43 protein-coding genes, 8 tRNA genes and 1 riboswitch (1 of these 52 running past the window's edge) are annotated in these 57,671 nt (G+C 72.2%); of the genes, 28 read left to right on the top strand and 23 right to left on the bottom strand.

Going from position 1 to position 57,671, the window contains the following annotated elements; translation table 11 throughout:
- The 6 genes from DT019_RS35775 to DT019_RS35750 form a co-directional block, all read right to left on the bottom strand.
- Positions 1-348, bottom strand: the start of a protein-coding gene (locus tag DT019_RS35775; RefSeq protein ID WP_114041165.1) for a sensor histidine kinase. 870 nt of this gene lie to the left of the window's left edge; only the first 348 of its 1,218 coding nucleotides appear in the window; the start codon lies at positions 346-348; its stop codon lies off the left edge, out of view.
- A gap of 18 nt (positions 349-366) precedes the next feature.
- On the bottom strand, positions 367-1,182 hold the full coding sequence (locus tag DT019_RS35770; RefSeq protein ID WP_114041164.1) for an ABC transporter permease: 816 nt from the start codon (positions 1,180-1,182) through the stop codon (positions 367-369).
- Positions 1,179-2,177, bottom strand: a complete 999-nt coding sequence (locus tag DT019_RS35765; protein ID WP_114041163.1) for an ABC transporter ATP-binding protein — start codon at positions 2,175-2,177, stop codon at positions 1,179-1,181. Before DT019_RS35765 ends, DT019_RS35770 begins: the two co-directional genes overlap by 4 nt.
- A gap of 131 nt (positions 2,178-2,308) precedes the next feature.
- Positions 2,309-2,381, bottom strand: a tRNA-Gly gene (locus tag DT019_RS35760).
- Positions 2,382-2,459: 78 nt separating this feature from the next.
- A tRNA-Gly gene (locus DT019_RS35755) sits at positions 2,460-2,531 on the bottom strand.
- A 123-nt stretch (positions 2,532-2,654) separates the two neighbouring features.
- Positions 2,655-2,972, bottom strand: a complete 318-nt coding sequence (locus DT019_RS35750; protein WP_114041162.1) for a histone-like nucleoid-structuring protein Lsr2 — start codon at positions 2,970-2,972, stop codon at positions 2,655-2,657.
- A gap of 315 nt (positions 2,973-3,287) precedes the next feature.
- On the opposite strand from DT019_RS35750, the gene purS reads away from it, so the two are divergent.
- The 7 genes from purS to purM all read left to right on the top strand — a co-directional run bounded on the left by purS (position 3,288) and on the right by purM (position 11,032).
- A complete protein-coding gene (gene purS / locus DT019_RS35745) occupies positions 3,288-3,548 on the top strand; it encodes a phosphoribosylformylglycinamidine synthase subunit PurS (protein WP_078966365.1) in 261 nt (86 codons plus the stop codon).
- Positions 3,545-4,228 carry a phosphoribosylformylglycinamidine synthase subunit PurQ gene (purQ, locus tag DT019_RS35740; protein ID WP_114041161.1) on the top strand — a complete coding sequence of 228 codons (684 nt, stop codon included), beginning with the start codon at positions 3,545-3,547 and terminating at the stop codon, positions 4,226-4,228. The genes purS and purQ overlap by 4 nt, the downstream gene beginning before the upstream one ends.
- Positions 4,225-6,474, top strand: a complete 2,250-nt coding sequence (gene purL / locus DT019_RS35735) for a phosphoribosylformylglycinamidine synthase subunit PurL (RefSeq protein ID WP_114041160.1) — start codon at positions 4,225-4,227, stop codon at positions 6,472-6,474. Before purQ ends, purL begins: the two co-directional genes overlap by 4 nt.
- Before the next feature lie 220 nt (positions 6,475-6,694).
- Positions 6,695-7,492: a maleylpyruvate isomerase family mycothiol-dependent enzyme gene (locus DT019_RS35730; RefSeq protein ID WP_114041159.1), complete on the top strand. Its 798-nt coding sequence runs from the start codon at positions 6,695-6,697 to the stop codon at positions 7,490-7,492.
- A 121-nt stretch (positions 7,493-7,613) separates the two neighbouring features.
- Positions 7,614-8,096, top strand: coding sequence for an META domain-containing protein (locus DT019_RS35725; protein ID WP_114041158.1), 483 nt, complete (start codon positions 7,614-7,616; stop codon positions 8,094-8,096).
- A gap of 304 nt (positions 8,097-8,400) precedes the next feature.
- Positions 8,401-9,927, top strand: coding sequence for an amidophosphoribosyltransferase (gene purF, locus DT019_RS35720; protein WP_114041157.1), 1,527 nt, complete (start codon positions 8,401-8,403; stop codon positions 9,925-9,927).
- 34 nt (positions 9,928-9,961) lie between these two features.
- Positions 9,962-11,032 carry a phosphoribosylformylglycinamidine cyclo-ligase gene (gene purM / locus DT019_RS35715; protein ID WP_114041156.1) on the top strand — a complete coding sequence of 357 codons (1,071 nt, stop codon included), beginning with the start codon at positions 9,962-9,964 and terminating at the stop codon, positions 11,030-11,032.
- A gap of 108 nt (positions 11,033-11,140) precedes the next feature.
- Here the strand turns inward: purM and DT019_RS35710 are convergent, their stop codons facing one another.
- Positions 11,141-11,401, bottom strand: coding sequence for a DUF3073 domain-containing protein (locus tag DT019_RS35710; protein WP_114041155.1), 261 nt, complete (start codon positions 11,399-11,401; stop codon positions 11,141-11,143).
- A gap of 280 nt (positions 11,402-11,681) precedes the next feature.
- Complete coding sequence (locus DT019_RS35705) at positions 11,682-12,770, bottom strand: Leu/Phe/Val dehydrogenase (protein ID WP_114041154.1); 1,089 nt, start codon at positions 12,768-12,770, stop codon at positions 11,682-11,684.
- A gap of 165 nt (positions 12,771-12,935) precedes the next feature.
- Between DT019_RS35705 and DT019_RS35700 the strand changes: the two genes are divergently transcribed.
- Together DT019_RS35700 and bldC are read left to right on the top strand one after the other, a co-directional pair.
- Positions 12,936-13,778: a hypothetical protein gene (locus tag DT019_RS35700; RefSeq protein ID WP_114041177.1), complete on the top strand. Its 843-nt coding sequence runs from the start codon at positions 12,936-12,938 to the stop codon at positions 13,776-13,778.
- 550 nt (positions 13,779-14,328) lie between these two features.
- Complete coding sequence (gene bldC, locus DT019_RS35695) at positions 14,329-14,535, top strand: developmental transcriptional regulator BldC (protein ID WP_003949541.1); 207 nt, start codon at positions 14,329-14,331, stop codon at positions 14,533-14,535.
- A gap of 387 nt (positions 14,536-14,922) precedes the next feature.
- On the opposite strand, the gene DT019_RS39960 is transcribed toward bldC, so the two are convergent.
- From DT019_RS39960 to hrpA, 3 genes are all read right to left on the bottom strand, one after another.
- Positions 14,923-15,096, bottom strand: a complete 174-nt coding sequence (locus DT019_RS39960) for a DUF6274 family protein (RefSeq protein ID WP_189390238.1) — start codon at positions 15,094-15,096, stop codon at positions 14,923-14,925.
- A 266-nt stretch (positions 15,097-15,362) separates the two neighbouring features.
- A tRNA-Asp gene (locus DT019_RS35690) sits at positions 15,363-15,437 on the bottom strand.
- 90 nt (positions 15,438-15,527) lie between these two features.
- Positions 15,528-19,475 carry an ATP-dependent RNA helicase HrpA gene (gene hrpA, locus DT019_RS35685; RefSeq protein WP_114041153.1) on the bottom strand — a complete coding sequence of 1,316 codons (3,948 nt, stop codon included), beginning with the start codon at positions 19,473-19,475 and terminating at the stop codon, positions 15,528-15,530.
- An 84-nt stretch (positions 19,476-19,559) separates the two neighbouring features.
- Between hrpA and DT019_RS35680 the strand changes: the two genes are divergently transcribed.
- From DT019_RS35680 to DT019_RS35670, 3 genes are all read left to right on the top strand, one after another.
- Positions 19,560-19,940 carry a hypothetical protein gene (locus DT019_RS35680; RefSeq protein WP_114041152.1) on the top strand — a complete coding sequence of 127 codons (381 nt, stop codon included), beginning with the start codon at positions 19,560-19,562 and terminating at the stop codon, positions 19,938-19,940.
- Positions 19,941-20,033: 93 nt separating this feature from the next.
- Positions 20,034-20,792: a DsbA family protein gene (locus DT019_RS35675; protein ID WP_114041151.1), complete on the top strand. Its 759-nt coding sequence runs from the start codon at positions 20,034-20,036 to the stop codon at positions 20,790-20,792.
- Positions 20,789-21,610, top strand: a complete 822-nt coding sequence (locus DT019_RS35670) for a cytochrome c biogenesis CcdA family protein (protein WP_114041150.1) — start codon at positions 20,789-20,791, stop codon at positions 21,608-21,610. The genes DT019_RS35675 and DT019_RS35670 overlap by 4 nt, the downstream gene beginning before the upstream one ends.
- A gap of 877 nt (positions 21,611-22,487) precedes the next feature.
- On the opposite strand, the gene DT019_RS35665 is transcribed toward DT019_RS35670, so the two are convergent.
- From DT019_RS35665 to DT019_RS35650, 4 genes are all read right to left on the bottom strand, one after another.
- A tRNA-Phe gene (locus DT019_RS35665) sits at positions 22,488-22,561 on the bottom strand.
- 26 nt (positions 22,562-22,587) lie between these two features.
- A tRNA-Asp gene (locus DT019_RS35660) sits at positions 22,588-22,662 on the bottom strand.
- Positions 22,663-22,701: 39 nt separating this feature from the next.
- Positions 22,702-22,774 (bottom strand) — tRNA-Glu (locus DT019_RS35655).
- A 92-nt stretch (positions 22,775-22,866) separates the two neighbouring features.
- Positions 22,867-24,285: a metallophosphoesterase gene (locus DT019_RS35650; RefSeq protein WP_114041149.1), complete on the bottom strand. Its 1,419-nt coding sequence runs from the start codon at positions 24,283-24,285 to the stop codon at positions 22,867-22,869.
- A 59-nt stretch (positions 24,286-24,344) separates the two neighbouring features.
- Between DT019_RS35650 and DT019_RS35645 the strand changes: the two genes are divergently transcribed.
- The 5 genes from DT019_RS35645 (at position 24,345) to DT019_RS35625 (ending at position 29,897) form a co-directional block, all read left to right on the top strand.
- On the top strand, positions 24,345-24,695 hold the full coding sequence (locus tag DT019_RS35645) for a metallopeptidase family protein (protein ID WP_189390236.1): 351 nt from the start codon (positions 24,345-24,347) through the stop codon (positions 24,693-24,695).
- A gap of 162 nt (positions 24,696-24,857) precedes the next feature.
- On the top strand, positions 24,858-25,400 hold the full coding sequence (locus DT019_RS35640; RefSeq protein ID WP_114041147.1) for a hypothetical protein: 543 nt from the start codon (positions 24,858-24,860) through the stop codon (positions 25,398-25,400).
- 211 nt (positions 25,401-25,611) lie between these two features.
- A complete protein-coding gene (locus DT019_RS35635) occupies positions 25,612-27,858 on the top strand; it encodes a DEAD/DEAH box helicase (RefSeq protein ID WP_114041146.1) in 2,247 nt (748 codons plus the stop codon).
- A gap of 302 nt (positions 27,859-28,160) precedes the next feature.
- Positions 28,161-29,681, top strand: a complete 1,521-nt coding sequence (locus tag DT019_RS35630) for an amino acid permease (protein WP_114041176.1) — start codon at positions 28,161-28,163, stop codon at positions 29,679-29,681.
- Positions 29,682-29,824: 143 nt separating this feature from the next.
- Positions 29,825-29,897 (top strand) — tRNA-Lys (locus DT019_RS35625).
- Positions 29,898-30,064: 167 nt separating this feature from the next.
- Here DT019_RS35625 and DT019_RS35620 read toward each other — a convergent pair.
- Positions 30,065-30,571, bottom strand: coding sequence for an HAD domain-containing protein (locus DT019_RS35620; protein ID WP_189390234.1), 507 nt, complete (start codon positions 30,569-30,571; stop codon positions 30,065-30,067).
- A 387-nt stretch (positions 30,572-30,958) separates the two neighbouring features.
- Here DT019_RS35620 and DT019_RS35615 point away from each other — a divergent pair, with 387 nt between their 5' ends.
- From DT019_RS35615 to DT019_RS35590, 6 genes are all read left to right on the top strand, one after another.
- Entirely contained in the window at positions 30,959-32,239 is a 1,281-nt protein-coding gene (locus tag DT019_RS35615) for a hypothetical protein (protein WP_114041145.1), read from the top strand.
- Positions 32,240-32,411: 172 nt separating this feature from the next.
- A tRNA-Met gene (locus DT019_RS35610) sits at positions 32,412-32,485 on the top strand.
- 98 nt (positions 32,486-32,583) lie between these two features.
- Entirely contained in the window at positions 32,584-33,381 is a 798-nt protein-coding gene (locus DT019_RS35605) for a MerR family transcriptional regulator (protein WP_114041144.1), read from the top strand.
- Between the two features lie 79 nt (positions 33,382-33,460).
- On the top strand, positions 33,461-33,697 hold the full coding sequence (locus DT019_RS35600) for a hypothetical protein (protein WP_114041143.1): 237 nt from the start codon (positions 33,461-33,463) through the stop codon (positions 33,695-33,697).
- A 60-nt stretch (positions 33,698-33,757) separates the two neighbouring features.
- Positions 33,758-34,879 (top strand): PP2C family protein-serine/threonine phosphatase, encoded by a 1,122-nt coding sequence (locus tag DT019_RS35595; RefSeq protein WP_114041142.1) that lies wholly within the window; start codon positions 33,758-33,760, stop codon positions 34,877-34,879.
- A gap of 242 nt (positions 34,880-35,121) precedes the next feature.
- Positions 35,122-35,260, top strand: a riboswitch (cyclic di-AMP (ydaO/yuaA leader).
- An 11-nt stretch (positions 35,261-35,271) separates the two neighbouring features.
- Positions 35,272-36,339, top strand: a complete 1,068-nt coding sequence (locus DT019_RS35590; RefSeq protein WP_388972194.1) for a M23 family metallopeptidase — start codon at positions 35,272-35,274, stop codon at positions 36,337-36,339.
- A gap of 210 nt (positions 36,340-36,549) precedes the next feature.
- Here DT019_RS35590 and DT019_RS35585 read toward each other — a convergent pair whose 3' ends face one another.
- The 4 genes from DT019_RS35585 to DT019_RS35570 all read right to left on the bottom strand — a co-directional run bounded on the left by DT019_RS35585 (position 36,550) and on the right by DT019_RS35570 (position 42,196).
- Positions 36,550-37,974, bottom strand: a complete 1,425-nt coding sequence (locus DT019_RS35585; RefSeq protein ID WP_114041141.1) for a PrsW family intramembrane metalloprotease — start codon at positions 37,972-37,974, stop codon at positions 36,550-36,552.
- Between the two features lie 47 nt (positions 37,975-38,021).
- On the bottom strand, positions 38,022-38,768 hold the full coding sequence (gene trmB, locus DT019_RS35580; RefSeq protein ID WP_223279932.1) for a tRNA (guanosine(46)-N7)-methyltransferase TrmB: 747 nt from the start codon (positions 38,766-38,768) through the stop codon (positions 38,022-38,024).
- Between the two features lie 700 nt (positions 38,769-39,468).
- Positions 39,469-40,671: an L-2-hydroxyglutarate oxidase gene (gene lhgO / locus DT019_RS35575; protein ID WP_223279929.1), complete on the bottom strand. Its 1,203-nt coding sequence runs from the start codon at positions 40,669-40,671 to the stop codon at positions 39,469-39,471.
- A 109-nt stretch (positions 40,672-40,780) separates the two neighbouring features.
- Positions 40,781-42,196, bottom strand: a complete 1,416-nt coding sequence (locus DT019_RS35570; protein WP_114041138.1) for an MFS transporter — start codon at positions 42,194-42,196, stop codon at positions 40,781-40,783.
- A gap of 793 nt (positions 42,197-42,989) precedes the next feature.
- On the opposite strand from DT019_RS35570, the gene DT019_RS35565 reads away from it, so the two are divergent.
- Together DT019_RS35565 and DT019_RS35560 are read left to right on the top strand one after the other, a co-directional pair.
- Positions 42,990-45,110 (top strand): asparagine synthase-related protein, encoded by a 2,121-nt coding sequence (locus DT019_RS35565; protein ID WP_114041137.1) that lies wholly within the window; start codon positions 42,990-42,992, stop codon positions 45,108-45,110.
- Between the two features lie 176 nt (positions 45,111-45,286).
- The gene (locus tag DT019_RS35560; RefSeq protein ID WP_114041173.1) at positions 45,287-48,541 is read left to right on the top strand and encodes an AfsR/SARP family transcriptional regulator; all 3,255 of its coding nucleotides are present in this window, start codon (positions 45,287-45,289) and stop codon (positions 48,539-48,541) included.
- Here DT019_RS35560 and DT019_RS35555 read toward each other — a convergent pair.
- Both DT019_RS35555 and DT019_RS35550 read right to left on the bottom strand, forming a co-directional pair.
- Positions 48,528-50,564, bottom strand: a complete 2,037-nt coding sequence (locus tag DT019_RS35555; protein ID WP_114041136.1) for a sigma-70 family RNA polymerase sigma factor — start codon at positions 50,562-50,564, stop codon at positions 48,528-48,530. The genes DT019_RS35560 and DT019_RS35555 overlap by 14 nt on opposite strands.
- A 257-nt stretch (positions 50,565-50,821) precedes the next feature.
- Positions 50,822-51,622, bottom strand: coding sequence for a TetR/AcrR family transcriptional regulator (locus DT019_RS35550; protein WP_114041135.1), 801 nt, complete (start codon positions 51,620-51,622; stop codon positions 50,822-50,824).
- A 339-nt stretch (positions 51,623-51,961) separates the two neighbouring features.
- On the opposite strand from DT019_RS35550, the gene DT019_RS35545 reads away from it, so the two are divergent.
- Both DT019_RS35545 and DT019_RS35540 read left to right on the top strand, forming a co-directional pair.
- Positions 51,962-53,320, top strand: coding sequence for an NAD(P)/FAD-dependent oxidoreductase (locus DT019_RS35545; RefSeq protein WP_223279931.1), 1,359 nt, complete (start codon positions 51,962-51,964; stop codon positions 53,318-53,320).
- Positions 53,321-53,457: 137 nt separating this feature from the next.
- Positions 53,458-55,101 carry a SpoIIE family protein phosphatase gene (locus tag DT019_RS35540; protein WP_114041134.1) on the top strand — a complete coding sequence of 548 codons (1,644 nt, stop codon included), beginning with the start codon at positions 53,458-53,460 and terminating at the stop codon, positions 55,099-55,101.
- On the opposite strand, the gene DT019_RS35535 is transcribed toward DT019_RS35540, so the two are convergent.
- A complete protein-coding gene (locus tag DT019_RS35535; protein WP_189390240.1) occupies positions 55,098-56,378 on the bottom strand; it encodes an MFS transporter in 1,281 nt (426 codons plus the stop codon). The two genes, DT019_RS35540 and DT019_RS35535, sit on opposite strands and share 4 nt — an antisense overlap.
- A gap of 182 nt (positions 56,379-56,560) precedes the next feature.
- Here DT019_RS35535 and DT019_RS35530 point away from each other — a divergent pair, with 182 nt between their 5' ends.
- Positions 56,561-57,127, top strand: a complete 567-nt coding sequence (locus tag DT019_RS35530; protein ID WP_114041132.1) for a MarR family winged helix-turn-helix transcriptional regulator — start codon at positions 56,561-56,563, stop codon at positions 57,125-57,127.
- Positions 57,128-57,671 lie beyond the last annotated feature (544 nt).

Below are 57,671 nucleotides of genomic sequence, written 5' to 3'. Positions count from 1 at the left end.
CGCCGCGTACAGCCCGGCCAGCAGGGCGAGCGAGAGCAGGCAGAGCGCACCGGCCAGCACGAGCGGTCGGCGCGGCTCGGCGGGGCGCCCCAGGTACCGGTCCAGCGCGACGCGGTGGGCCCGGATGCCCTGATAGGCCTGCACCGTGCCGGTGGCGAGCGTCGCCACCGCGAGGGTGAGCGGCAGGGGGTCGCGGCGCAGGTCCTGGAGCAGGAACGGCACTTCCCAGCTGAGGAAGAAGAACCACGTCGTGCACCGCCAGATCAGCCGGCTCTGCGTTTCGACCTGTTCGACCCTGCTGCGGTCCCGCCAGTGGCGTTGGTACCACGCGCGTATCCGGCCGACCACGCTCTCGTCCCCCTCGTCTCAGCGCCGCGGCTCCCAGCGGAAGCGCTTGCGCACCGCCCACACCGCGATGAACGTCCAGACAACCATGACGAGCAGCTGCCGCAGCACCTCGCCCGGGCCCGCGCCCCCGGCCCAGCCCTCCCTGATCAGGCTCACCACCGGGGTGAGCGGCAGCAGTTCGCAGACCGAGGCCAGCTGTCCGGGCATCACGTCCAGCGGTACGACCATGCCCGAGCCGGCGATCGACAGCATCATCAGCGGCATGACCGCGATCTGGGCGCCCTCGGCGGACCGGGTGAACGCCGCGGTGGCCGCGGCGAGCGCGCCCATCAGGACCATGCCGAGCAGCAGTCCGACGACCGCGAGCCACAGCGTGCCCGGCACCGCCACGTCCATCAGGACGGAGCCGCCCACCGCGAGCAGCACCGACTGCGCGAGACCGATGAGCACCGCGGGCAGAGCCGCCCCCGCCAGGATCTCCAGATCCCGCAACTCCCCGGTGCGCAGCCGCTTCAGGACGAGTTCCTCGCGGCGTACGACGTAGACACCGCTCAGCGTCGAGTACACCGCGAACAGCAGGACGTAGCCGAGCGAGCCGGGCAGCAGCACCGTGCCGACGGTGAGCCCGGTCTGCTTCAGGTCGAGGCTGTGGACCGCCGAGTACATCGAGACCGTGAGCAGGCTCGGCAGGACGAGGACGGTGAACAGGGCGGACTTGTTGCGGCCCAGCAGGGTGAGTTCGGCGCGGCCGAGCGCCTTCATGCGGTCCGCCGCGCCCTTCGTGGCCCGCTGGGGGGCCAGGGCCGCACCGCGTACCGCGTCCAGGGTGCTCATCGAACGGTCTCCTCTTCCTGCCGCTGGTCCTGCGCGATCTTCAAGAACGCCTCTTCGAGCGAGGCGGAGCGCACGTCGAGCCCCCGCAGCTCGACCCCGCTGTCCCTGGCCCACAACAGCAGCCCGGTGGCGGCCTGTTGGAGCTGGTGCGTCCTCAGCCGTACGGTGCGCCCGGCCGACTCGTGGCTGCTGACGCCGAGCCGGTCGAGCGGCGGAAGGTCGCCGAGGTGGTAGCCGTCGGGCAGCTCGAAGGCGATGTGCGAGGGCTGGGCGGCGACGACCTCGTCCACGCGGCCGCTCGCCGCGATCCGCCCTTCGTGCAGGATCGCGAGCCGCTCGGCGAGCGCCTCGGCCTCCTCCAGGTAGTGGGTGGTCAGGAGCACGGTCGTGCCGCCGTCGCGCAGCGCCCGCACCAACTCCCAGGTGGCGCGCCGCCCTTCCGCGTCCAGGCCGGTCGTCGGCTCGTCGAGGAAGAGCACCTCGGGCCGCGAGAGCAGCGCGAGCGCCAGGTCGAGCCGCCGCTTCTCACCGCCGGAGAGCTGCTTCACCCGCACCTGGGAGCGCCGGCCCAGGTCGACGAGTTCCAGCGCCTCGTCCAACGGCCCGCCCGTCACCCGGCCACCGCCCCTCATCGAGCGGCTCCGCCGCGTACCTTCTGGTAGCCCACTGGTGCACCCCGCCCACATCCGTACGGTCTCGGCGACGGTGAGCTCGGCGGGGAAGCCGCCCTCCTGGAGCATCACGCCGGTACGGGGGCGCACGGCGGCCCGCTCGGTGTACGGGTCGTGCCCGAGCACCCGGACCCGGCCGCCGCTCGGCGGGGCGAGCCCTTCGAGGAGTTCGACGGTGGAGGTCTTGCCCGCGCCGTTGGTGCCGAGCAGCGCGAAGAGCTCGCCCCGTGCCACCGAGAAGGAAATTCCGGACACGGCCTCGAAGCCTCCGGCGTAGGTCCGCCGCAGCTCCTCGGCCTCGATCACATCTGCTGTGCCTGCCATGCGTCCAGCGTTCCGCGGGAACGGGGGGCGGGGCAGTGCGCGGTGTCATCGCCGCCCATGACAAATGTCAGGAGTGGACCGGCACACGCCGAAGGCCCCGGTTCGATGAACCGGGGCCTTCGTACTTCCTGAGCGGACGACGAGATTCGAACTCGCGACCCTCACCTTGGCAAGGTGATGCTCTACCAACTGAGCCACGTCCGCATGCCTCCGACCAGCTCTCACTGGGCGGCGCGAGCACTACTCTACCTGATCCACAAAGATGGTCGGTAGGCAATGCAGAGCGGGTGACAGGAATTGCACACTGCGCCTTCCCCCTGGAAGGGGGATGTTCTACTACTGAACTACACCCGCACGCTCCGGTGGACCGGGCCTTTCGGCCTTGCCCCTCGGCGTGCTCCAGACTCTAGCTGATCAGCAGGGGGGGTGTGCAACTCCGGTGTCCGGGGCGGCCGCAGGACCGCCCCGGACGGGGGGTCAGCTCGCCTCCGCGAAGGCCTCGTAGACCTTCTTCGGGATCCGGCCGCGGGCCGGCACGTCCATCTTGTGGGAGCGGGCCCAGGCGCGGACGGCCGCCGGGTCGGGCGCGACGGGCGTGTGCCGGAACGTCTTCCCGGACTTCGCGTGCTTCCGGCCCGCCGTCACGTAAGGCGCGAGCGCCTTGCGCAGTTTCTTTGCATTGGCGGGATTGAGGTCGATCTCGTAGACCTTTCCGTCCAGGCCGAACATGACCGTTTCCGCCGCTTCTCCGCCGTCGATGTCATCGGAGAGTGTGACCACTACGCGCTGAGCCACGGATATCGGATCCTTCCTACGGCATCGCCACTCCCACGTGCCTGACGTGCGGCGATACCGGCCTTCCGGCTGTTATGGAGCAATGTGGTTTTCGCTGGGATTCCTTTGTACAGCGACACCCATTGCAATGTGAAGCCCAGCCAATTGCATCAGCGTGTCCCGGCGCAATGACTTCGGCGACTTTTTCTCGGGATTTTTCCCACGCGTTGTCGCGGCCGAAACCGGAACGTGATCAGGCGTTAGCGATATCTACCCGCGTAGATTTTCCGGGCGGGTACTCTGAGGGAACCGCCTTCGCACCACACCACACCGGGAGTGCCAGTGGCACGCGTCGTAGTCGACGTCATGCTCAAGCCGGAAATCCTCGACCCGCAGGGACAGGCGGTGCAGCGCGCACTGCCCCGTCTCGGCTTCGAGGGGATCGGCGACGTACGTCAGGGAAAGCGTTTCGAGCTCGAGGTCGAGGGGCCGGTCGACGAGGCCGCTCTCGCCCGCATCCACGAGATGGCCGAGACCTTCCTCGCCAACACCGTCATCGAAGACTTCACCGTCAAGGTCGAGGAGCAGTCCAAGTGACTGCGCGTATCGGCGTTGTGACCTTCCCCGGCACGCTCGACGACCGGGACAGTCTGCGGGCCGTCCGCATCGCGGGCGCCGAGCCGGTCTCGCTCTGGCACCGCGACAAGGACCTCAAGCAGGTCGACGCGGTCGTCCTCGCCGGTGGTTTCTCCTACGGCGACTACCTGCGGGCCGGCGCCATCTCCCGGTTCTCGCCGGTGATGGAGACCGTCATCGAGCAGGCGAAGGCCGGTCTGCCGGTCCTCGGCATCTGCAACGGCTTCCAGATCCTCACCGAGTCGCACCTGCTGCCGGGCGCCATGCTCCGCAACAACCACCTGCACTTCATCTGCCGCGAGCAGAAGCTGCGGGTGGAGAACGCGGAGACGGCCTGGACCGCCGACTACGAGGCGGGCCAGGAGATCCAGGTCCCGCTGAAGAACATGGACGGCCGGTACGTCGCCGACGAGCGCACGCTGGACGAGCTGGAGGCCGAGGGCCGGGTCGCGTTCCGCTACCTGGACCTGAACCCCAACGGCTCGCTCCGTGACATCGCCGGCATCACCAACGCCGCCGGAAACGTCGTCGGCCTGATGCCGCACCCCGAGCACGCCGTGGAGCCGCTGATCGGTACGGGTCGTACCGACGGTCTCGGATTCTTCACTTCGATCCTCAAGAAGCTGGTCAACGCCTCATGAGCCTCGACACCGTCAAGCACGCCGCCGAGACGCCCGACGTCGAGCAGCCCTGGAAGGAACTCGGCCTCAAGGAGGACGAGTACGCGCGCATCCGGGAGATCCTCGGCCGCCGCCCGACCGGCGCCGAGCTCGCCATGTACTCCGTCATGTGGTCCGAGCACTGCTCCTACAAGAGCAGCAAGGTCCACCTGAAGCAGTTCGGCGACAAGGTCCCCGAGAACGACGCGATGCTCGTCGGCATCGGCGAGAACGCGGGCGTCGTCGACGTCGGCCAGGGGTACGCGGTCACCTTCAAGGTCGAGTCACACAACCACCCCAGCTACATCGAGCCCTACCAGGGCGCGGCCACCGGCGTGGGCGGCATCGTCCGCGACATCCTCGCCATGGGCGCCCGCCCGGTCGCGGTCGTGGACCCGCTGCGCTTCGGCGCGGCCGACCACCCCGACACCAAGCGCGTGCTGCCCGGCGTCGTCGCGGGCATCGGCGGCTACGGCAACTGCCTGGGCCTGCCGAACATCGGCGGCGAGGTCGTCTTCGACGCCTGCTACCAGGGCAACCCGCTGGTCAACGCCGGCTGCATCGGCGTGATGAAGCACGAGGACATCCACCTCGCGAAGGCGTCCGGCCCCGGCAACAAGGTCATCCTGTACGGCGCCCGCACCGGCGGCGACGGCATCGGCGGCGTCTCGGTGCTCGCCTCGGAGACCTTCGAGTCGACCGGCCCCGCCAAGCGCCCCGCCGTCCAGGTCGGCGACCCGTTCCAGGAGAAGCTCCTCATCGAGTGCACCCTGGAGATCTTCCGCGAGAAGCTCGTCGCGGGCATCCAGGACCTCGGCGGCGCGGGCCTGTCGTGCGCGACCTCGGAGCTGGCGAGCGCCGGTTCCGGCGGCATGCGCGTCGAGCTGGACACCGTGCCGCTGCGCGACTCCTCCCTCTCGCCCGAGGAGATCCTCATGAGCGAGTCGCAGGAGCGGATGTGCGCGGTCGTCGAGCCGCAGCACGTCGAGCGCTTCATGGAGATCTGCGAGAAGTGGGACGTCATCGCCACCGTCATCGGTGAGGTGACCGAGGGCTCCCAGCTGGAGATCTTCTGGCACGGCGAGCAGATCGTGGACGTACCGCCGCGCACGGTGGCGCACGAGGGCCCGGTCTACAACCGCCCGTTCGCGCGCCCCTCCTGGCAGGACGCGCTCCAGGCCGACGACGCGGGCAAGCTGGCCCGTCCGTCGACCGGGGACGAGCTGAAGGACCAGGTCCTGCAACTGGTCGCCTCCCCGAACCAGGCCTCCAAGGCGTGGATCACCGACCAGTACGACCGGTTCGTGCAGGGCAACACGGTGCTCGCGATGCCCGAGGACGCGGGCATGGTCCGGATCGACGAGGAGTCGAACCTGGGCGTGGCCATGGCGACCGACGGCAACGGCCGGTACGCCAAGCTCGACCCGTACACCGGCGCCCAGCTCGCGCTCGCCGAGGCCTACCGCAACGTGGCGGCCTCCGGCGCGAAGCCCCTCGCCATCTCGGACTGCCTGAACTTCGGCTCCCCCGAGGACCCGGACGTGATGTGGCAGTTCGCCGAAGCCACCCGTGGTCTCGCGGACGGCTGCCTCCAGCTGGGCACCCCGGTGACCGGCGGCAACGTCTCGCTCTACAACCAGACCGGCGAGACCGCGATCCACCCCACCCCCGTGGTCGCGGTGCTGGGCGTGATCGACGACGTGAACCGGCGCACCCCGATCGCGTTCGCCCAGGAGGGGCAGCTGCTCTACCTCCTCGGTGACACGCGCGAGGAGTTCGGCGGCTCGGCCTGGTCCGAGGTCGTCCACCAGCACCTCGGCGGCCTGCCGCCGAAGGTGGACCTGGACCGCGAGAAGCTGCTCGGCGAGATCCTGATCTCGGGCTCGCGCGACGGCATGATCGACGCCGCGCACGACCTGTCCGACGGCGGTCTGATCCAGGCCGTGGCGGAGTCCTGCCTCAAGGGCGGCCGGGGCGCGCGCTTGGTCGTGCCGGACGGGCTGGACGCCTTCACCTTCCTGTTCTCCGAGTCGGCCGGCCGCGCGATCGTGTCCGTGCCGCGCTCCGAGGAGCTGCGCTTCACCGACATGTGCGGTGCGCGCGGCCTCCCGGCGACCCGGATCGGTGTCGTGGACGGCGAATCCATCGACGTCCAGGGCGAGTTCAGCATCGGCCTGGACGAGCTGCGCACGGCCCACGAGGCGACCATCCCCGCCCTGCTGGCGTAGGCGTACGCCAACTCATCGGCCCTGCACCCCTGGGGGTGCGGGGCCGATGAGCGTTCGGGCAGCGACGTGTTCGCGGTGCTCGGCCGGTCGGCCGTGGTGCGGGGGCCCGGCGGCGAGGCCGCCCGCTGGGTCGGCCGATGCCGTGGAGCGTGCCGAGCAGCGTTCGTGCAGGTCGAAGACGGTCGGGGGAGCCGCCCCGACCCGGCGTAGGCTCGCCTTCATGCCCCCGGCCAGCAAGCGCACCCGCAGATACGACCCGGCGAAGACCCGGGCCGCCGTCCTCGCCCAGTTCGCCCTCGTACGCGAAGCCGTCCGCACGCTCACGCCCGAGCAGCTCGCCCGGCCCACCCGGCTCGGCGACTGGACGGTGCGCGAACTCGCCGTGCACCTGACCATGGCGCTCGGCATGCTGGACCGCTACCTCGCCGAGGCCGAGCCGCTCAAGCAGGAGGTGGCGCTCCTGGAGTGGCCCTTCCGCACCGCGGACGTCGCCGGTCAAGTATCCGATGGCACCAGGGAGTTGGCGGCTTCGGTCACCGATCTCGACGCGCTGTACGAGGAGCGGGCCGCCCGCACCGCCGAGCTCTTCGCGAGCACGGCCGACACCCGCCTCATGCCGACCCGGTTCGGCGCGATGACCTTCGCCGACGTCGTGGTGACCCGGACCGTCGAACTCACCGTCCACACCGACGACTTGAACCACGCGGTGCCCGAACTGGCCGTCCCCCACGACCGGCAGGCGCTCGCCGCGTGCACCCGGCTGCTCGCCGACGCGCTCGCCGTGAAGGCGCCCGGCGGCTCGGTCGAGGTGCGGATCCCGCCCTACGCGGTGGTCCAGTGCGTGGCCGGCCCCAAGCACACCCGGGGCACCCCGCCGAACGTCGTCGAGACCGACCCCCTCACCTGGATCCGCCTCGCCACCGGCCGCACGGGCTGGGCCGAGGCGCTGGAGTCGGCGAAGGCCGCGGCGAGCGGCGAGCGGGCGGACCTGTCGGCGGTGCTGCCGGTGATGTCGTAGCCGCCCGGGGACCGCGGTCGCGGGGGCTGCGTGGACGTACGGAGAGCGCGACGGCCCCGGCGTCGTGGCCGTACGGTCACCGGCCGGGGAACCGGGGCCCGGTCCGGCCCGTCCGATCGGCATGGGAAAGCCGGGACGCGGGCTCCGCACCACCACGGCCGTCCTCGCCGGGCTGCTCGTCCTCGCCGCCTGCGACGCGGGCGCGCCCACCCCACCGCGGACCAGGGTGCGGCCCGCCGAGCCGGTCGCCCCACTCACCGGCACCAGGTGGACCGTGAACGCGCTCCGTGACGCGGACGTCTCCCGGCCGCTTCCGGACGGCACCGCCGGAAAGGCGCATCTGGTCTTCGGCAAGGACGGGCAGGTCCAGGGCAGCGCCGGCTGCAACGCCGTCGGCGGTGCGGCGGTGGTCTCCGAGGAGGGACACACCATCACCTTCGGCGTGCTCGGCTCGACCCGGATGATGTGCGACGGCCCCGCGATGGAGCTGGAGCGGGCGGTGCTGGACGTCCTCAAGGGCACGGTCGGCTACCGGGTGGAGCACCGCACGCTGATCCTCACCGCCACCCCCGGCGGCAAGGGCCTGTCAGCGAGCGCGAACTGACCGGGGCGCCCGCGCGCCCGCGCTCACGCACCGCACACGCGCACCCACCCGCTCGCCACCCCGGGGCCGGGCGCGAAGCGAACTCCGTCACACTCGGGACGGCCGCGCATCCGGCCCCGTGCGCGGTCGCGAACACCGCGAGCCGTCCGGGGACACCCGATCCGACCTGCGGGGACGTGGTCGAGAGGCCGACGGGGAGACGCCGTGGAAGGCCGAGGCGCGAAAGCTACAAAAGCGGGCGGGGTGCCGAGCTGTCCGTATCCCCAATTCGGACCAGTGGTCGATCTCGCCTACACTCGGTGGCGTGCCACGTGGTGACGGACGACTCAACCACGACCTGCTCCCCGGTGAGAAGGGCCCCCAGGACGCTTGCGGCGTCTTCGGTGTCTGGGCTCCGGGTGAAGAGGTCGCGAAGCTCACTTACTTCGGGCTCTACGCCCTCCAACATCGGGGCCAGGAATCCGCGGGCATCGCGGTCAGCAATGGCTCCCAGATCCTCGTCTTCAAGGACATGGGACTTGTCTCCCAGGTCTTCGACGAAACCTCGCTGGGTTCCCTCCAGGGTCATATCGCGGTCGGTCACGCCCGCTACTCGACCACGGGTGCCTCCGTGTGGGAGAACGCTCAGCCGACCTTCCGGGCAACCGCCCACGGCTCGATCGCGCTCGGCCACAACGGCAACCTGGTGAACACCGCGCAGCTCGCGGAGCTCGTCGCCGAGCTGCCCAAGGAGAACGGCCGGGCCACCCAGCTCGCCGCCACCAACGACACCGACCTGGTCACCGCGCTGCTCGCGGGCCAGACGGACGACGACGGCAAGCCGCTGACCGTCGAGGAAGCGGCCGCCAAGGTCCTTCCCCAGGTGCGGGGCGCCTTCTCGCTGGTCTTCATGGACGAGCAGACGCTGTACTGCGCCCGCGACCCGCAGGGCATCCGCCCGCTGGTGCTCGGCCGCCTGGAGCGCGGCTGGGTCGTCGCGTCGGAGAGCGCCGCTCTCGACATCTGCGGCGCCAGCTTCGTCCGCGAGATCGAGCCGGGCGAGCTCGTCGCCATCGACGAGAACGGCCTGCGCACCTCCCGATTCGCAGAAGCGAAGCCCAAGGGCTGTGTCTTCGAGTACGTCTACCTGGCGCGCCCGGACACCGACATCGCGGGCCGGAACGTCTACCTCTCCCGCGTGGAGATGGGCCGGAAACTCGCCAAGGAAGCACCGGTCGAGGCCGACCTGGTGATAGCGACTCCGGAGTCCGGCACCCCCGCCGCCATCGGATACGCGGAGGCCAGTGGCATCCCGTACGGCTCGGGCCTGGTGAAGAACGCCTATGTGGGCCGTACGTTCATCCAGCCCTCGCAGACCATCCGCCAGCTCGGCATCCGGCTCAAACTGAACCCGCTGAAGGAAGTCATCCGCGGCAAGCGCCTGGTGGTCGTCGACGACTCGATCGTCCGCGGCAACACCCAGCGCGCGCTGGTGAAGATGCTCCGCGAGGCGGGCGCCGCCGAGGTCCACATCCGGATCTCGTCGCCGCCGGTGAAGTGGCCCTGCTTCTTCGGCATCGACTTCGCGACCCGCGCGGAGCTGATCGCCAACGGCATGACCATCGAGGAGATCGGCACGTCCCTGGGCGCCGACTCGCTCTCGTACATCTCGACCGACGCGATGATCGAGGCGACGACGATCCCCAAGGACGACCTCTGCCGCGCCTGCTTCGACGGCGTGTACCCGATGGAGCTCCCCGACCCGGAGCTGCTCGGCAAGCAGCTCCTGGAGTCCGAGCTGGCCTCCGGCCCCGCCGCGACCGCGGCCGCCGACGCCCTGCGCCGCCCGTAAGACCCTGCAGTACGACACGAAAGTTCTCCGAGCCATGCCATCTGAGACCACCGGTGCCAGCTACGCAGCCGCGGGCGTTGACATCGAGGCGGGCGACCGCGCCGTCGAGCTGATGAAGGAGTGGGTGAAGAAGACGAAGCGCCCCGAGGTCCTGGGCGGCCTCGGCGGTTTCGCCGGACTCTTCGACGCCTCCGCCCTCAAGCGCTACGAGCGCCCGCTGCTGGCCTCGGCCACCGACGGCGTCGGCACGAAGGTCGACCTCGCCCGCCGGATGGGCGTGTACGACACCATCGGCCACGACCTCGTCGGCATGGTCGTCGACGACCTGGTCGTGTGCGGTGCCGAGCCGCTGTTCATGACCGACTACATCTGCGTCGGCAAGGTGCACCCCGAGCGGGTCGCGGCCATCGTGAAGGGCATCGCCGAAGGCTGTGTCCTGGCGGGCTGCGCGCTGGTGGGCGGCGAGACCGCCGAGCACCCGGGCCTGCTCGGCCCCGACGACTTCGACGTCGCGGGCGCCGGCACCGGCGTGGTCGAGTACGACCGGCTCCTGGGCGCGGACCGGATCCGCGAGGGCGACGCGGTCATCGCCATGGCGTCCTCCGGTCTTCACTCGAACGGGTACTCACTCGTCCGTCATGTGGTGTTCGACCGGGCCGGGATGACGCTGGAGCAGGAGGTCGAGGAGTTCGGCCGCACGCTCGGCGAGGAGCTCCTGGAGCCCACCAAGATCTACTCGCTCGACTGCCTGGCCCTGACCCGCACCACCGAGGTGCACGGTTTCAGCCACATCACGGGCGGCGGTCTTGCCAACAACCTGGCCCGGGTCATCCCCGACCACCTGCACGCCACGGTCGACCGTTCGACCTGGACGCCGGGCGCGGTCTTCGACCTCGTCGGCAGGGCGGGCGACGTGGAGCGGCTCGAACTGGAGAAGACGCTCAACATGGGCGTCGGCATGATGGCGATCGTTCCGGAGGAATCGGTCGACGTCGCGCTCCAGACCCTCGCGGACCGGGGCGTGGACGCCTGGGTCGCCGGGGAGATCCTGGAGCGTGGGGACCACCGCGACGGCGCCGAGCTCACCGGCGACTACGCCAAGTAGGCCGCTACAGGCAGCACGAAACCCGGTCTGGGGCTAAGGCCCCGGACCGGGTCGGTGTGCTCAGAGCAGCGAAGACGTGCGTTGCTGCGAAAAGCGGGATCAGCGAAGTCAAGCGCCGCGGCGCTGCGACGACGGGCCGGACTCTTCGTCCTCGTCCTCGTCGTCATTCCCGTACAGGTCCGCATAGCGGGCATACGGGTCGTCCTCGTCGTCCTCCAGTGGCTCCGCGTTCGGCGGTTGGCTCACTGTCGGGTTCGGAGTAGATGCGCCCAGCTCGTTGGCCAGACGCGACAGGTCAGTCCCGCCGCTGCTGTACTTCAGCTGGCGGGCGACCTTCGTCTGCTTGGCCTTTGCCCGGCCGCGCCCCATGGCTCGACCCCCTCGGTGACGGGGCTCGACGGCCCCAGAGTCTTGACACGCGTTCATGATCCGGAACGGACTCTCCATGGAGAGACCGCGTCCGTAGGGCTTCAACGGTACCTGCTTCCGCGGCCATACGGTACGCCGCCCGCATGACGCGCCACTTGGCAGAACCAACAAAGAGCCCTGTCCTCGCTGGTCAACCGCGATTTTAACCTCTTCTTGGCCCCCGACCCGCCGACCGGCGTGAGTCATGTCTCCCAGCCCGGTCGGCGAGTCCCTCACGGGCTCAGTGTTGACGTGCCTCCGCCATGCGCTGTTCGGCGATCCGGTCGGCTGCGGCGGCCGGCGGAATGCCGTCTTCCTTCGCACGAGCGAATATGGCCAGCGTGGTGTCGAAGATCTTCGAGGCCTTGGCCTTGCAGCGGTCGAAGTCGAAGCCGTGGAGCTCGTCGGCCACCTGGATCACGCCACCCGCGTTCACGACGTAGTCGGGCGCGTAGAGGATCGCGCGGTCCGCGAGGTCCTTCTCCACACCCGGGTGCGCGAGCTGGTTGTTGGCCGCTCCGCACACCACCTTGGCGGTGAGCACCGGCACGCTCTCGTCGTTCAGGGCGCCGCCGAGCGCGCAGGGCGCGTAGATGTCGAGCCCCTCGGTGCGGATCAGCGCCTCCGTGTCGGCGGCGACCGCGACCTCGGGGTGCAGGTCCGTGATGAGGCGTACCGATTCCTCGCGCACGTCCGTGATCACCACCTCGGCGCCGTCGGAGAGCAGGTGCTCCACGAGGTGGCGGCCGACCTTGCCGACGCCCGCGACGCCGACCTTGCGGCCGCGCAGCGTCGGGTCGCCCCACAGGTGCTGGGCCGAGGCCCGCATGCCCTGGAAGACGCCGAAGGCGGTCAGCACGGACGAGTCGCCCGCGCCGCCGTTCTCGGGGGAGCGGCCGGTCGTCCACTGGCAGGCGCGCGCCACGACGTCCATGTCGGCGACGTAGGTGCCGACGTCGCACGCCGTCACATAGCGCCCGCCGAGCGAGGCCACGAACCGGCCGTAGGCGAGCAGGAGTTCTTCCGTCTTGATCGTCTCGGGGTCACCGATGATCACGGCCTTGCCGCCACCGTGGTCGAGCCCGGCCATGGCGTTCTTGTACGACATGCCGCGCGACAGGTTGAGGGCGTCGGCGACGGCCTCCGCCTCGGTCGCGTACGGGTAGAAGCGCGTGCCGCCCAGGGCCGGGCCCAGGGCGGTGGAGTGGATGGCGATGACGGCCTTGAGCCCGGTGGCTCGGTCCTGGCACAGCACGACCTGCTCGTGTCCGCCCTGGTCGGAGCGGAAGAGGGTGTGCAGTACGTCATCGGCTCCGGTCACATCGGTCACGGTGGTGACTCCCAAGTACGAAGCGGTGGTTGACGGCCCGCGTGCGGGTGGGGCGGGCCTGGTTCGGGAGCAGGTTAAGTCCTACGCGCCCGTAGATCAGGCGCAGTGCTCAGGATCACCCCCGCCGGGAGCACACGGGGGCGCGCCCGTGGGACGATGCGGGGCATGGCGGTGGTGTCCTCGGTGCTCGTTCCGTACGCGTCCTACCTGCGGGTGTACGAGCCCCTTGCCGCCTTCCCCGAGCCCGAGCGCGGGCACTGGCTGCGCTACGCGGAGCGCGGTCGCGCTCCCAGTGCCCAGGACGAACTCCGGCGCGCGCTGGCCGACTTGGTGCCCACCCCGCCCGTCCCGGTGCCGGTGCACGAGAGCGGGGAGGCGTTCGTGGCGGAGGTCGACGGGGTGGTGTGCGTGTGCCCCTGGCGGACCCGGCTGCGCGGCTGGCAGGCGCTCGAGGGCCTCGCCGACCAGTTCCCCGAGCCGGTCCTGGACGCCCTGCTGCCTCCGGTGGTGCGCCGGCAGGCCGAGGCGGACTACGAGCGCTGGCGGGAGCGGAACCCGGACGCCCGGCCCTGGATCTTGACCAGTGTTTGGCACGTTCCTGTGAGCTGGTTCACAGTGTTTTCGGACGAAGAGCGCGAGTATGCCCGAGGTGAGGGCGCGACCGCGCCCGTGCTGCGCTACCGAACCCCGATGGTCCAGGCGCGCCGCCGCCTCGCGAGGGCACTGCGGACGCTGCGGGACCACATCGACGAGGGGCCGCTGACCGAAGGTCTGGTGGACGTCGGACGCTGGCTGGAGGAATTCCATCCGCGTTCGCTGGTCGAGCTGGACTACGGCGGCCTCGTGCACGCGCTCTCACGGGACAGTCTGGAGGCGGACCGCTCGGCGGCCGATGTGGCCGAGGGGATCGCCGCGCTGCGGGCCGGTGACGACGCGGGCGCGGAGGAGGCGTACGGCCGCTTCACGGAGCGCTGGCGGGCCGTCAAGGAACGCAGGATGGCCAACTGAGGTCCCGCGGCCGGTTCTGAGGGGCCGTCGTGGGAGTCGTACAGGTCCGCGCGGCCGCTTCGGCGGGCTTCGGGGGCGCTTCACCGGATCTTCAGGGGTTCGTCGCAGGACGTAGGTCCTGATCCGGGCCTTTGCCCCAAGCGTGACGGACCGCACTTATCTCACCCTTGCGCCCAGACCCCACCCTCGTGCCAAAATAGGACAAGGGGTCCGGGGAGGATCCCTTCCGCCCAACTAAGGGCGGATTGCTCGGTATTGCTTGCTATGGGGGGTCTGACGACTCCTGATCGCTCTGTGACTGATCGTCACTGTGGCGTGACTGTCCGCTATGGCATGGTCCATCGGCTTCCGTCGCTGATGAACACCTGGGAGGGCAATTCCATCGGTTTGGCCGACGTGGCTGGACGGATGGTGTAGTTGTAGTGCCGAGGACAAGCCGTTCGTCCTATAACCGACTCGGCTCGCGTCCGCCATTTCGGGCAACGCGGGTCAAGGTGCAGAATTTAGAGGAAAGAACCGAGAAGGTTCGGTTCTCCCGAGGAGGCCGCTCATGACCGCTCGCACCCCTGATGCCGAGCCGCTGCTGACCCCGGCTGAGGTTGCCACGATGTTCCGCGTGGACCCGAAGACGGTGACCCGCTGGGCCAAGGCCGGCAAGCTCACGTCCATCCGCACGCTGGGTGGGCATCGCCGGTACCGCGAGGCAGAGGTCCGCGCACTGCTGGCGGGTATTCCGCAGCAGCGCAGCGAGGCCTGAACAACACCCCAATAATCCGGGCGTTACCGGGGCCCCCACCCCGATCAGCCCGCCTATAGCTCCACATGACGCCCAGCCCGCCCCAACGGGCCGCGTCATTGATCGCGCTGGACTCCGCCGGGTCCAGCGCGATCTTTTTATGTCCGGCCTTGTCCGGCACTTCCGGCAGGCTCCCGGGCGGTCCCGCCGCCGCACCGGAGGGGGTCCTTCCGGTGGCTCCCCGGCCCCACCTTCACAGGTGGTGCAATTGCACATATTAAATCGGGGCGTTGTATGGGGTGTGTAAGTTCACCCGTTCCCCAAACTCATTCCGTGACTCGCGTCACACCGTCAGGAGCCCTCCTTCCGAGCCTCCCACCGCGCGGACGGCCACCGGCCCGCCATAGGTCACCGGTTGGGGGGACTTTCGTCCTCGGGCCGCGCGGGCTCGCCGACCTCCATGGCGAGCCGCAGGAGCCGGTGGCAGACCGCGCAGTGCCGGGTGAGGTGGCGGTAGCCCAGAGCGGCCGACAGGTGGGCGCGCAGCAGCGCCCGTATCTCGTGCCTCGACGGCGCCGTCATGCACCACCTCCTGGGGAGCCCCCGAACCCCTCTCCCTTGCAGGGGTACCGGCGGCAGGTGCCCCCGTCAAGACGGCGTGAACCCCGCGGGCCGCCGAAGGGGCCGATCCGCCCGGGGCGTCCGCTGCGGGGGCGCTGGGGGCCGTGCGGGCCGCACGGGGGCCCGTGGGCCGATCCCGGCGGGGGACGGGCGCGCGGCGGGGCCGCTCTGTGCCCGGAAACACCAGAGCCCGCATCCGGTGACGGATGCGGGCTCTGGATCTACTGCGGTCCTGACGGGATTTGAACCCGCGGCCTCCACCTTGACAGGGTGGCGAGCACTCCAAACTGCTCCACAGGACCTTGTTTCGCAGCCCGTTGGTGCTTGGCTGCGAGTGAGACTGTACAGCAGGTCAGCGGGTCAGGTCGAACTCACTCACAGCGATAGCCGCACTACGGCGCCGCCGCGTCGATCGCCTTCACGATCCGCTTGTCGGAGACCGGGAACGCCGTGCCCAGCGCGTGCGCGAAGTAGCTCACCCGCAGCTCCTCGATCATCCAGCGGATGTCCAGGACCTGCTGCGGAACGGGCCGCCCCCGCGGGAGCTGCTCCAGGAGCCAGGCGTACTCGTCCTGCATCTCGTGGACCTTCTCCATGCGCGTGGTGTCGCGCTGGACGGCCGTCGGCATCTGCTGGAGGCGGCGGTCGACCGCGACCAGGTAGCGCATCAGGTCGGGCAGGCGCTTGAGGCCGGTCATCGTCACGAAGCCCGGCGGCACGAGGGCCGCCAGCTGGTTCCGTACGTCCGTGACGTTGTTGACCAGGGTCAGGCTGTTCGTGGCCTTCAGGCGGCGCTCACAGGCTTGCCAGGCGGCCAGGATCTGCTGCACCTGGCCGACGGTGCGCACCGTCGTGTCCACCAGGTCCGCGCGGACCCTGTCGTACAGCTTGCGGAACGATTCCTCGTCCCACGCCGGGCCGCCGTGGTCGGCGATCAGCTTGTCCGCCGCCGCCATGGCGCAGTCGTCGAAGAGCGCCTGGATCGACCCGTGCGGATTGCGCGACAGGGCGAGCTTCTGCTGGTTGGTGAGCTTGTCCGAGGCGAACTTGGCCGGGTTCACCGGGATGTTCAGGAGGATCAGCCTGCGGGTGCCGCGCCACATCGCCTGCTGCTGCTCGGCCTCGGTGTCGAAGAGGCGTACGGAGACGGTGTCGCCCGCGTCCACGAGCGCCGGGAAGGCTTTCACCGGCTGGCCGGCCCTGCGGGTCTCGAAGACCTTCGTCAGGGTGCCGATCGTCCAGTCCGTGAGGCCCGAGCGCTCGATGGACTCGCCCGAGGGGCCCGCGGTCGCCGCGGCGGCCTGGGACAGGGCCCGACGGGCCTTCGGGCGCAGCTGGAGCTTGAGCGCCTCCAGGTCCTTGTCCTCGGCGAGCTTGCGGCGCCGCTCGTCGACGATCCGGAACGTGATCTTGAGGTGGTCCGGGACGCGGCTCAGGTCGAAGTCGTCGGCCGTGACCGGGACGCCCACCATCCGCTGGAGTTCCCGGGCCAGCGTCACCGGCAGGGGCTCCTGCAACGGAACCGCGCGGTCCAGGAACTTCGAGGCGTAGTTGGGCGCCGGTACGTAATGGCGGCGGATCGGCTTCGGCAGGGAACGGATCAGCTCGGTGACGACCTCTTCGCGCAGGCCCGGGATCTGCCAGTCGAAGCCCTCGTCGGTGACCTGGTTCAGGACCTGGAGCGGCACGTGCACGGTCACGCCGTCCGCGTCCGCGCCCGGCTCGAACTGGTAGGTCACCCGGAACTTCAGCGGGCCCTGGCGCCAGGAGTCGGGGTAGTCGTCCTTGGTGACGGCCCCGGCCTTCTCGTTGATGAGCATCTCGCGCTCGAAATCGAGGAGTTCGGGCTCGTCGCGCCGCTTGTGCTTCCACCACGAGTCGAAGTGGGCGCCGGACACGACGTGTTCGGGCACCCGCTGGTCGTAGAAGTCGTACAGGGTCTCGTCGTCCACCAGGATGTCGCGGCGGCGGGCGCGGTGCTCCAACTCCTCGACCTCGGTGAGGAGTTTGCGGTTGTCCGCGAAGAACTTGTGGTGCGTGCGCCAGTCGCCCTCGACCAGGGCGTTGCGGATGAACAGCTCGCGGGAGGCCTCGGGGTCGATGCGGCCGTAGTTGACCTTGCGGTTGGCTACGATCGGCACGCCGTACAGCGTGACGCGCTCGTACGCCATCACCGCGGCCTGGTCCTTCTCCCAGTGCGGCTCGCTGTAGGTGCGCTTGACCAGGTGCTGGGCGAGCGGCTCGATCCACTCGGGCTCGATCTTCGCGTTGACCCGGGCCCACAGCCGGGAGGTCTCCACCAGCTCCGCCGACATCACGAGCTTGGGCTGCTTCTTGAACAGCGCCGAGCCCGGGAAGACCGCGAACTTGGCGCCGCGGGCGCCGAGGTACTCGTTCTTGTCGGTGTCCTTGAGGCCGATGTGCGAGAGCAGGCCCGCCAACAGCGAGGTGTGCACGGACTGTTCGGGCGCGTCCTCCTCGTTGAGGTGGATGCCCATGGTCTTGGCGACCGTGCGCAGCTGCGAGTAGATGTCCTGCCACTCGCGGATGCGCAGGAAGTTCAGGTACTCCTGCTTGCACATCCGGCGGAAGCTGGAGGAGCCGCGCTCCTTCTGCTGCTCGCGGACGTACCGCCACAGGTTGAGGTAGGCCAGGAAGTCGCTGGTCTCGTCCTTGAAGCGGGCGTGCTGCTGGTCGGCCTGCGTCTGCTTGTCGCTGGGGCGCTCGCGCGGGTCCTGGATGGAGAGCGCGGCCGCGATCACCATGACCTCGCGCACGCAGCCGTTCTTGTCGGCCTCCAGGACCATGCGGGCCAGCCGCGGGTCCACGGGGAGCTGCGAGAGCTTGCGCCCTTGCTGGGTGAGCCGCTTCTTCGGGTCCTTCTCCGAAGGGTCCAACGCGCCCAGTTCTTGCAGGAGTTGGACGCCGTCGCGGATGTTGCGGTGGTCCGGCGGGTCGATGAAGGGGAACTTCTCGATGTCGCCGAGGCCGGCCGCGGTCATCTGGAGGATGACGGAGGCCAGGTTGGTGCGCAGGATCTCGGCGTCGGTGAACTCCGGGCGGGTGAGGAAGTCGTCCTCGGAGTAGAGCCGGATGCAGATGCCGTCGGACGTACGGCCGCAGCGGCCCTTGCGCTGGTTGGCGCTGGCCTGCGAGACCGGCTCGATCGGCAGGCGCTGCACCTTGGTGCGGTGGCTGTAGCGCGAGATGCGGGCGGTGCCGGGGTCGATGACGTACTTGATGCCCGGCACGGTCAGCGAGGTCTCGGCCACGTTGGTCGCCAGCACGATCCGGCGGCCGCTGTGCTGCTGGAAGACGCGGTGCTGCTCGGCGTGCGAGAGGCGCGCGTAGAGGGGGAGCACCTCGGTCGCGCGGAGGTTCTTCTTGATCAGCGCGTCCGCGGTGTCGCGGATCTCGCGCTCGCCCGAGAGGAAGACCAGGATGTCGCCGGGGCCCTCGGACTGGAGCTCGTCCACGGCGTCGCAGATCGCGGTGATCTGGTCGCGGTCGGAGTCCGCTGTGTCTGCTGTGTCTGCTGTGTCTTCAGAGGCCTCTTCGAGGAGCGGCCGGTACCGCACCTCGACCGGATACGTACGGCCGCTGACCTCGACGATCGGGGCGTCGCCGAAGTGCCGCGAGAAGCGCTCGGGGTCGATGGTCGCCGAGGTGATGACGACCTTCAGATCGGGGCGCTTCGGCAGGAGCTGGGCCAGATACCCCAGCAGGAAGTCGATGTTGAGGGACCGCTCGTGGGCCTCGTCGATGATGATCGTGTCGTAGGCGCGCAGCTCGCGGTCCGTCTGGATCTCGGCGAGCAGGATGCCGTCGGTCATCAGCTTCACGAACGTCGCGTCCTGGTCGACCTGGTCGGTGAACCGGACCTTCCAGCCGACCGCCTCGCCGAGCGGGGTCCTCAGCTCTTCCGCGATGCGGTCCGCGACCGTGCGGGCCGCGATCCTGCGGGGCTGGGTGTGCCCGATCATGCCGCGCACGCCGCGGCCCAGCTCCATGCAGATCTTGGGGATCTGGGTGGTCTTGCCCGAGCCGGTCTCACCCGCGACGATCACGACCTGGTGGTCACGTATCGCCTCCAGGATCTCGTCCTTCTTCTGGCTGACCGGGAGCTGCTCGGGATAGGTGATCCCGGGCATGCGGGCGGACCGCCGGGCGATGCGGTCGGCGGACTTCTGGGCCTCGGCGGCGATCTCGTCGAGCACGGCCTGCCGGGCCTCGGGCTTGCGGATGCGGCGGGCGCCTTCGAGACGGCGGCCCAGACGGTGGGCGTCGCGCAGCGAGGCCCCGTCGAGCAGTGTCTGGAGATCGGCGAAGGAAGTAGACATACCTGATTCAGGATCTCACCCGCCGCGGACGAGTGGCGAACGCATTTAGGCGTGATCCGGGGCCCACCCCGTACCATTTCGGGCATGCCCCGCTCCCGTGCCCCGCGCCGCCGCCTCGCCGCGGCGCTGCTGCTGGTGCTCGGGGTGCTCGCGGCGGCGCTGTGCGGGCCGGCCTCGACGGCATCGGCCGCCCCCGCCCCCGGCGCGGCGGCGAAGAAGGCGTCGGCGCCCGCCTTCACGGACGGCTCGGCCGCACCCGGCTGCAAGCAGGGCGGCCGCCACCAGGATTCCGATCCCGCCGCTCCCGTGCGGGCCCGCACCGCCCACGACCAGGCGCCCGTTCTGGCGGACCGGGGCGCCCCCGCCGCGCTGTGCGGCCTGTACGCGGCCCACCGCAACCCGCCGGTGCGCGGCCCCACGCTCACCGCGCCCGGCCCCGTCGAACTCTCGGTGCTCAGGGTCTAGACGGCCGGTCCCGCCCAGCGACCGCCGTCCCCCTTCCCTTCTCGTACGGGATCGTCTTCTCGTACGGGATCGCCGTACGCACCGGAGTTCCGCATGCCCAAGAACACGAAGTCCCCGAAGCCCGGCAAGGCCGCGAAGAACGCCAGGGCCGCCGCGTCCCGGAAGCCGTATCTGATCGGCGCGGCCGTGCTGGCCGCAGCGGCCGTCCTCGGGATCGCCTCCTACCAGGCGACCTCCCCGGGCGCGAAGCCCACCGTGAACGACTCCGCGTCCACCGCCGACCCGGCCGCCGGCGGCCACCCCGAACTGGCCGCGCTGGCCCGGCGCGACGCGAAGGACCCGCTGGCCCAGGGCCGCGCGGACGCGCCGGTCGTGATGATCGAGTACGCCGACTTCAAGTGCTCGTACTGCGGCAAGTTCGCCCGCGACACCGAGCCCGCGCTGGTGAAGAAGTACGTCGACAACGGCACCCTGCGCATCGAGTGGCGCAACTTCCCGATCTTCGGCGCAGAGTCGGAGGCGGCCGCGCGGGGAGCCTGGGCGGCCGGGCAGCAGGGGAGGTTCTGGCAGTTCCACGCCGCGGCCTACGCCGAGGGGTCCAAGGAGAAGGGGTTCGGCGCCGACCGTCTGAAGGAGCTGGCCAAGGAGGCGGGCGTGCCGGACGCGGCCCGCTTCGCCGCGGACCTGGACAGCGCCGCGGCGAAGGCGGCGGTGAAGAAGGACCAGGACGAGGCGTACGGGCTTGGCGCCAGCTCCACCCCGTCCTTCCTCATCAACGGCACCCCCCTCGCCGGCGCCCAGCCGCTGGACTCCTTCGAGCAGGTCATCGACGCGGCGGCGGCGAAGAAGTGACCCCGGACATCGGTTACCTCGCCGCGTTCCTGGGCGGCCTGCTCGCCCTGCTCAGCCCGTGCAGCGCGCTGCTCCTGCCCGCGTTCTTCGCGTACTCGATCTCCAGTCGCACCAAGCTGCTCGCCCGCACCGGCATCTTCTACGCGGGCCTGGCCACCACCCTCGTGCCGCTGGGCGCGGCGGGCTCGTACGCGGGGCGGATCTTCTACGGCCACCGCGACCAGCTGGTGCTCTTCGGTGGCTGGCTGATCATCGCGCTCGGCGTCGCCCAGATCGTGGGCATGGGCTTCGCGAGCCGCCGCATGACCGAGCTGTCGGGGCGGATCCGTCCCACGACGGCGCTGTCCGTGTACGCGCTGGGCGCGGTCTACGGCCTCGCGGGGTTCTGCGCGGGCCCGATCCTGGGCAGCGTCCTGACGGTGGCGGCGGTGAGCGGCAGCCCGGTCTACGGCGGCCTGCTGCTCGCGGTGTACGCCCTGGGCATGGCGGTCCCCCTCTTCCTGCTCGCCCTGCTCTGGGAACGCTTCGAACTGGGCGGCCGCGCGTGGCTGCGCGGCCGGGTCGTGCGGCTCGGCCGCTTCGAACTGCACACGACGTCCCTGCTCTCGGGCCTGTTCTTCATCGCTCTGGGCGGCCTGTTCCTGGCGTACGACGGAGCGACGGGGCTGCCGGGGCTGCTGGACGTGGACGACTCGTACGCGGTGGAGGAGTGGGCGCGGGGCATCGGGGACGCGGTCCCGGACTGGGTGCTGCTCCTCGCCCTCGCGGGCGGGGCGGTGACCACCCTGGCCCTGCGGGCCCGCCGCCGCACCCCCTAGCCCCGGGGGGCGGATGAGCTGAGCCCTGGGGCTCCGCCCCAGACCCCGGGGGGCTTGCCCACCCGCCCGCCCGTGCAGGGGGTTGGTGGGTTCCGCCCCTGGGGCTGCGCCCCAGACCCCCGGGGGTTTTCCCACCCGCCCGCCCGTGCAGGGGGTTGGATGGGCTGAGCCTTGGGGGCTGCGCCCCCAAACCCCCTTGAGGGGCTCCGCCCCTCGGACCCCGGCGGGGGCTCCGCCCCCTGCACCCCCGTTCGCGCCCGAACGGCGCTCGTCCTCAATCTCCCCCAAGGCCTCTAGGGCCAGGGGGGACCCCCATGACGGGCTGAGGTTGCCTGCGCTGGCCAGCACAGTGCTGTCAGGGGCGCGGGGAACTGCGCGAACAACCACGCACGGCGCGAGGTCGACATCGGGGTTAAGGGGCGCGGGGAACTGCGCGAGTGGTGGGCGCGGTCTGCGGATGAGAGCGGGGTTGGGGGGCCGAGGCCCGGGTGCTGGCATGCACTGGGTGCCCAGGGGCGCGGGGAACTGCGCGAACAAGCGAGCACGGTCCGCGGACGAGAGCGGGGCGGGGGGCCGAGGCCCGGGTGCTCAGGGGCGCGGGGAACTGCGCGAGTGGTGGGCGCGGTCCGCGGACGGGAGCAGGTTGGGGGGCCGAGGCCCGGGTGCTGGCATGCACTGGGTGCCCAGGGGCGCGGGGAACTGCGCGAACAAGCGAGCACGGTCCGCGGACGAGAGCGGGGCGGGGGGCCGAGGCCCGGGTGCTTAGGGGCGCGGGGAACTGCGCGAGTGGTGGGCGCGGTCTGCGGATGAGAGCGGGGTTGGGGGCCGAGGCCCCGGAACGGGGAAAGCCCCGCCGGAGGGGCGGGGCTTTCTGGGGTGGCTGGGGCCGGGGTCGAACCGGCGACCTATCGCTTTTCAGGCGATCGCTCGTACCAACTGAGCTACCCAGCCACGTGCTTCACCGAGGTGAACCACAGCGGTCCTGACGGGATTTGAACCCGCGGCCTCCACCTTGACAGGGTGGCGAGCACTCCAAACTGCTCCACAGGACCAAGCTTTGTGCGAGACCAAGTCTCGCACAGGATTGTGCGTGCCCCCAACGGGATTCGAACCCGTGCTACCGCCTTGAAAGGGCGGCGTCCTGGGCCACTAGACGATGAGGGCTAATTGGCCCGCCTGGGCGCTTCGCAGCGCGTCGGGGACGTGAGAAGCATATGGGATGCGGGGAGGTATCGCCAAAACGGTTTCCCGGGAGGTCACCGGGGGGTGGGCAGATGGCGGCTCACCTCGGCCGTGGTCAGGCCCAGGCCGCCCAGCGTCACCTCGTCCCAGGCCTGGAGGCGGCGGGTGGTGCTGTCGAGGTAGAGCACCGAGGCGCGGACCTGTTCCGGGTCCTTGTTCTGGAGGGCGCGCAGGCCGCCGCCGCCCGTGGAGCCCTCCACCTTCAGGCGGGTGCCGAGCTTCATGACCTCCGTCTCGCGGTGGTGCAGATGCCCGGCCAGGACCAGCGGAACCGTGCCGTCGGTCTCGCGCGCCGCCGCCGGCTCGTGGGTGACCGCGATGTCGGCCGGGGTGCCCGCGCGGCTCTCGGCGCGCAGGGCGGCGGCGAGCCGGCCCCCGGCCGCGCGTTCGGCGCCGTCGGGGTCGGTGTCCGCCGTGGAGCGGTCCGGGGTGAACTGGGGGTCGCCGATCCCCGCGATGCGTACGCCCGCGATCGTGACGGCCTGCCCGTCGTCCAGGACGTGCGCCCCCTTGAGCCCGGCCACATAGTGCTGGGTCGCCGCCGAGTCGTGGTTGCCGCGCACCCAGACGTAGGGGGCGCCGAGGTCGGGGATCGCGTCCAGGAAGCGGTTCTCGGCGGTGCTGCCGTGGTCCATGGTGTCGCCGGAGTCGATGATCACGTCGATCCGGTACTGGGTGACGAGCGAGGCGATGATGTGCCACGCGGCCGGGTTGAGGTGGATGTCCGAGACGTGCAGCACCCGCAGGGTGGCCGGGTCCGGCTGGTAGGCGGGGAGGGTGGAGGCGGTGTCGTAGAGCTTGGTGACGTTGGTGACGAGCTTCGCCAACTCCTCCTGGTAGACGCCGAATTCGGTCACGATGGAGCGCGCGTTGCCCACCACCTGCGGGGCCGAGGTGAGCAGGCCCGAGTACTTCGGCTCCATGACCGACTCGGGGTTCCAGGTGGCGTACGCCGAGAGGCCGCACGCGGCGAGCAAGGTGAGCGAGAGCCCGCCGGCGGCCAGGGCGCGGCGCGGGCGGCGGTAGACGGCGAGGCCGAGCGCCGTCGCGCCGGAGACGACCGCCACGCACGAGCGCAGGGCCACGTCCCGGGCACCCTGGCCGACGTCGCGGGCGATCTCCTGCTGGAGCCCGGAGATCCGTTCGGGGTGGCTGACCAGGGCCTGGGCGCGCTCCGGGTCGAGCCGGTCGACATCGACGTCCAGGCGGAGCGGCGCGAGGTGCGAGCGGAGTTCGAGGGCGCCGAGCGGCGACACGTTGATCTTGGTGCCGCCGGTCAGCGAGGGACGCAGGGTCATGGTGGTGTCCATGGGGCCCACGGGGGTGCGGACGTTGCCGACGACCAGGAGCCCGAGCCACGCGCCGACCAGCACGACGCAGCACAGGCCCGCCGCCCGGACCAGGGCCTGGCGGGTTACGGACATGGCTCGCATTGGGGCCGTATGCCCTTTTCGGCGCGCCCGTATGCCGGGGCGTGCCCGACAATGGCCGGGTGCTGGAGATGACGCGCGAGGAGTTCGAGGAACTGGTCGGCGAGGCGCTGGACCGGATCCCGCCGGAGCTGACGCGGCTGATGGACAACGTGGCGGTGTTCGTCGAGGACGAGCCCCCGGCGGACGACCCCGAGCTGCTCGGCCTCTACGAGGGAACCCCGCTCACCGACCGCGGCGAGTGGTACGCGGGGGTGCTGCCCGACCGGATCACCATCTTCCGGGGCCCCACGCTGCGGATGTGCGCCACCCGCGAAGAAATCGTCGCCGAGACGGAGGTGACGGTGGTTCACGAGATCGCCCACCACTTCGGCATCGACGACGAACGCCTCCACGCGCTCGGGTACGGCTGAGGCCCCGGGGGCGGACTTCGGGGTCGGGTGCCGGCGCCCGGCCCCCGAGCGTGCTCGGACGGATGTCGGGCGCAAGCCGGGTGCGGCCCGGGCGTGTCCCCGGCGGGGCGCCGGGAGTTGGAACGTACGACCCCATCGCTCTCCCGTCCCGGAGGTGCCCCCGTGCGCCAGTTGACCACCCCTGTCCGCCTGGCCGAGCTGGCCGTGACCGTCCTGGTGCTCACGGCGTCGGCGGGCTGTATGAGCGTGAGCGACAACGAGAGCGGCCCCAAGCCCTCGGCGTCCGTCGGGCGGCACGGCGAGGCGGCCAGGCCGGAGGAGGACAAGGGCGGAGCCGGCGCGGGCAAGGGGCGTACCGGCAAGCACGACGCGAAGACGGCCGGCGGGCCGTCCGGGGCGGTCGGCCCCAGCGGGTCGCCCGGGGCGCCGGGACCGGCCGCGCCCTCGGCGGGCGGCAATCCGAAGCCCGGCGGTCCGGGCCCCGCCAAACCCTCGCGGGGCGGCCCCTCGCACCCGGCCCCGCCGGCGAGCCACCCCGCCCCCAGCCCGCCGCCCGCCCCGCCGTCGCCGAGCCCGGTGCCGTCGACCCCGGCGCCCTCGCCGTCCACGACCCCGGGGGCCGACACCCACAACAGCGCGCTGCGCCGGAATCAGCCTCCGCTCCAGTCGGAGCCCAGTGCATCACCGCAGGTCGGACCGGTTTAGGGGGACTCGGTTTGCCTTAGGGGGGTGGGGGTGCGTATGGTAGTAGATCGTTTGATCCCATTGCCCGGCCCTCTTTGGTGGAAAAGCCACAGAAGAGCGCCGTGTGGCGCGTACTCTCCCTAGCCGTGGCTGACCGCATTGAGGCGGTCGAATTGCGAATTCACGGAGTTGACGGGCGCGTGCCGAGACTCCGGAAGGTTTCGCATTTCGCATGTCCATTTCCAGCACTGATCACTCCGTCCTGCCCGAGAACGAGAACAACGACTCCATCGAGGCCCGTGAGAACGACGTCGTGGAGGCCGTAGCCGCCTCCGACGTCATCGAGGTCGTCGAGATCGTCGAGTCCGAGGCGGACGAGAACACCGAGCCGACCGTCACCTTCGCGGACCTCGGTCTGCCCGAGGGCGTCGTGCGCAAGCTCGCCCAGAACGGGGTGACCACCCCCTTCCCGATCCAGGCCGCGACCATCCCGGACGCCCTGGCCGGCAAGGACATCCTCGGCCGTGGCCGCACCGGCTCCGGCAAGACCCTCTCCTTCGGTCTGCCCACCCTGGCCGCGCTGGCCGGCGGGCACACCGAGAAGAAGAAGCCCCGCGCGATCATCCTCACGCCGACGCGTGAGCTCGCGATGCAGGTCGCGGACGCCCTCCAGCCGTACGGCGACGTGCTCGGCCTGAAGATGAAGGTCGTCTGCGGCGGTACGTCGATGAGCAACCAGATCTACGCCCTGGAGCGCGGAGTCGACGTCCTCGTCGCCACCCCGGGCCGTCTGCGCGACCTCATCAACCGTGGCGCCTGCTCGCTCGCCAACGTCCAGGTCGCCGTCCTCGACGAGGCCGACCAGATGTCCGACCTGGGCTTCCTGCCCGAGGTCACCGAGCTGCTCGACCAGATCCCCGGCGGCGGCCAGCGCATGCTGTTCTCCGCGACCATGGAGAACGAGATCTCCACCCTGGTCAAGCGCTACCTGACGAACCCCGTCACGCACGAGGTCGACAGCGCGCAGGGCAACGTCTCGACCATGACCCACCACGTCCTCGTCGTGAAGCCGAAGGACAAGGCGCCGGTCACGGCCGCCATCGCCGCCCGCAAGGGCCGCACGATCATCTTCGTCCGCACCCAGCTGGGCGCGGACCGCATCGCTGAGCAGCTGTGCGAGTCGGGCGTGAAGGCCGACGCGCTGCACGGCGGCATGACGCAGGGTGCCCGCACCCGCGTCCTGGAGGACTTCAAGAAGGGCTACGTCAACGCCCTGGTCGCCACCGACGTCGCCGCGCGCGGCATCCACGTCGACGGCATCGACCTGGTCCTCAACGTGGACCCGGCCGGTGACCACAAGGACTACCTGCACCGTTCGGGCCGTACCGCCCGCGCCGGCAAGTCCGGTGTCGTCGTCTCCCTCTCGCTGCCGCACCAGCGCCGCCAGATCTTCCGGCTGATGGAGGACGCGGGCGTCGACGCCTCGCGCCACATCATCCAGAGCGCCGGCGCGTTCGACCCGGAGGTCGCCGAGATCACCGGCGCCCGTTCGCTGACCGAGGTCCAGGCCGACTCCGCGAACAACTCGGCCAAGCAGGCCGAGCGCGAGGTCGCCGACCTCACCCAGCAGCTGGAGCGCCTGACCCGGCGTGCCGCCGAGCTCCGCGAGGAGGCCGACCGCCTGGTGGCCCGCGCCGCCCGCGAGCGCGGTGAGGACCCTGAGGCCGCCGTCGCCGAGGTCGTCGCCGAGGCCGAGGCCGAGGTCGCGGCTGCTGCCGCCGCCGCTGCCGTGCCGGCCCAGCAGGAGTCCCGCGAGGACCGCGGTGGCTTCCAGCGCCGCGACGACCGGGGCAACTTCGACCGCCGCGACAACCGTGGTGGCGACCGTGGCTTCAACCGCGACCGTCGTGACGACCGCCCCTCGGGTGGCTTCCGCCGCGACGACCGTCCCTCCGGCGGCTTCCGTCGTGACGACCGTCCCTCCGGTGGCGACCGTGGTGGTTTCCGCCGCGACGACCGTCCGTCGGGTGGTTTCCGTCGTGACGACCGTCCGTCGGGTGGTTTCAACCGTGACGACCGCGGTGGCGACCGTGGTGGCTTCCGCCGCGACGACCGTCCGTCGGGTGGTTTCCGTCGTGACGACCGCCCCTCGGGTGGCTTCAACCGTGACGACCGCGGTGGCGACCGTGGCGGTTTCCGCCGCGACGACCGTCCCTCCGGTGGTTTCCGTCGTGACGACCGCCCCTCGGGTGGTTTCAACCGCGATGACCGCGGTGGCGACCGCGGCGGCTTCAACCGCGGTGGCAGCGACCGTCCGTTCAACCGCGACCGCCGTGACGACCGCCCCTCGGGCGGCGGCTTCCGCTCCGGCCACGACCGCCCCTACGGCCGCCGTGACGACCACCGCGGTTCCGGCTCCAACACCGGTTCCTTTGGCGGCCGCCGCGACGACAAGCCCCGCTGGAAGCGCAACGGCTGACGCCTTTGCCTGACGGCTCAACAGGGCCCGTACGACACCCTCCGGGTGTGGTGCGGGCCCTGTCGCTTTCCGCGCGGGCGCGACCGTCCGCACCCCGACCGCCGCGATCCCGTGCCGTCGACGGCGTAGCGCGGCCCGGCCATGGGCTGGGGCGCGGGCGAGCGAAACCCGCTCGGCGGCGGCTGGAACATGTACAAGTCGCTGCATTGGCGCCCACGTTGGGCGAGCGGGCGATCAGATCTGGTCATTCCTTGAGCCGACTGATGGCATGTCAGGCCTCCGGTGCGGGCATCACCGGGGGCATGACAAGTGACGTCGGCACCACCAGCGAGGGCGCCCCCGAGGGGGCCCCGGGGTCGGACGAGGAACTCCTGGCCCAGTTGGGCTACAAGCAGGTCCTGGCCCGCCGCATGTCGGCCTTCTCCAACTACGCCGTCTCGTTCACGATCATCTCGGTGCTCTCCGGCTGCCTGACGATGTACGCGTACGGCATGAAGACCGGCGGCCCGGCGCTCATCACGTGGGGCTGGGTCGTGGTCGGCCTGATGACGCTGGTCGTCGGGCTCGCGATGGCCGAGATCTGCTCGGCCTATCCCACCTCGGCCGGCCTCTACTTCTGGGCCCACCGCCTCGCCCCGCCCCGCCAGGCCGCGGCGTGGGCGTGGTTCACGGGCTGGTTCAACGTGCTGGGCCAGATCGCGGTGACGGCGGGCGTCGACTTCGGCGCGGCGTCGTTCCTCGGGGCGTACCTGAACCTCCAGTTCGGCTTCGAGGTCACCGCGGCCCGCACGATCCTGCTCTTCGCGGCGATCCTGCTGCTCCACGGCCTCCTGAACACCTTCGGGGTGCGCATCGTCGCGTTCCTCAACAGCGTGAGCGTGTGGTGGCACGTGCTGGGCGTGGTGGCGATCGTGGCCGCCCTGGCCTTCGTCCCCGGCAAGCACCAGTCCACCTCCTTCGTCTTCACCCGCTTCGTGAACGAGACCGGCTTCACGAACAGCGCGTACGTGGTCCTGATCGGCCTGCTGATGGCGCAGTACACCTTCACCGGGTACGACGCCTCCGCGCACATGACGGAGGAGACCCACGACGCCTCCACGGCGGGCCCGCGCGGCATCGTCCGCTCCATCTGGACGTCCTGGATAGCGGGCTTCGTCCTCCTCCTCGGCTTCACGTACGCGATCGGGTCGTACGACACCCAGCTGAACTCGGACACCGGCGCGCCCCCCGCCCAGATCCTGCTGGACTCCCTCGGCGAGGCCGGCGGCAAGCTGCTCCTGCTCGTGGTGATCGGCGCCCAGCTGTTCTGCGGAATGGCCTCGGTGACCGCCAACTCCCGCATGATCTACGCCTTTTCACGCGACGGCGCGCTGCCCTTCTCACGGCTGTGGCACACGGTGAGCCCCCGCACCCGCACCCCGGTGGCGGCGGTGTGGCTGGCGGCGGGAGCGGCCCTCGTCCTGGGCCTGCCCTACCTGATCAACGTGACGGCGTACGCGGCCGTGACCTCGATCGCGGTGATCGGCCTCTACATCGCGTACGTGATCCCGACCCTGCTGCGCCTGTTCCGCGGCGACTCCTTCGCCCGGGGGCCCTGGCACCTGGGCCGCTGGTCGCGCCCGATCGGCGTCGTGGCGGTGGCCTGGGTGGCGGTCATCACAGTCCTGTTCATGCTGCCGCAGGTGTCCCCGGTGACGTGGGAGACCTTCAACTACGCCCCGATCGCGGTCCTCGCCGTCCTGGGCTTCGCGACGGTGTGGTGGCTGGCGTCGGCCCGGCACTGGTTCCTGCGGCCGACGGACACGGCCGGGCCGCGCGAGTAGCGCCGCGCCCGGGGGATTCGACCCGCTGTGTCCGCACCGCGAGCGCCGGGACGACCCCCGCCCCCGACCCGCGACGGCCCCGACAGCCGATACCCGATCGGCTGCCGGGCGGCGTCGGGCTATGCTCGGGGGTGACTCGCCAAGGGCCATTAGCTCAATTGGCAGAGCAGCGGACTTTTAATCCGTTGGTTGTCGGTTCGAGTCCGACATGGCCTACCGGTCGGCGCGGCGGAGACGCCTCTTCTGACCTGGTGATTCCTCGGCCCGACCGGATGACTCCGGTCGGGCCGAAGCCGTTGCGGCCGCGCTGCGGCCCGGGTGCGCGCGGCGCGGGCCGTCCTGGCTCGACGCCGGCCCCGGGGCGACCGCCCTGTCCGTGGTCCTCAACCCGCGGCGCGCAGCCACTCCTCGACCACCGTGAAGTCCGCGTCGGTGAGGCCCCGGCGGGGGTCGACGCGGTGGAGCAGGGCCCGGGCCCCGGTGTGGGCGGACACCCAGGTGCGGTCGATCTCCGTGATCTCGTCGTCGAGCCAGATGAACGGGCGTCCGGCCGCGTGGGCGAGCAGCGCCCGGGTCTTCCAGTGCAGCCCGGCCCGCTCGTCCTCGTCCGGCTGTTCCGGCCAGTCGAGGACGGGCAGTTCGGGGAGGCCGAGTCGGGGTGCGAGGCACTCGTTCGCATCAGCCATCCACGTGGTGGCCCAGACGAGGTCGCAGGAGTGGGAGAACCTGGCCAGGCGGGGCCCGTACGCCGGATTCAGCCTGTTCAGGAGGGGGTTGGCGGTCTCGGTGTCCGGCGCCCCGTAGGTCGGGTGTCCGTCCGGGCCGCCGAACGGGATGAGTGGGCCGTCGACGTCGAGGAAGAGGTACGGGCGCTGGGCGGGGGTGATCATGGGGCGCACGATAGGGGAGCCCTCCGCACGGTGTTGCGGGGTGAGGTGCGCGGTCGGCCGCCGACTGGGGCTGGTCCGGAGCCTCGTGTCGGTCGCCCGCTGACCGGGGTCCGCACACCGTTTCGAGGCCCGGGATCTCCGTTGCCCAGTGGTGACAATCCGGAGATCGTTCGGGGTCAGGTTCTGGCAGAGGATGAGCACATCGCAGCGGCCGGGGGGATGCAAGACCGGCGAAGCGGCGGCACCTTCGCACCACCCAGCGCATCGAGAACACCCGTCGGCCCGGCGCTCTGCCGCGGTCGGCCGTTCGCCCGCTGAACCTTCTCGTTCCTTTCGCCGACTGCCGCCGCGCAGAGAGCCCTTGTGATTCCTTGGGGGGAGTCCACCATGTCCGCTCGCATCGCCCACCGCCTCTTCCGCCCCGCGGCCACCGCCGTTGTCGCCGCCGTCGCCGGCACCGTCCTGATGCCGCTCTCCGCGCAGGCCGCGCCGTCCGACGACGCGCAGCGCCCGCTGGTGATGGAGATGGGGACCCCGGCGCCGAACGGCCCGCTGACCCGGGGCGGGGCGACCGAGACGTTCGAGCTGACCGTGCGCAACCCCGCGCAGAAGACCCAGGCGTTCCACCCGTGGATGCTCGGCGACGCGACCGGCGCCAGCCCGCTGCGGACGAACGACGTGGTGTTCAAGGTCGACGCGGTGGACGCGCCCGCCACCAAGTACTTCGTCGGGCACCAGGACGGCGGCTGGCAGGGCGTGTTCTACCCGGCGGCAGGCAAGGGCACGGGCGACGGCTTCGACGTCCCGGCCAACGGCAAGCTGACCTGGAAGGTCACCGTCGGCCTCGGCGCCGGCTACCCGACCAACGACGGCGACTTCAAGCTCACCGCCACCAGCCTCAACGGCGAGGTGGCGCAAAACCACCAGGCCTCGCACACCTTCAAGGCGGACCCGCAGATCAAGGCGGGCCACCTGAAGACCTGGTTCACGAAGAAGCCCGGCTCCACCATGGACGGCCCGAACGAGCGCCAGTTCCTCGACCTGAACTACCTGGCCACCGGCGACGGCGCGTTCAACAGCGCGCTCACCAGCCGCCTCTACCTCTCGTACGCCGACCCGCAGGTCAAGGACCCGGCCTTCTTCGTGCAGGGCCTGATCGACGGCCGCTGGCAGGACCTGAAGGTGGAGGGCGACAACAGCGTCACCCTGCCCACGATCGCGAAGGGCTTCGGCGCCGCCTCCGGCCCGCACACCCTGCCGCTGCGGATCACGCTGGGCGTCCACACCCAGCTCAAGAAGGTCACCCCGATCACGGCCGAGGTCCGCGTGGCGCTGCCCTCGGACAACACCTACCCGTTCGAGTACGCCCACGTGCAGTTCCCGCTCGGCCCGAAGAGCGAGGGGACCGCGCCCGCCGGGAAGCCGTCCGCCCAGCCCGCCGGCACGCCCGCCGCGCAGCCCGTCGCCGCGACCGCCGCGTCCGTCACCGCCGCCCCGGCCGCCGCGACCGACGCCAACCTCGCCACCGCCACGGCCACCGGCAGCCTCGCCCACACCGGGGCGGACTCCCGCACTGGCCTGTACGCGGGGGTCGCCGCCGCCCTGGTCGCACTCGGCGCGGCGGTCACCTGGCTCGGCGTGCGCCGCCGCCGCGGCTCGTCCGTCTGACCCGATCACCCCGTACGCCCCGAGGGGCCCGGCACCGGCGCTGAGCGCCAACTGCCGGGCCCCTGCGGCATGTTGGGGTCAACGCCGGTGACGCGCGTCCCAGGGTGGCGCGGGGCCGCGCGGTAAATGGTGCGGAGCACCTCTCCGAATGGCGTACAGTTGTGTTCACCGACGCGGGGTGGAGCAGCTCGGTAGCTCGCTGGGCTCATAACCCAGAGGTCGCAGGTTCAAATCCTGTCCCCGCTACTGAACGAAGAGGCCCGGCACTTTCGAGTGCCGGGCCTCTTCGCGTTCTCCGGAGCCGCCCGACAGCGCTTGACCTTTACGCAACGTCAAGTTCTAGCGTGGTCGATGTGAACGGCAAGGAGTGGTCGATCCAGGAGATCGCCAAGAAGGCCGGGACGACGAGCCGCACCCTTCGGCACTACGGGGACCTCGGCCTGCTCGCCCCGAGCCGGATCGGAAGCAACGGCTACCGCTATTACGACCAGGCGGCCCTGGTCCGCCTCCAGCGGATCCTGCTCCTGAGGGAGCTGGGCCTGTCGCTGCCGGTGATCGGCGAGGTCCTGGAGGGCGAGCGCGATCCGAGCGCCGCCCTGCGCACCCATCTGCGCCTCCTGGAACAGGAGCGGGAGCGCATCGCGCGGCAGATCGCGTCCGTGCGGACCACCCTGCACAAGACCGAGAGGGGAGAAGAGCTCATGGCAGAGGAAGTGTTCGACGGCTTCGACCACACGCGGTACGAGGAGGAGGTGACCCGGCGCTGGGGCCAGGACGCCTACCGCCGGGGCGACCGCTGGTGGCGCTCGCTCACCGAGGAGCAGAAGAAGGGGTTCCTCAAGGAGCACGAGGACATCGCCCGGGACTGGGGGGCCGCCCACGCGGCCGCCCTCGCCGCCGACGGAGACGTGGCCCAGGACATCGCGCGGCGCCATGTCGCCTGGCTGTCCGCCACCACGACCGTCGGCAGGGCGTACGTCATCGGCATCGGCCGGATGTACGTCGACGACCCGCGCTTCGGCGTCCACTACGACAAGCACGGCGAGGGGACGGCGGAATTCGTCCGGGACGCCCTCACGGTGTACGCCGAACGGCACCTCGCCGACGATCCGGCCGCCACCGGGAGCGCGTGCGCGGAGTAGTCTCGCGTGCGCCATGAGTGAGCACGGGAGAGCGGTGACGCGGTCGGGGCAGCGGGGGACACGGCGGAAGGTGCCTGCCGTGCTGCTGCTCGTCGTCTGCGCGCTCGTCCTGAGCGGCTGCGAGAAGACGGCCGGGCCCGCCCCGGTCGCGGAGGTGCCGGCCGCCGGGACCGCGGCCCCCGTGCACGGCTGCCGGCTGAACCGCGGTGGCTGGGTCGAACTGCCCTGCGTGCCGGATCAGGGGACGAACCACCGCCACACCCGCGGGAGCTGCGCCCGGGGACGCCCGGGTCCGCACCGCTGCCGCCGCCACTGACCGGCACCCGATCGGGCGTGCCGAGTCGCCGGAGCGGCCGGGAAGCGCCAGGCTGGACGGGTGCGGCAGGCAGCGGAGGGCGACGGGCGCCTGGTACGGGCGCTACCCGTGCTGCTCATCGTCGTCGGCTTCGTCTTCGACGCCTCGACCCCGCCCGACCTGACCTTCGCCGCGCTGTTCGCGGGTGCCCCCGTGATCGCGGCCCCGTTCCACTCGGCCCGCGCCACCGCCGCCATCGGCCTCGGCTCGATGCTCGCCGTGGTGGGGCTCTGGTTCCTGCACGATCTTCCCAACCTCGGCGAAGGCGCCAGCGAGCTGTTCACCGTGCTGACGGTGGGCGCCCTGGCCCTCCTCATCAACCGCATCCTGCGCCGCAGCGACGAGCAGCTCGCCTCGGCCCGGGTCATCGCCGAGACCGCGCAGCGCGCCGTGCTGCCCACGCCCGCGGCCCGGATCGGCGGTCTCCATGTGGCCGCGCGGTACGAGGCGGCGCAGGCGGACGCCTTCATCGGCGGTGACCTGTTCGCCGTGCAGGACACCCCGTACGGGGTGCGGCTCATCGTCGGTGACGTACGCGGCAAGGGCCTCCAGGCGGTCGAGGCCGTCGCCGTGGTGATCGGTGCCTTCCGCGAGGCCGCCGAGCAAGAGTCGTCCCTGGAGGCGGTGACCCAGCGCCTGGAGCGGGCGCTGGCCCGCGAGGGCACCCGCCGCGACCGGCTCGACGCGGTGGAGGGGTTCACCACCGCGCTGCTCGCCGAGATCCCGCGCGGCGACGGCACCGTACGCCTGGTGAACCGGGGGCACCCCGAGCCGTTCCTGCTGCACGCGGACGGTTCCCTCGACACCCTCGTACCGAGGGAGCCCGCGCTGCCGCTCGGCATGGCGGACCTCGGGGTGTGGCCGGACCGGTCCGATCCGCACCCCTTCCCCGCCGGGTCGACGCTGCTGCTCTACACCGACGGCCTGTCCGAGGCGCGGGACGCCGAGGGGGTCTTCTACGACCCCGGCACCCGGCTGCGCGGCGCGATCTTCCCCGGCCCGGAGGAGGTTTTGGACGCGCTCGTGGACGACGTGCGCCGGTACACGGGGGGCGGCGCGAGCGACGACATGGCGCTGCTCGCGGTGACCCGGCCGAGCGAGGGGCAGCCCGAGCGGCGGCGCACCGTCAGGATCGTGAAATGAGGCGCTCACGGTGCGTGCCCGAAGGGTCTCGCTGCGCATAACAATTGACACACCGTCAGAAATAGGGTGTGACGCGGGTGACCCCGAGAGGCCGTCAACTCGCCCGGTTTGGCCCGGCTATGGCGCGGTAAGTCCAGGCCAGGACCGTTAACGATCAGTGGGAACGGCTTGGAAACAACCCCTGCTGTCTATTAACGTTCGATAACGCAGCGCGGTCGTCCCAGCCGCCGCCAAGGCGGCGCCGCGCGCCTGCGCCGAATCCCGCAAGGGAACCGGGGAACCACCAACTTGGGGTGAATCGGGCGCCTTCCCAGGCACTCGTAGGAGACCTTCCTGCTCCGAACCCGTCAGCTAACCCGGTAGGCGAGAAGGAAGGAAAGGAGCGCGCCTTCGTGGCGTCCAACGAGCCTGCCCTCGACACCCCCATGCCTCCGCATTCGCTGTACGGGGACGTACCCGGCGAGACCGAGAGCTGGGAGGAGTGGGACCCGACCGAGGAGTCCGTCCGCCCGGTACGCGGCCGGCACCGGGTGGCCAAGCAGCGCGGCGGCCTCGCCCGCAGCTCCACCGTCCTCGGCGTCGGCGTCATAGCCGCGGTCGGCGCGGGCGGCATGGCCACCGCGCAGACCAAGCCGCCGGTCTCCATATCGCTGCCCGACTCCGTCAAGAACAGCCTGCCCGACCTCGGGTCGCTGCCCGGCGTCGGCGAACTCGTCTCGCACGGCGCGGACGCCCCGAAGACCGCCGCCGCCCGCGCCGACCAGAAGATCGCCGCCGCGCCGCTCACCATGACCGGTCTGTCCACCGCCGAGGCCGAACAGGGCGCCACCGACGCCGGTGAGGCGCTGCGCGCCCGCATCCTCCAGCAGGCCGAGCAGCAGAAGGCCGGTGCCGCGGCCGAGGCGAAGGCGGCCGCGCAGAAGGCCGCCGCCGAGAAGGCGGCCGCCGAGGCCAAGGCCAAGCAGGACGCGGCCACCGCCCAGGCCGCGGCCGACAAGAAGGCGGCCGAGGAGGCCGCGGCGAAGAAGGCCGAGGAGGAGCGCCTCGCCAAGCTGGCCGCGAGCTACTCGCTGCCGGTCGGCTCGTACACGCTCACCTCCACGTTCGGCGAGGCCGGCTCGATGTGGTCCTCCGGCCACCACACCGGCCTCGACTTCGCGGCCCCGACGGGTACGCCGCTCAAGGCGATCCACTCCGGGACGATTCTGTCGGCGGGCTGGGCGGGGGCGTACGGCTACCGCACGGTCATCGCGCTCGACGACGGCAGCGAGCTCTGGTACTGCCACCAGTCGTCCCTCGCGGTGTCGGTGGGGCAGAAGGTGGCCACGGGGGATGTCATCGGGCGCGTCGGTGCGACGGGGAATGTGACCGGGCCGCATCTGCACCTTGAGGTGCACACGCCGTCCGGTACGGGCATTGACCCCATGGCCTGGCTTCAGTCGAAGGGGCTCAATCCCTGAGGTGGCCCTGCGGGGCTGGGGGTTTCGGCTGGGTGCGGGGCGGGCGGGTTTCGCGCAGTTCCCCGCGCCCCTCAACCCCCTTTTGCCCGCAGGCTGGTGGGGGCTGGTCGCGCGGTTCCTCACGCCCCTGAACCCGTTTTCGTCTGCGGGTCGTGGCCGCTTGCTCGCGCAGTTCCTCGCGCCCCCGAAATAGGCCACTTTCTCCCCAGGTCAGTGCAGGTAGGGGTTGTGGTGGGCCGGGGTTGGGTGGCTGTACTGCACGTGCTGGGTGTAGGGGTGCGGGGGGCCCGGCTGTGGGGGCAGCCAGATCCGGCCCGTCGCGCCCGCCGCGTACAGCAGCGCCGGGGCTGCGACCGGCTTGCGCTCCCACAGATGGTGGAGCAGCTCCTGCTCGCGGGCCGCGAAGTCGGGCCCCGGGCCGGTGGCTCCCGCGCTGCGGTAGGCGCGGTGGCGCAGGAAGGCGAGCGCGGTCGCGAACGCCTCGTACTCGGCGACCGCCCGTGCCGCGGGCTTCCCGCCGAAGCGGTGGTGCGCGAAGTCGCGGGCCGTCGCGCGGGCCCGCATCGAGGACAGCGCGAGCGGCTCGGCGGGACCGAGCCAGCCGGCCGCGGCGTACGCGGGCAGCTCGGCGGCGATCGTGCGCAGCTCGCGCTGGCGGCTCCAGATCGCGAGCCAGGTCAGCAGCCCGAACACCGGCACCATGAAGGCCCCGTACACGATGTAGAACCCGTACACCCCGAACAGCGTCGAGCTGTTCCACAGGGCGTGCATGCCCATCGCGCACACCAGGCCCAGCAGCGGGAAGGCGACCCGGCGCAGCCGCCTGCCGGGCGGCGCGAGCGCGGCCATGCCGAAGCCGATGCCGGTCAGCACGGTGAACAGCGGGTGCGCGAACGGCGACATGACGACCCGTACGAAGAAGGTCGCCGCCGTGGTCGAGGCGAGGCCCCCGCTGTGGCTGGCCTGGTCCTCTCCGAAGGCGTTGCCCAGGTACAGGATGTTCTCGGTGAAGGCGAAGCCGGTCGCGGTGAAACCGGCGAAGACGACGCCGTCGACGATCCCCTTGAAGTCCCGTCTGCGGAAGAGGAACAGCAGCAGGACGGCCACCGCCTTCGCGCTCTCCTCGACGATGGGCGCTATGACGCTGGCGCCCAGGTGGTCGGCGGAGGACGGATCGGCGGTGGCCGTGGCTATCCAGCGCGTCGCGAACGAGTTGGCGATGATCGCCACCAGGGCGGCGGCGCAGGCGCCCCACGCCAGGGCGAAGAAGAGGTTGCGCCAGGGGCCGGGGTCGACCCGGTCGAGCCAGCGGAACGCGGCGCCGAGCAGCGGCACCGGAAGCACCGCGAGCCCGAGCCCCACGAGGAAGCCCTCGGTGCCGGTCTGATCCCGTACGAGCGCGAAGATGACCAGGCCGCACAGCGCGAGCAGGGTGATCAGCGCGCCCGCGCGGACCGCCTTGGAACGCCAGAAGTCGCGGCGCGGGCGGTAGCGCCACTTCGCCCGGTCCGGCGGGACCGCGCCGAACCGGGGCTCGTCCGCGCACGCCGGAACGGGCTGGGCCGTGAGACCCGGCCCGGCCTGCTGGGGCGCCTGCCCGGGGTGCGGGCGGTGCGGAAGCGACTCGAAGGACACCAGACGACCCTAACGAGGGTCACTGACAATGCGCGACGGTGCCTGCACTACCCGCTGTGCCCGACACGCCGGAACAACAGGTCGTGCACGACGTGTCCCTTGTCGAGGCCCTGGCCCTCGAACCGGGTCAGCGGCCGGAACGCGGGGCGGGGCGCGTAGCCGCCGCCGTCGACCGTGTTCTCGAAGTCGGGGTGCGCTTTGAGGACTTCCAGCATCTGCTCGGCGTAGTCCTCCCAGTCCGTCGCGCAGTGCAGTACGGCGCCGGGCTTCATCCGCGTCGCGGCCAGCGAGAGGAACTCGGGCTGGATCAGGCGGCGCTTGTGGTGCCGCTTCTTGGGCCACGGGTCGGGGAAGTACACGCGCAGGCCGTCCAGGGCGTCCGGCTCCAGCATTTCGCGCAGCAGGATGATCGCGTCGCCGTTGGCCACGCGGACGTTGCTCAGCCCGCCGCGCTCGGCGAGGCCGAGGAGGTTGCCCTGGCCGGGGGTGTGCACGTCCACGGCGAGGATGCCGGTGGACGGGTCGTCCGCGGCCATCTGCGCGGTGGCCTCGCCCATGCCGAAGCCGATCTCCAGGACCACGGGGAGGCCGTCGAACATCTCGGCCAGGTCGATTTTGCGCATGCCGTCGATGTCGAAGCCCCACACCGGCCACAGGCGCTCCAGGTACTCACCCTGGCCGGTGGTGACGCGGCTGCGGCGGGGCTGGAAGCTGCGGATGCGGCGTTCGTGGTGCGAGCCGGCGGGGTCGGCCGCCGGGCCGCCCGGGAAGCGGGGTGCCTTGTCCCTGGGCAGGACCTTTTCGGTCGGCGGGGCCGGGGATTCTGGGGTGCGGGGCTGCTCAGACACAATGCGGCCAAGTCTACGGTGCCGCTCCCCCCGAGGCTCGGCCCCGGCCCCGCGCCCCTTTGGGGTGTCCGGGGTTGTGCCCGTGCGGGCGCGTGCTTCGCTGCCGCGTGCTGTGTGTCGTCTGCGGATGTCGGTGGTCGTTCGCGCAGTTCCCCGCGCCCCTTCAGGCACCTGGGGCCGCACCCATGCACCCGTACCCGCCGAGCCCCAGCACCGCCATGCACCCCACCCCGCGAACACAGACGTCCTTTGGGGGCGCGAGGAACTGCGCGAGCAAGAGGGCACGGTCTGCGGACGGAAGGCGGCCAAGGGGCGCGGGGAACTGCGCGAGCGGCCACGCACGGTCTGTGGGCGGACGGGGGTTTAGGGGCGCGGGGAACTGCGCGAGTCACCACGCACGGTCTGTGGGCGGGAGGCGGCCGAGGGGCGCGGGGAACTGCGCGTGTCACCACGCACGGTCTGTGGGCGGGAGGCGGCCGAGGGGCGCGGGGAACTGCGCGGGCGGGCGGGCACGGTCCGCAGATCGAAGGGGGGTCGAGGGGCGCTGGGAACTGCGTGATGCCCCGGCAGGGTGAAGGGCGTTGATTTCGCGGGTGGGCCGGGGGTGCTCACAGCGGGGGCAGGGGCGGCGGGGCCCCGGGAGGGGCTACAGGCCGTCCACCAGCGCCCGCACCCGCCGCGCGACCTCCCTGCCGATCGGCAGGGACGCCGTCGCCGCGGGGGACGGGGCGTTCAGGACGTGGACCGTGCGGGGGGCCTCGTGGATCAGGAAGTCGTCCACGAGCGTGCCGTCCCTCAGGACGGCCTGGGCCCGGACCCCCGCCGGGGCCGTGCGCAGGTCGGCCTCCTCGACGGCGGGCAGCAGGCGGCGTACCGCGTCCGTGAAGGCCCGCTTCGACAGGGAGCGGCGCACCTCGCCCGCGCCGTAGCGCCAGTGGCGGCGGGCAATGTGCCAGGTTCCGGGCCAGCCGAGGGTGCCGGCCAGCTCGGCGGGGCGCACCGTCCGCCAGTCGTAGCCCTCGCGGGCCGCGGCGGGCACCGCGTTGGGGCCGACGTGGACCGAGCCGTCGACGCCCCGGGTGAGGTGGACGCCGAGGAAGGGGAAGGCGGGGTCGGGCACCGGATAGACCAGGCCCTTGACCAGACCGGGCCGGGCCAGCTCGTAGTACTCGCCGCGGAACGGCACGATCCGAACCCCGGGATCGTCGCCCGCGAGCCGCGCCACCCGGTCGCAGTGCAGCCCCGCGCAGTTGACCAGGGCGCGGGCGCGCAGCACCGTACCGTCGGCCGTGCGCACGGCGACGCCCAGCGCGGGGCGCCGGGAGACGCGGACGACCTCCGCGCCGTAGCGCACGTCCGCGCCGGACAGCTCGGCGAGGCGGGACGCCACCGCCCCGTAGTCGCACACCCCCGTCGTGCCGACGTGGATCGCGGCGAGCCCGCGCACCTCCGGCTCGTACGCCGCTATCTGCGCCGGGCCCAGCTCGCGCACCGGGATGCCGTTCTCCCGGCCGCGCTGGACCAGCGCGTGCAGCCTCGGCAGCTCGGCGCGCTCGGTGGCCACGATCAGCTTGCCGGTCACCTCGTGGGCGATGCCGTGGCGCGCGCAGAACTCGACCATCTCGGCCGCGCCGCGCACCGCGAAGCGCGCCTTGAGGGAGCCGGGCCTGTAGTAGATGCCGCTGTGGATGACCCCGCTGTTGCGCCCGGTCTGGTGCCGGGCGGGGCCGCTCTCCTTCTCCAGGACCGTCACGCGGGTCCCGGGCGATGCCTGCGTGAGGGCGTACGCCGTCGACAGACCGACGATCCCGCCGCCGATCACCAGCACGTCGCAGTCGTACGTCGTCACCCACACACCTCCCACCCCGGCCGTGTCCTTCCCGGAGGACGGCCCCGGACCCCCTCACCACATACTGCACTGACCCACTGACAATCCCGGTAAACGTCCGGTCGAGGCCCTACGCCGGGGTCACGAGTAGCGGCCTGGCCCGTTCCCGCAGCTCGGCCACGCGCGGCTCGTCCCCGTAGGGCTCCAGACGGTGCAGCAGATCGCGCACGTACTCGGTCGTGCGGGCGGAGGAGATGCGGCCCGCGACCTCGACGGCGCGGGTGCCCGCCGCACAGGCCGCGTCCAGGTTCCCCGACTCCAGCTCGGCCACCGCGCTCACCACGAGCCGCAGCCCGTGCGAGCGGACGAACTCCTCGGTGGGCCGAGACAGGGCCTGCTCGGTGAAGCGGCGCACCTGCCGGGGCGCCTTCAGGTCGCGGTAGCACTCCGCCGCGTCCGCCGCGAAGCGGTCGTAGGAGTAGAAGCCGAGCCAGGAGGGGTCGCAGTCGCCGTCGCGCGAGCGCTCCAGCCAGGCCTCGGCGGCCTTGAGCGCGGCCTCGGCGGGGTGCCCGTCGCCCGCCTTGGCGTGGGCGCGCGCCTCCACGAGCCGGAAGAAGGACATGGTGCGGGCGGTGGCGAGCCCGCGGTTGCGCTCGACGGCGGCCTGCGCGAGGTCGACGCCCTCGTCGGCGAAGCCGCGGTAGGTGGCCTGGAGCGACATCGAGGCCAGGACGTAGCCGCCGAGCGGCACGTCGGCCGCCGCGCGGGCGAGCCGCAGCGCCTGGATGTAGTAGCGCTGGGCGGCCTCCTGCTGGCCGGTGTCGAAGGCCATCCAGCCGGCGAGTCGGGTCAGTTCGGCGGTCGCGCCGAACAGCGCCCGCCCCACCTCGTCGCTGTACGAGCCGAGCAGCAGCGGGGCCGCGTCGACCCGTAAGCACTCCGGCACCATGGACGAACGCCAGTCGCCGCCGCCGTACTTGGAGTCCCACCGGCGGGCGTCCTCGGCCGCCTCGCGGAGCTTGGCTACGTCGCTGTGGCCGACCTTCAGCGGAGGCAGGTCGGTCAGGTCGCCGCTGCGGGCCACCGACGAGTCGGCGGGCGATATGAGCCAGCGTGAGGCGGGTGTGGCGTACGCGCTGACCGCGAACGAGCCCGCGAGCGACTGCCAGATGCCGCCGCCCGCCCGCCGCCCGGCCAGATCCAGCCGGTACAGATCGGTCGCCGAGCGCACCGCCTCCGACACGTCGCGCGGGAAGGCCAGCCCGACCTCGGGGGCCGGGTCCGCGTCCGCAAGGCCGATTTCGTGCAGCGGCACGGGACGGCCCAGCTTGGCGCCGATGGCCGCCGCTATGAGATGGGGCGCGGCGCCCTGGGGCACCATGCCCTTGGAAACCCACCGGGCCACGGAGGTCTTGTCGTAGCGAAGGGTCAGGCCCCGTTGCGCGCCGAGGTCGTTGACCCGTCGCGCCAGGCCCGCATTGCTGATTCCCGCGAGGGCGAGAACGGTGCCGAGCTTCTCGTTCGGCCCGCGTTGCTCCCTGGACATGCGCCACCCCTCGACACAGACGGCGTTCCCCCGGACGGTGTGGTGTCCGGATCGTCGGCCGCAAAAGCATGTGGCCGAGCCCTCGGGAATATGCCACCCGTGGGGAACAGCAGTAAACACAGCGTAGTTCGCCGCATCCCGACCGTTAAGGGGCGGTCTTCCGTATGGCGAGATTGTTTTCCGTACGAACAGTTGCTGACACCCCCGGACGCGCCGCGATCGCGGCACCGTTGCGCCGGGGGTGAGGCGGGAGTGGCCGCCGCCGCGCTCCCGACGTGTGGCCGTGCGCCCGGCCGTGCGCTCTCGCAGGTCCCCCGGGGGAGCGCTTCCATGTGTGGTGCGTGGGTCGGCCCGCTGCATGGATCCAGTGGGCTGGGGGACACCGCCGCCTCAATCCCCGCGGGCGGCGGACCGGTCCGGGAGGCGAACAGCGCCTCCCGGACTGTGTGTTGAGGGCCTCCGGAGGCTGGTGTGGCGGCCCCGCCACGGCCCGAGAATGGCTGAATATCGCCCCTCGCCCGACCCGTCCGGAACGCCTCCCCGATCACCCGGGTCCCGTCCCGTACGTCCCGGGAACGACGCCAATCGGCCAGCGGCCGGGGCGCGTTCACTTTTTGCGCCCGCTACCCGTAGCCCCTCCGGGGCGCCGTTGTCGTGGCAGCATGGGGTCCCGGACTCCTTCGGCCCTGCCCGGTTCCGTGCCGAGGGCCGTCCCCGGCCGGTCCGCGGGCCGCCCCGGGCGGACCGGGCGGACGGGGTTGTCCACGAGTTGTCCACAGCCTGTGGAGGCGCGATGCGATGGTTGGTGGGGTGGAGCAGCGTCGCCGCAAGCTTCCGCGCGGGCGGCTACGGCACGGGCGGCCACGGCACCGCCGGGGCCGTGGGCGAGCCCGAGGAGGGGCGCACCGTTCACCCCGTCGGGGCCCAACTCCTGTGGGGCGACCCGGATCCGCTGTGGGCGGTGGGCGACTGGCGGCCCGACGAGATCCGCATCGTCAGCGTCGGCGCCGACACCCGCCTCGCCGTCCTGGGCTGCTGCGCCGCCAGCGACGAGGAGCTCCGGGTCGGCCTGTTCGCCGCGCGCGGGGGCGCGCTGCGCCACCTCACCGCCTGGCCCGGCAGCTACACGGCCGTCGCCCAGGTCGCCCGCCGTGTCACGGTCGTCGGCGACCTGGCCGGCGCGCGGCCCGTCTTCTACACCCCCTGGGCGGGCGGAACCGCCTACGGAACGGCGGCACTTCCGCTCGCCGACCTCATCGAGGCCCAGCTCGACATCGGGCACCTCGCCGCCCTCCTCGCCTGCCCCGACGTGCCCGAGGCGCTCGGTGACTCGACGCCCTACGCGGGCGTCCGGCGCATCCCGCCCGGCCATGCGCTCGTGCTGCGCGAGGGCTCGCGGGAGATCACCGGCTACGAACCGGTCGCCTCCCTCGCGGTCGCCGCGCCCCAACGCGAGCCCGCCGCCGCGGTGGAGGGCGTGCGCGACGCGCTGGTCTCGGCGGTACGCGCCAGACTCACCGCGCCCCGGCACGCGCCCGAGACCCTGCCGCCGGACCCCGGCCCGGTCCCGGGCATGGGCCCGGCCGAGCGGCGCGCCGCCCGCGGCGGCCCGGCCCCCGGCATAGGGGCCGACCTGTCCGGCGGCCCCGCGTCCGCCACCCTCGCCCTGCTCGCGGCCGGGCTGCCCGGGGTGCCGGGCACGGTCCTCGGCCACGGCACGGGGGCGGGCGAGCGCCTGCTCGCGGTCACCTTCAACGACCTCACGGTGCCGGGACGCCGGGCCGAACTGGAGCGGGCCGGCGCGATGGCCGCCAACCCCCGCCTGCACCACGTGGTGGTGACGGGCTCCGAGGAGTCGCTGCCGTACGCCGACCTCGAAGGTCCGCTCACCGACGAGCCGGGCCCGTCCCTCATCGCGGCCCCGCGCCACCGCCGCCGCCTCCTCGCCGGCAGCGCCGACCACTTCACCGGGAGCGGCGCCCGCCAGGTCCTGGACGCCCATCCGGCGCGCCTCGCCGACCTGTTGATGGACCGCCAGCGCCGCCATCTGCTCCGCCCGGCCACGGCCCTGGCCAAGGCGGGCGGGCCCAGCGCCAACTCCCTCTTCGTCCCGCTGACCGTCTACCGGGCGGCCCGCCGCCTGGCCCGCACGCCCTATCGCACCGGCATCGAGTCGGCGGCGGACGCCCTGCGCACGCCCCGCTTCGACGACGCGGCGAGCCCCCTGTCGATCTCCCTGGCGGCCCTGTCGTGGACCCGGCCGGGCCCGGCGGCCCGCTGGCTGACCGGGGAAGCACTCGCCGAAGTATCGGTTCGCCTGATGGCCTCGGCGACCCGCCCCGCCCCCTCCCAGCGCCCCGGCGAGGCCCGCGCGTCCGCGGCGCTCGCCCGGTACGCCGCCGACCACCGCATCCTGGAACAGGCCGCCGAGGTGCGCAGCCAGCGCCTGCACGCCCCGTTCCTCGACAACCAGGTCGTCCGCGCCTGCCGGGCCCTGCCGGAATCCCTGCGCGTCCAGCCCGGCGCGCGCGCCACGATCCTGCGTACGGTCCTGTCGGCGTCCGGCGTGCGCGACCTGCCTCCCGGCTGGGGCGCCCCCTCCCACGCGCCCTCGACCGCCGCGTCCCGGGCCGGACTGCGCCAGTCGGCCGACCCGCTGATCTCCCTCTTCGAGGCGCCGCTGCTCGCCGACGCGGGCCTGATCGAGGCCCGTACCGTGCGCAAGGCGGTGCGCGCGGCCGCCGCGGGCGAGCCCCTGCCGCTGGACGGCCTCGCCGACCTGATCTCCACCGAGCTGTGGCTGCGCCGCCTGCTGGCCCGCCGCGGCACGTGCTGGACGGGCACCGCCGCACCCCGGCAGCGGGCCGTGGCGGGCGGGGTGACCCCGCCGCGCCGCCCCACCCTGCGTTCCTGAGCCGGACCCGCGCCTGAGGCGGCATCGCCGTGCGCGTGCCGGCCGTCTGGTGGCGCGAGCCCGGGAGGACGGGAAGGGCCGACGAGCGGGCAGGGGAGCGGTGTCGGAGGGCGGCCCGCGGGCTCCGGCACTTATTGATTCCCCCCGCACGCGCGTTCCCCGCCACAATGGCTGCCGTGCGGTACCTGATCCTGGGCGCCACTGAGGCGCACGACACCACCGGCACCGCCGTCCCGCTCGGCGGGCCGAGGCTGCGAACCCTGCTGACCGCGCTCGCGCTGCGCGCCCCCCGCCCCGTGTCCGTGGCGACGCTGATCGACGACGTATGGGCGGACGACCCGCCGCAGGACGCGCCCGCCGCCCTCCAGGCGCTCGTCGGCCGGCTGCGCCGCGCGCTCGGCCGGGAGGTCGTGGAGTCCGGCCCCGCGGGCTACCGGCTCGCCGCCGAGCCGCACGACATCGACCTGTACGCGTTCGAGGAGGGCGCGGCACAGGGCGCGGCCCAGCTGGCGGCGGGCGATCCGGAGACCGCGGCCCGGACCCTGCGCGCGGCCCTCGCCCTGTGGCGCGGCCCCGCCCTCGCGGACCTCCCCGACCGCGACGCCGCCGTACGCCCCGAGGCGCGGCGCCTGGCCGCGCGCCGCGACCGCATCGAGGCGGACCTGCGGCGCGGCGCCACCGGCGCGCTGCTCCCCGAACTGACGGAGCTGCTCGCCGCGTACCCGTACGACGAGACGCTGCACGCCCAGCTGATCCGCACGCTGCGGGCCGAGGGCCGCCGGGCCGACGCGCTCGCCGCGTACGAGCGGACCCGCCGCACCCTGGCCGACTCCCTCGGCACCGACCCCGGGCCCGAACTGACCGCCCTGCACGCCGAGTTGCTGGCAGCCCCGGCGCCCCCGGCCCCGCGGTCCACGGGTGCCTCGAAGGCGGACGACGCCCCGCGCTCCACCGCGGACCACCGCCCCCCGGCCAACGGCAACATCCGCCCCCGTCTCACCTCCTTCGTGGGCCGCGAGCCCGAACTCATCGCCATCCGGGCCGACTTGGCGGACTCCCGGCTGGTCACCCTCACCGGGCCCGGCGGCACCGGCAAGACCCGGCTCGCGGAGCAGGCGGCGGCCGGGGCGGAGACGGCGGCCTGGCTCGTGGAGCTCGCCCCGCTGGACCAGCCCGAGGCCGTCCCCGGCGCCGTGGTCTCCGCGCTCGGCCTGCGCGAGACGACTCTGGGGGTGCGCGAGGGCCAGCCGACCGGCTCCGCCGACCCCACCACGCTGCTGGTCGACGACCTCGCCCGGCGCCCGGACACCCTGCTCGTCCTCGACAACTGCGAGCACGTCATCGACGCCGCCGCCCGGCTCGCCGAGACGCTCCTCACCCGCTGCCCCCGGCTCCGCATCCTCGCCACCAGCCGCGAGCCGCTCGGCGTGCCCGGCGAGGCGGTCCGCCCGGTCGAGCCGCTGCCACCGGCCCCGGCGCACCGCCTGTTCGCCGAGCGCGCCCGCGCCGTGCGCCCCGGCTTCGACCCGGAGGCCGACGCCGAGGCCGTCGCCGAGATCTGCCGCCGCCTGGACGGGCTGCCGCTCGCCATCGAACTGGCCGCCGCTCGGCTGCGGTTGCTCACCCCGCGCCAGATCGCCGACCGCCTCGACGACCGGTTCCGGCTGCTGACCAGCGGCAGCCGCACCGTGCTGCCGCGCCAGCAGACGCTGCGGGCCGTCGTCGACTGGTCCTGGGATCTCCTGGACGAGGACGAACGTGCCGTCCTGCGCTGTGCCTCCGTCTTCGCGGGCGGCTGGGACCTCGCCGCCGCCCAGGCGGTGTGCGGCAGCACCGACGCCCTCGCCGCCCTCGTCGACAAGTCCCTGGTCAGCGCGGTCCCCGCCGCCGACGGCACCGGCATGCGCTACCGCATGCTGGAGACCATCCACGAGTACGCCGCCGAGCGGGCCGCCGAGACGCCCGAGGTGCTGCGCGCCGCCGCCGACGCCCACACCGCGTACTACCGCGAGCTGGCCCGCCGGGCCGAGCCCCGCATCCGCTCGGGCGACCAGCTCCCCTGGATCCGGCGCCTGGAGACGGAGCTCGACAACATCCGGGCCGTCCTGCGCCGCACCACGGCGCAGGCCACCGCCGACGAGAGGGCCGCCACCGAACTCGCGCTGTCGGTGGGCTGGTTCTGGTGGGTGCGCAACTACCGTATCGAGGGGGCCGCCTGGGGCGAGGCGATCGCGACGCTCTCCCCGCCGCCCGACGACCCGTCCGACCCGCGGTACTGGCCGCGGCTCCACCTCGACCTGCTCCGCTTCTTCCTGCTCTCCGACACCAACCCCCGCCAGGGGCTCGACAGCCCCGGCGTACGCGGCCGCCTCCTCCAGCTCCGGGAGGCCTTCGAGGCGGGCGGGCCGGAGGCGGCCCGCTTCCCGGGGCTGCTCTGGCCGTTCACGACCTTCCACGTCGGCAGCCAGATCATCATGCGCGAGTCGATCGACGCGGTCGTCGCCAACTGCCGCCGGTACGGCGAGGAGTGGGCGATCGGCGTCTCCCTGATGTTCCGCGCGCACATGGCCATCGACACCCCCGGCGGGTTCGAGGGCGTCGACGAGGACCTCGCCGAACTGCGCGGCCTCAGCCGCCGCGTGGGCGACCGCTGGATGCGCGCACAGGTGGCCAGCGCCGCCGCCGAGGCCGCGATGATGCGCGGCCTGCCCGACACGGCCCGGCCCGCCTACGAGGAGGCGCTGGAGCTGGCGCGCGAGGTGGGCGCCCACCACGAGACGCCGTTCCTCATCGCCCGGGTGGGTGAACTCGCCTACCGCAGCGGGGACGTGGAGGCCGCGGAGAAGGCCCTGACCCAGGCGTCGGTGGAGGCCGACCACTACCGGGTCGGCGACACGACGCCGTACGTGAACTCCCTGCTGGCCGTCATCGCCCTGGACCGCGGGGAGACCGCCACCGCCCGCGCCCTGCACGAGGAGGCCGTCGAGTTCGCCCAGCTGGGCCCGCTGCCGCCGCATTTCGTCGCGCTGCTCGACGCTCTGAAAGCCCGGATCGCCGCCGCCGAGTCCGGCCCGTCGGCGGGCCTGCGCGCCATGGCGGACACCCTGCGCACGGCGGCGGCCGCCGCCTGCAGCGAGATCGTCCTGGCCCACCTCGCCGAACGCGCCGCCCAGTGGCTCGGAGAGCTGGACGAGCACGCCCTGGCGGTACGCGTCCTGGGCGCGGCATCCGCCTGGCGGGCCGGAATTCCGCGTTCCGTGCCGGAGGCGGACATCGAAAAGTTCGTCACCGCACGGGCGGGCCGGGCCCTCACGCCCGAGCAGTACGAGGCCGAACGCGCCGCCGGGGCGGCCCTGATCCCGGCCGGGATTCCCCCGCTCCTGGACGCCGTGACCGGCGCCCGCGGCGAGGACCCGGCTAGCGGCAGCTGATCTGCGACTGCGCCCAGTCCGCGAGCGCCGCCCCGCCGAACGGGCCCGCAGGCTCGACGACCAGCCGGATGGTCCTGCGGCCCGAGATGTCGGCGTGCACCGGCACCGCCGGGTCCCCGCCGCGCATCACCGGCGACTGCCACAGCCGGGCCCCGTCCCCGTACACCGAGAACCGCACCGCGCCGAGCCCCATCGTGAGGTCGTCCACGCCCGCATAGGCGTCGTAGGTACGGCACTGGCGGTTGAGGTCGATGGTCACCGAGGACCGGCCGTGCACGGTCACCCCGTGCGGATAGCGCCGCTCGCCGATCCGCATGCCCGAGCGCTGCCACAGCCAGCTCGACCCGCCGAGCCGCACCTCGGGCTTGGTGCCGTCGCCGAGCAGGCCGTACTCCAGGCGGTTCACCTGGAAGACGGCGGGAGCGGGCGGCGGCGGGGGCGGTGTCGGCGTGGGCCTGGGGGGCGTCGGCTTGGGCGGCGGCACCGGCCGGGGCGGCGTGGGCCGGGGGTGCGTCGGCTTCGGCGGAGTGGGCCTCGCCGACGGCTTCTTCGGCGCCGGGGGAGGCGGAGGCTGCGGCACGGGCGCGGCGGGCGGCTCGGGCGAGGGCGGCGGCTGCTTCTGCGGGACGACGGGCGCCACCGCGGGCGGCTTCGCGTCGGGCTTCGGCGGCGGCGCGTCGTTGCCGGTCAGCGCGAACACGAGCCCCGCCGCCACCGCGACGGCCACCGCCGCCGCGATGCCCGCCTTGGCCGGGGCGCCCAGCCCCTCCGAGGCCGCGGCACCCCCCGTCGCGCCGCCGGACGAACCGCCGCCCGTCGCCGCGGCCGCCGCACCGGCGCCCGCGGCCCCGGCGGCGCCACCCGCCACCACACCGGCCGCCTTGAGCGAGAACCCGGCGGCGAACCAGCCGATGACCGCGACCGGAAGCAGCGCGGGAATCCCGGCGTTGACGTCTTGGAGCTCGACGACCGCGACCCGGCACTTGGCGCACTCCTCCAGGTGCTTGCTGAGCCCGCGCTCGGCCCGCATCCGCAGCCCGCCGCGCGCGTACGCGCCGAGCCGGTCGGCATAGCGGGCGCAGTCCCCGCCCGCGGTCAGCGCGCTGGAGACGTGCGCCTGGAGGTAGGCCTGCTTGAGGCCCTCCCTGGCCCGGCTGGCGAGCACCGCCGTGGCGTTGGCGGTGAGCCCGAACAGCGGCGCGATGTCGCTGGGCGACTCCTCCTCGACGGTGGTGTGCCAGAGCACCGCCTGCCAGCGCTCCGGCAGCGAGCGGAACGCCTGCATCGCCAGCGTCTGCTCGGCCTCGTGCATGGCCCGCACCTCGGCGCCCAGGTCGACGGTGTCGTCGTCGGACACCTCCGCCGAGCGCGCGGACTGCTGGGCGAAGACCGCGAAGTCGTCGACCAGTTGCTCCCGCTTCGCGGTCCGCGTCCAGGACGCCGCGACCCGCCGCACCGTGGTCATCAGATAGGCGCGCACGGCCTGTTCGGGCCCGGCACCGCCGCGCACCGCCTGGAGGGTGCGCGCGAAGACCTCCGCCGTCAGGTCGTCGGCGGTGTGCGCGTCGCGGCAGCAGGTGCGGGCGTAGCGCCGCACGGCGTGCGCGTGGCGCCGGAACAGCTCCTCGTACGCGCTGTCGTCGCCGGTCCGCATCGCGTGGATGAGGTCGGCGTCGGACTGGCCGACCTCGGCGAGCTCCAGCGCCATGCCCTCGCGGAGACCGCCCTCGCGCTGCGGCGGCACGCTCGCACCGGGGTCCCCGATTCCGTCCATGGGGCCCCAGGGGCCGGGCAGTACCGTTCCGCCCAGATCGGGAGCGGCCGCGGACTCGGAAACGGAATCCCGGTCGGGCTGTCCCGGAAGGGCCGCGTGACCGCTCGGCGAACCGCCGGGACCACCCTGGCTCGGCACCTGCCGCGGCGGGAGGCCGCCCTCGGAGTTGCCGGAGGAGCCGCCGTCAGGGCCGCCTGATTCCGGCCCGCCGCCGCCCGAGCGCGACTCGTCCCGCTCTTCAACGCCCATAGCGGAAGCTCCCGTAAGCACGCTCAGACCTGACCACCGGGCAAGCGTGCCACAGAGCACAAGCGGAGCCGAGCCTCAGGACCGGCAACCACTCATCCGGGGAGACTTCCCGCACCCGAGCACTAGCCGTCACCCGTTCGGGGAAGGCTCGTAGGCTCGGGAGCAGACAATACCGGCCCCAACAGGCGCTCTGCGTAAGGAAGTTGTGGGCGAAAAGGCAGCGCGAATCCGTCAAGGAACGGACGCGGCACCCCCCCTTACGCCGGCCGCGAGCGGAGCCCCTCCAGGAGGATGTCGAGCAGCCGTGCCGAAGCCGCCGCCTGCTGTGTGGGGTCCGGCAGCGAGGGCGCCGCGGTGGCTATCACCAGCAGCACGTCGGCCACGGTCACATCACCGCGCAACTCACCGGCCGAGCGCGCCCGGTCCACCAACTGGCCCACCACGTCGAGCAGCTCGGCCGCCCCCGCGTCGTCCAGCTCCAGCTCCTGCTCGGGCGCCGCCCGCTGCTCGATCACCCGGCCCCAGCCGGGACCCTGCTCGGCGAGGCCCACCTGACGCTGCTGCGGCACCCGCGCTTCGTCGAACCCGTCGCGCAGTCCCTCGGGCCGTACCCCGTCGGTCTCCTCGGCGTCCACGCCCACCCGCAGCACCTGCGGCGGAAGCAGCCGGCCCGCACCCGAGGCCACCGAGGTGCGCAGGAAACGGGAGAGCGCCGACCAGGGCTCCTCCTCCTGGCCGAGCGCCGAGCGCGCCTGGTCGGTCAGCCGCGAGGTCTCCTCCTCGGCTATCCGGCGCACCAGCACGTCCTTGCTCGGGAACCGCCGGTAGACGGTGCCCACCCCCACCCTGGCCCGGCGCGCCACATCTTCCATCGGCGCCCCGTAGCCGAGCTCGCCGAACACTTCGCGCGCCGCGCGCAGCACATGCTCAAGATTGCGCTGGGCATCCACCCGCAGCGGCGCGGAACGCGATCCGCCCGCGCCCGGACCCATGCCCACGCGACCGTTTCCGTCGGACGCTGCGACGGCAGTCTGCCAATGAGAGTCCTGAATGTGCATTTATCCCCCGGTAATAACGTCTCCCCCCGGAGACTCCCCGCCCTGACAGCCGGGGACCGGTCCCTGATCCGACACCCCGACGGGATACGAACATAGTTGAGCCGGAGTCAATTCAGAAGAGGTTCTTCCGCACGGTGTGCCCCCCGATCGGACCAAGGACCGAAACCTGACCGAATCGGACCCGCGCCATCACGTGTCACTCACCCCCTGACCTGCGCATCTCTCATTGCGCCGCGAAGAATGAGCCACCCGCCCCAGCAGTGCCCTCCAGTCACACAATTTGTCGGGCCTGTGGACAAAGCCCGGGGCCCGTTGCGTCATGGGGTGGTGACAGAACCAGTGCGCATTCTCGTGGTCGGCGGCGGATACGTCGGGATGTACACGGCGCTGCGCCTGCAACGGAAGCTCAAGTCGGAGCTGAGGAGCGGCGCGGTCGAGCTCACCGTGGTCACCCCCGACCCGTACATGACGTACCAGCCGTTCCTGCCCGAGGCCGCGGCCGGGAACATCTCGCCGCGCCACGTCGTGGTCCCGCTGCGCCGGGTCCTGGACCAGTGCCGGATCGTCATCGGCGAGGCCGACCGCATCGACCACGCGCGGCGCACCGCCACCGTCACCACCCTCGCCTCGCCCGAGGACGGCACCGGCGCCATCCGGCTGGCGTACGACGAGCTCGTCATCGCGCCCGGCTCGATCTCGCGCACCCTGCCGGTCCCCGGCCTCGCCGACTACGCCATCGGCTTCAAGACCGTCGAGGAGGCCATCGGCCTGCGCAACCACGTCATCGAGCAGATGGACATCGCCTCCTCCACGCGCGACCCCGCGATCCGCGACGCCGCCCTCACCTTCGTCTTCGTCGGCGGGGGCTACGCGGGCGTCGAGGCGCTCGCCGAGCTGGAGGACATGGCCCGCTACACCGCGCGGTACTACCACAACATCAAGCCCGAGGACCTGAAGTGGATCCTCGTCGAGGCCAGCGACCGGATCCTGCCCGAAGTCGGCGAGGAGATGGGCCGCTACGCGATCCGCGAGCTGCGCGCCCGCAACATCGACGTACGCCTGGAGACCCGGCTGGACACCTGCGAGAACCGGGTCGCCGTCCTCAGCGACGGCGCCCGCTTCCCCACCCGGACCGTCGTGTGGACCGCCGGGGTCAAGCCCGCCCCGCTCCTCGCCGCCACCGACCTGCCCCTGAACGAGCGCGGCCGCCTCAGGTGCACCGCCGAACTGCGCGTGGCGGACACCGAGCACGCCTGGGCGGCGGGAGACGCGGCCGCCGTCCCCGACCTGACCTCGCAGGAGAAGGACAAGGAGTGCGCGCCCAACGCGCAGCACGCCGTACGCCAGGCCAAGGTCCTCGCCGAGAACGTCGCCGCGACCGTGCGCGGCGCCCCGCTCACGGAGTACCGCCACAAGTACGCCGGCTCCGTCGCCTCGCTCGGCCTGCACAAGGGCGTGGCTCACGTCTACGGCCGCAAGCTCAAGGGCTACCCCGCCTGGTTCATGCACCGCGCCTACCACCTGAGCCGCGTCCCCACCTTCAACCGCAAGGCCCGGGTGCTCGCCGAATGGACCCTCGCCGGTCTCTTCAAACGGGAGATCGTCTCGCTCGGCTCGCTGGAACACCCGCGCGCCGAGTTCGAGATCGCGGCGGGCGGCGGGCCGCCCGCCAAGGGCCCGGCCCCGCAGGAGAACTGACGGTTGTCAGTGCGGTCCGTCACACTGAGCGTGTGACCATAGGTGGGCCCACACCTGCACAGAGTGATCCAGCGACCCAGCACCGCACAAGGACCGGCAGCACAGCACCCGCAGCAACACACGAGGCTTGGAACACCGTGAACTTCACGCGTTGGAGCGCCCGGCTCCCCGGTACGCAACGCCGCGCCGCAGCACGGACCGACCGCGCCGGCCAGGGCTCCGTGCCCGCGGCCCGCGGTGAATCCGGGCCGCAGCCGCAGCCCTGGCCGGACGAAGCGGCCGAAGCACCGGCCCTGGACGACCTCTCCGTGCCCGACATCCTCGGCCAGCTCCCCGCCCTGGTCGCGCTCCTGCACGGTCCCGAGCACCGCGTGGCGTACGTCAACGACGCCTACACCGCGGCCTTCGGCACCCGCCCGCTCGGCTCCCCGGCCGCCAAGGCGCTGCCCGAGCTCGACGAGCTCGGCCTGCTCCCGCTGATGGATCAGGTGCTGCGCAGCCGCAAGCCCCGTACGGTCAAGTCCCGCAAGACCCAGGGCGCCGGTTCGTACACGGTGACCTGCACCCCGGTGGAGATCCCCGGCCAGGACGAAGGCGGCGTGCTGGTCTTCGCCGCCGACGTCACCGACCACGCGGAGGCCGCCGAGCGGCTGCGCGCCAGTGAGCGCCGCCACCGCGAGACCGCCGTCACCCTCCAGCGCTCCCTGCTCCCGCAGGAGCTGGAACAGCCCGACGACCTGCGCGTGGCCGCCACCTACCAGCCCGGCGGCACGGACGCGGCGGTCGGCGGCGACTGGTACGACGTGATCACCCTGGGCGCCGGCCGCACCGCCCTCGTCATCGGCGACGTGATGGGCCGCGGGGTGCGCGCCGCCGCCGTCATGGGCCAACTGCGCACCGCGGTAAGGGCGTACGCGCGCCTGGACCTGCCGCCGCACGAGGTGCTCCAGCTCCTGGACGGCCTGGCCGCCGAGATCGACGCCAGCCAGATCGCCACCTGTGTCTACGCGGTGCACGACCCCAACGAGGGCCGCCTGGTGTACGCGTCGGCGGGCCACCTGCCCGTTCTCGTACGCCATGAGGACGGCACCGTCCACCGCGCCGAGGACCCGACGGGCCCGCCGCTCGGCACCGGCGGCTGGCTGCACACCTCCGGCACGATCGCCCTGCCGCCCGGCGCCACCGCCGTCCTCTACACGGACGGCCTGGTCGAGCGCAGGCGCGAGGACATCGACGAGGGCGTGGCCGCCCTGGAGCGCGCGCTGTCCGGCGCGGTCGGCACCCCGCAGGTGGTGTGCGACCGGCTGCTGCGCTCGCTCGGCGTCACCGCCGAACACGACGACGACGTTGCGGTCCTGGTCTGCCAGCACCCCGCGCGCACCGGCCCGACGGCCGAGCTGTTCCACAACGCGGCGCTCGATCTGCTGGGCGGCATCGAGGCGGCGCCCCGTGCCCGCGCGTTCGCCTCCGGCGTCCTGGTCTCCTGGCGCTTCCCGGTGGAGCTGCGCGACCTGGGCGTCCTCGCCGCGAGCGAGCTGGTGGCCAACTCGCTCCAGCACGGCACCCCACCGATGCGCCTCCGGCTCCGCCGCACCGACCGCCGCCTGATCATCGAGGTGACGGACGGCGACGACCACCTGCCGCGCCGCCGCCGCGCCGACCCCGCGGACGAAGCAGGACGAGGCATCTCGATCGTCGCGACGATCGCCTCGTCCTGGGGTTCGCGCCGCACACCGGGCGGCGGCAAAGCGGTGTGGTGCGAGTTCGCGCTGCCCGGCTAGGCGTTGGCGGGCGCCTGCTCCGGCAGGTGCACCGCCACCACGCGCGACTTCGCGGCGAGCATCGGATGGTCCTGCGCGAGCGTCAGCCGCTTGCCGAGCCGCAGCGCGAGGACGGTGATGCCCAGCGAGAAGAGCACGAACGTCACGATGTACGGGCCGTGCAGCGCGGCCCCCATGGGCCCGCCCACCGCCGGACCGACCGCCAGCGCGAGCTGCTTGACCAGCGCGAACGCCGAGTTGTACTGCCCGACCATCGACTCCGGAGCGAGGTCGGCGACCAGCGGCGCCACGGTCGGCGACAGCATCGCCTCACCGAGCCCGAAGAGCGCGTACGTCGAGACGAAGGCGGCGGTCGCCATCGCCTGGCTGCCGTGCCCGAGCCCGGCGTAACCGGCCGCGATCCACGCCACGGCCCAGATGAGCCCGACCGACGCGATGACCCGGCTGCGGCGCCGGCGCTCCACGAACTTGAGCACCAGGAACTGCGCGACCACGATCACGGCCGTGTTGGCGGCGAGCGCGATCCCGAGCGTGGAGGGCTGGATCCCCGCGGCCTCGGTGCCGTATGCCGCGAGACCCGACTCGAACTGCCCGTAGCAGGCGAAGAACAGCACGAAGCCGAGCACGCACAGCTGCACCATCGCCCGATGCCCGAGGATCGCGCGGATCCCGCCGCCGGGCTGCTGCTCATCCTGGGGACGCGCGTCCGGGACGACCACGGATCGCGGCATCCTCACGGAGCCCGCGATCCCGGCGAGCACCAGGAACATCGCCGCCTCGATGGAGAAGAGGAGCGTGAAGCTGGAGGGGTGGCTCTCGTCGACGATCTGGCCGCCGATGAGCCCGCCGATGCCGAGGCCGAGGTTCTGCAGGAAGAACTGCATGGCGAAGGCACGGGTGCGCGTCGCGGGGCCCGAGCACCAGACGATCATCGTCGCGAGCGCGGGCTGCATGACGGCGGTGCCCGCCCCGAGCAGCGCGGCCGAGGCGACGGCGGCGGGCACGCTGGAGGCGAGGCCCATGCTCAGCGCGCCGAGGGAGGCGAGCAGCGCGGCGCCGATGAGCACCGGGAGCGGCCCGCGCCGGTCGATGACGCGGCCGGTGAACGGCAGCACCACGAGCGCGGCCATGGCGAAGACGGCGAGCACGACACCGGCCGTGGTCGCACCCAGATCCCGCACCTGAGCCACGTACACGTAGAGATACGGAACGGTGAACCCGAGTCCGAACGCGCTCAGCGCGTTACCCGCCTGGATCCGGCGCATCGCTGCACCCATCGCCTTGGTCACACTCACCACCTTGGAGGTCTGGAAGCTCTAGGAACCCGGCCCGGGAGCGGTGAGCCGGACGGCTCGAACCTGAAGGGCTCAGGGCTGAAGACTTCAACACTAAAGTTAGAGCCTTAACAATACACACTCAAGGACTTAGACGCCAACGACCCCCGTGCCATACTCGCGACATGGCTGAGACCACCGAGCCCGCCGAGCCCGACGGCCCCCAGGAGCCGACCCTCGACGAGCAGATCGCCGCGTACCAGCGCGAGTACCGCGACCTCGACCCCCAGGTGGAAAAGGTCGTCTCGGCACTGGGCCGCCTGAACCGCCGGATGAACGTGGCGTACGGCCGTCAGGTCGCCACCCTGGGCATCAGCAACGCCGAGTGGGAGGTCCTCAAGACCCTGCTCCTGGCGGGCGAGCCCTACCGCCTGGGCCCCGGCGAACTCGCCAAGCGCCTCGGCCTGACCCCGGCCGCCATGACGCACCGCATCGACCGCATGGCGGGCGAAGGCCTGGTCACGCGCGACCGCGACGAGAACAACCGGGTCCGCGTCATCGTGGAGCTGACCGACGAGGGCCGGACGAAGTGGCTCGAGGCCATGCGGATGGCCAGCGACTTCGAGGAGGACCTGCTCCAGGACCTCTCCTCCGACGAGCGCGGCGTCCTCGGCGAGATGCTGATCCGCCTGCTCCGCAGGGTGGAGCACGCCCAGCCGGACGCGGGCGGCCGGCTCACCGACCTCGACTGAGAAAAACCAGTGGACAGGAGCGAGGGCCGGGGTTGACACGGTCCTCCCCGGCCCGTAAGGTTCTTCGAGTTGTCGCGGAGCCGATACGGTTCTGCAACAACCGTCCGCCGCAGGATCTGCGGCAACCCAACTCAGCACGATCTCCCGACCGGGAGTGTTTTCGGCATGCCGAATTCATTTCGATCGGGCCCGGAAGACTCGATTACGGGTCGCCGGGAAAATCCGCTAGAGTTCGGGAGTCGGAACGGCCCAACAGCCGGGAAGACAAGCCGACTTGGCCCCGGGAGACCGGGAATCGGGCCCGAAAGGATCTGATAGAGTCGGAACCGCCGGAAAGGGAAACCCGCAAGGGAGAACCGGAAAGGCGCCGAGGAAATCGGACACGAAAGAGTCTGATAGAGTCGGAACACGAAATACCGAAGGGAAGCGCCCGGAGGAAAGCCCGTGAGGGTGAGTACGAAGGAAGCGTCCGTTCCTTGAGAACTCAACAGCGTGCCAAAAGTCAACGCCAGATTGACAACCCCGTCCACTTCGGTGGATCGAG

It is taken from the genome of Streptomyces sp. SDr-06, assembly GCF_003324565.1.
Taxonomy (GTDB): Bacteria; Actinomycetota; Actinomycetes; order Streptomycetales; family Streptomycetaceae; genus Streptomyces.
The sequence above is the reverse complement of the archived record's forward strand: the minus strand, read 5'-3'. Positions and strand labels throughout refer to the sequence as shown.

Coding starts and splice junctions, on each gene's coding strand:
- DT019_RS35770 (WP_114041164.1), bottom strand. CDS start 1,182: ATGAGCACCCTGGACGCGGTACGCGGTGCGGCCCTGGCCCCCCAGCGG.
- DT019_RS35765 (WP_114041163.1), bottom strand. CDS start 2,177: ATGGCAGGCACAGCAGATGTGATCGAGGCCGAGGAGCTGCGGCGGACC.
- purL (WP_114041160.1), top strand. CDS start 4,225: ATGAGCCTCGACACCGTCAAGCACGCCGCCGAGACGCCCGACGTCGAG.
- DT019_RS35730 (WP_114041159.1), top strand. CDS start 6,695: ATGCCCCCGGCCAGCAAGCGCACCCGCAGATACGACCCGGCGAAGACC.
- DT019_RS35725 (WP_114041158.1), top strand. CDS start 7,614: ATGGGAAAGCCGGGACGCGGGCTCCGCACCACCACGGCCGTCCTCGCC.
- purM (WP_114041156.1), top strand. CDS start 9,962: ATGCCATCTGAGACCACCGGTGCCAGCTACGCAGCCGCGGGCGTTGAC.
- DT019_RS35710 (WP_114041155.1), bottom strand. CDS start 11,401: ATGGGGCGCGGCCGGGCAAAGGCCAAGCAGACGAAGGTCGCCCGCCAG.
- DT019_RS35700 (WP_114041177.1), top strand. CDS start 12,936: ATGGCGGTGGTGTCCTCGGTGCTCGTTCCGTACGCGTCCTACCTGCGG.
- bldC (WP_003949541.1), top strand. CDS start 14,329: ATGACCGCTCGCACCCCTGATGCCGAGCCGCTGCTGACCCCGGCTGAG.
- DT019_RS39960 (WP_189390238.1), bottom strand. CDS start 15,096: ATGACGGCGCCGTCGAGGCACGAGATACGGGCGCTGCTGCGCGCCCAC.
- hrpA (WP_114041153.1), bottom strand. CDS start 19,475: ATGTCTACTTCCTTCGCCGATCTCCAGACACTGCTCGACGGGGCCTCG.
- DT019_RS35680 (WP_114041152.1), top strand. CDS start 19,560: ATGCCCCGCTCCCGTGCCCCGCGCCGCCGCCTCGCCGCGGCGCTGCTG.
- DT019_RS35675 (WP_114041151.1), top strand. CDS start 20,034: ATGCCCAAGAACACGAAGTCCCCGAAGCCCGGCAAGGCCGCGAAGAAC.
- DT019_RS35650 (WP_114041149.1), bottom strand. CDS start 24,285: ATGCGAGCCATGTCCGTAACCCGCCAGGCCCTGGTCCGGGCGGCGGGC.
- DT019_RS35635 (WP_114041146.1), top strand. CDS start 25,612: ATGTCCATTTCCAGCACTGATCACTCCGTCCTGCCCGAGAACGAGAAC.
- DT019_RS35630 (WP_114041176.1), top strand. CDS start 28,161: ATGACAAGTGACGTCGGCACCACCAGCGAGGGCGCCCCCGAGGGGGCC.
- DT019_RS35620 (WP_189390234.1), bottom strand. CDS start 30,571: ATGATCACCCCCGCCCAGCGCCCGTACCTCTTCCTCGACGTCGACGGC.
- DT019_RS35615 (WP_114041145.1), top strand. CDS start 30,959: ATGTCCGCTCGCATCGCCCACCGCCTCTTCCGCCCCGCGGCCACCGCC.
- DT019_RS35570 (WP_114041138.1), bottom strand. CDS start 42,196: ATGTCCAGGGAGCAACGCGGGCCGAACGAGAAGCTCGGCACCGTTCTC.
- DT019_RS35565 (WP_114041137.1), top strand. CDS start 42,990: ATGCGATGGTTGGTGGGGTGGAGCAGCGTCGCCGCAAGCTTCCGCGCG.
- DT019_RS35555 (WP_114041136.1), bottom strand. CDS start 50,564: ATGGGCGTTGAAGAGCGGGACGAGTCGCGCTCGGGCGGCGGCGGGCCG.
- DT019_RS35550 (WP_114041135.1), bottom strand. CDS start 51,622: ATGCACATTCAGGACTCTCATTGGCAGACTGCCGTCGCAGCGTCCGAC.
- DT019_RS35535 (WP_189390240.1), bottom strand. CDS start 56,378: ATGGGTGCAGCGATGCGCCGGATCCAGGCGGGTAACGCGCTGAGCGCG.
- DT019_RS35530 (WP_114041132.1), top strand. CDS start 56,561: ATGGCTGAGACCACCGAGCCCGCCGAGCCCGACGGCCCCCAGGAGCCG.